The sequence below is a fragment of the Pollutimonas bauzanensis genome (assembly GCF_040393045.1).
Taxonomy (GTDB): Bacteria; Pseudomonadota; Gammaproteobacteria; order Burkholderiales; family Burkholderiaceae_B; genus Pollutimonas; species Pollutimonas bauzanensis_A.
Map to the genome: position 1 here is coordinate 1 of NZ_JBEBUX010000015.1, position 44,505 is coordinate 44,505.

Sequence of the window (44,505 nt, forward strand, 5' to 3'; positions counted from 1 at the left end):
CCCCTGTGGCAGCCGCCGCTTAAGAAACCGGTAAGCAAAGCCTAAGCCCATGTAGCCGCTGCTCAAGAAACCGACAGAGCCGCAGCATGTCATCCAAATTTACCCTTCGTTCTGCGTCAAACTAAACGTCGCTCGATCGTCCACCGCCAGTTTGTCCCGCAGCCACGGCAATGTTCTAGCCAATTCAGCATGCAACGTCCAGGGTGGATTCAGTACGAACATACCGCTGCCGTGCAAACCAAAGCCATCATCCGCCGGCTTGCGTACCGTCAGGCTCGCATGCACCCATGGCGTTTCCAGACGTTCGAGCGAACGCGTCAGTTCTTGAACCTCCCGGCGTTGAACCAGCGGGTACCATACAGCGAAACAGCCCGTGGCAAACCGTTTCAGTCCTTCGTTGACCGCTTGCAATGTGCGACGATAATCCTGCTTGTCTTCATAAGATGGATCCATGATGACTATGCCCCGGCGAGTCGGTGGCGGCAGTTGTGATTTCAGACCCTCGAAGCCGTCCGCCTCATAAACAGTAGTTTGACGCAATGCTGACCGGCCTTGCTCGGCGACATTGTGCTTTAGCACTTCAGCTTCCGAGGGGTGCATCTCAAACAAACGTAAACGATCTCGGTCTCGCAATGCGCTCAATGCCAGCCATGGCGAGCCGGGATAAAAATTCGCTACGCCGTCAGGGTTGAAAGCATGAACCTCTTCAAGATAACGTTCTATCATCACAGGCATTTCCTGAGCCTGTAGCACGCGGTCCAAGCCATCTACGAACTCGCCATTGGTCAGCGCCCATTCACTGCGCAAATCATAAAGCCCGGCGCCGGCATGGGTGTCTATGACCCAATACGGGGCGTCTTTACGATTGAAGTAATCTAGAATGTGTACGAAGACGGAGTGCTTCAGCACATCGGCGTGGTTGCCCGCATGAAAAGCGTGTCGGTAACTAAACAAGAATAATTCCTTTGCATCAACGTTGCTGTCCTTCTGGAAGGCAGCATTGTTTTATTGTGGTGTGCATGGCCCGTAGCCGCATTAGGGGCAGGTCTAGGTATAAGCCGCTGGCGATATGCTTGTGACTTCATCGGTCACTACCCCGTTACAGCCCCAGTCCAGCAGTTCCCGTATTCTGGCGGGATCGTTCACTGTCCAGACTGCTAGCGTGTAGCCTGCGTCTTGAATGGTCTTCACCAAGGGCAGGGTAGTGAACTTATGATTCAGGTTCAATCCTACGCATTCAAGTCGCTTGACTCGGCTTAGCCAGTCGGCTGGCACCTCATTTTCAATGAGCAGTGCCCGCGGCAGTCTTGGCGCCTCTTTCATTGCGGCTTCCAGTGCCACCTCCGAGAACGATGACAAAAGGGGAGGGGCATCGGCGTTCGCCCAAAGTGCTTGCGCCATCCGGGCCACTTCTTTACCGGTTTCAGCTTCGTTTCCGGTGCAAGGCTTGATTTCGATATTGCTACGTATGCCATTGGCCAAGGTATAGGCCGCGATCGCTTGCAGTGTAGGGATGGATTCCCCCGCGTATCGTTGGGAGTGCCATGCGCCGACATCCAGCAATGCAAGTTCGTTGAACGTTTTAGCGCCTGCACTGCCATTGCCGTTCGATGTACGATCGACAGTATCGTCATGCAAAAGAATGGCGATACCGTCCTTGCTGAGTTTTACGTCGTATTCCATCATGCTGAAACCACACTGTGCGCCTAACCGTATCGACGACAGGGTATTTTCAGGCGCATGGCGGCCTGCGCCGCGGTGGGCTATCAGTTTAGGGTAAGGCCAGTTAGGGTGGGCTTGGGGCATCGAGGGTATCCGGTTATTCCAGCAATAGAAACAATGGGGCATTTTATCGCCACTTGCGGGCCTTGCCTTGAGAGCGGCGGCAAAGGTGGTGGTAAACTGCATAAAATTTTCTTGTTCTGTCTGGGTTTTTCGTAATCATGGCGATCTTGGTCGCCTTTTTTGATGCAACCGTTGCGTATGACCTTATAGGCTGCGTGTCAGTGGGTGATTAATGTTCGATTTTATACGTACGCATCAACGATTGATGCAACTGGTTCTGTTGATATTGATTCTGCCATCCTTCGTTTTGATCGGTGTCAGCGGCTATACCAACTACGTGTCGGGCGACCATGATCTTGTCAAGGTGGGGAAGACCTCCATAACCCAGCAAGATTTCGACCTTGCTCGCCGAAACCAGTTAGAGCAATTGCAACAAAACAGCCAGGGCGGTTTCGATCCTGCTATGCTCGATAATCCGGCTGCTCGCAAAGCCTTGCTCGAATCCCTGATCGATCGCCGTGTGCTGGCAGAGACGGCTAGCAAAGAACGGTTCAACATTTCTGATACAGCCTTGCGTCAGGCAATTGCCGCTATGCCGCAACTGCAGGTTGACGGTCAATTTTCGCCAGAACGTTACAGTCAGGTGCTGGCTTCGGCAGGTCTTTCCACCCGCGATTTCGAGCAAAGCCAACGTGCCGAACTGGCCTTGGACCGGGTGTTGGGTCCGGTGGCGCTTACCGCAAGCGTGCCTGGGTCAGTCGTGGATCGGATTGAACATGTACTGACCGAAGAGCGCACTATTCGCCTGTTGGCATATCCTGCAAGTGAATACGAGAAAGACATAGTCATCACCGATGCCGATGTCAAAGATTGGTACGAAAAGAACAAGCAAACCCTCGAACTCCCTGAGCAAGTCAGTGCTCAGTACGTTTTGCTTAACGAAGCAGCGGCAATGGAAAATCTTCCCGCCCCTACGCAGGAAGATCTGCAAACATACTACGAGCAAAACAAGGCGCGTTATGTGCAGCCCGCCCGTATCAATCTTAGCCATATTCAGGTGAATGTTCCTGCTTCCGCTACCGATGAGCAGCGTGCTGCAGCCAAGGAAAAGGCCAACAAAATCGCCGGCAAGGTCAAGGCGAACAGCACCGCATTTGCAGACATCGCCCGTGAACAGTCTGAAGACGCCGGCACCGCCAAAGATGGCGGCAAGCTAGGCTGGATTACTAAGGGTTCATGGCCTGATGCTTTGGAACTGGTCGTGTTTGGCCTCGGCACCGGCGATATATCCGATGTCGTCGACGGTCCTGGCGGATACCATATTTTTCAGGTTAACGAAGTGCAGCCCGAAAAAGGCGAGTCGTTTGAGCAAGCCAAATCCAAGGTCGAGGCAGAAGTACGTCGCCAGCTTGGCGCGGAACGTTTTGCCGATATGGCTACGCGTCTTACCAGCCTGGTGTATGACAATCCCAGCAGTCTGCAACCCGCTGCTGATGAGCTTGGCCTGAAGGTCAAATCGGCCGCAGGCATTGCCCGCGATAGGCTCTTGCCTTCCGACGAGGTAGGTGCTGGCGCGGCATCCGCCAGTGAAGACGCAGCGGTATTGGATGATATGCGGGTTCGTCGCGCGCTGTTCACGCCGCAAGCGATGAACGATAAGCAGAACTCAGGCGTTATTGAAATTTCGCCAGACACGATGGTTGTCGTTCGGGTCGAAGCGGTTAAACCGGCCCATGTGCCCGAGGTCGAAAAGGTAACGGACCATATACAAGAACGGTTGAAAGCCGAGCGTGCATTGGCTGCTGCCGAAAAGGCCGGAAATGACGCGCTTGCGTCGTTCCAGAAGGCTGAAGATAAGGCTGATGTTCCGGAAAAATTCGGCACGCCACTTACCGTTACCCGCATTAATCCTCAGGGTATAGCCAAGCCTGTCCTGGATGCGGCATTTGCTGCTTCAGCCAAGGCTTTCCCGGAATATGTCGGAGTCAAGGGTGCGCAAGGCTTCGTCATAGTGCGTCTTGAAGACGTCAAAGCCGGAAAGACTGATGATCCTATGCTTGCCGCATTGCCCATTGAGCTTGGTCAGGCCTGGGGTCGTGCTGAAGAACAGGCAGTGCTTAAAGCGCTACGGGTGCAGGCCAATGTAACGCTTCTGCCCGAGGCCGATAAAGCACTGGCAGGGGAAACAGCGCAGGATTAACAAGTAATGATCATATCGGATTACGCGCTTATGGCGCTAATCCGGTAAGCGCTAGTCAGGCATCAACGCGTGAGCATAGGTTGCAGTTTTTCCCAGACATTTTCGGCCAGCACCGATTGGGCCTGTTCATTGGGGTGTATGCCGTCAGCCTGGAACATGTTCCTATCCGTGGCAATACCGTCAAGCAAAAATGGCACCAGCGCGGTGCCGTTTTTTTTGGCTACCGACGCGAAAATCTGCTGAAAGCGTTCAGTGTATTGGCGTCCATAATTGGGCGGTATTTGCATGCCCAGCAGCAGAACGCGGGCATTGGATTGTTGCGCCATGGCTGCCATCTTCGAAAGGTTATCTTGCGTCATGTCCAGGGATAGCCCTCTCAGCGCGTCATTGCTGCCCAGTTCTATCACCACAATATCAGGCCGATAAGTCTCTAGCGCCGCCGGCAGCCGGCTCAGGCCGCCGCTGGTGGTATCGCCGCTGATACTGGAGTTACGTATCTGGTATCCTGTCTGCTCTTCGGCCAGACGTTTGCTCAATAGCGATACCCAACCGGTATCACGTTGCAAGCCATATTCCGCCGATAAACTGTCTCCGATTACCAATATCGCAGGGTCCTGGCCTGCGGCCATGGTCACCGCCATGTTTGACCAGGAAAGACAAAAAATTGCCGCTACTACAAGACGCCTGCGTATCCACATGACATATATCCATTCAATCGAAGTTAATCAGTTATGCCAAAGGGTAAACGATTCCTCCGGCACGCTTGATATTTTAAGCAATGTCAGCTTTACCGTCGCCGACGGACAGGCTGTAGCCGTTACAGGCAGCTCGGGCTCTGGCAAGTCGACTTTGCTTGGATTGCTGGCCGGTCTGGATGTTCCTTCTTCGGGGCAAGTAAAGTTATTGGGAAATGATTTGTTCTCGCTGGACGAAGAGGCCAGGGCCGCACTGCGAGCAGCACATGTCGGCTTTGTATTCCAGTCTTTTCAGCTGTTGCCCAATCTGACCGCGCTGGAGAATGTGATGTTGCCCTTGGAGCTTGCGGGCAAGCCTGCGATACAGGCGGCCAAGAATATGCTGGAACGGGTAGGGCTGACAGAGAGATTGCATCACTACCCCAAGACCTTATCCGGGGGTGAGCAGCAGCGGGTGTCGCTTGCGCGGGCTTTTGTCGTACAACCCCGTTTGCTGTTTGCGGATGAGCCTACGGGCAGCCTGGATCCTCAGAACGGCGCCAAGATCATCGAATTAATGTTCGCTTTACACAAAGAGCACCAGACGACGCTGGTGCTGGTAACCCACGATGCGCAATTGGCTGGCTTATGCCAGCGTGAATTGCGGCTGGCTGGCGGGCGTTTGCTGGCGGATTGAGCAGCGTGGTAGGGTCAGGACGCCGCTTTTATACCCGCTTGTTTGATCAGCTTTGCACTGAGTTCGACATCATTCTTGATCAGCTCATGAAAATCCTCCGAACTTGATCCTACGGGCATGAAACCCTGTGCATCGAATTGCGCTTTCATTTTGGGTAATTGCACAACGTCGGTTACGGTTTTACGCAAAAGATCCGTTATACCTTTGTCCAGACCGGCGGGGGCAATCAATCCTATCCATGGCACATATTCGTAGTCGTTCACACCAGCCTCACTCAAGGTGGGAATGTTCGGCAAGAGATCCATTCGTTGTTTTGTCGAAACGGCCAGAGCACGCAACGTTCCCGCTTTGATCTGCGCATAGGCAGTGGGTACGGCCAGGAAGGCAAGGTCGATCTGGCCGGAAATCAAGTCGCTAGTCAGGATGCTGCCGCCTTTGTATGGAATATGGGTCATTGTTATGTCCGCCTTAGTTTCCAGGAGGACGCTGGCAAGATGCAGCGCGCTGCCAGTGCCGGAAGAACCGTAATTGATGGCATCGGGATTTTTCCTTGCGGCCTTAAGGAGGTCTTGCACTGTCTTGTACGGCGACTTTTCCGGGACTGCCAGCACAAGCGGAACATAACCCAGCAGCGTGATAGCCGTAAGCCCGTCTATCGAGTCGTATGGCAATGCGTTATTCAGGCTGGGATTTACCGAATGATTCGATGACACGAGTCCAAGCGTATACCCATTCGGTGTCGCGGCAAGTACCTCCCTTGTGCCGGGAATGCCGGCGGCGCCCGCTTTGTTTTCAATAATTACGGACTGTTTAAGTACTTGGCCCATATCTGCAGAAATAATGCGTGCCACAGTGTCCAGGCCGGATCCGGGAGCGCTTGTGACTACGATGCGAACAGGCCGGTCCGGGTAGTGTTCCGTCGCGTGGGCTGTTTCTGCAGCGGCTATGCTAAGGGTGCTAGCCAGTATGCCGGTGAATAGTATTTTGCGGTTCATGAGCGATCTCCTTTGGAGCAGGCCTGCTATGCTAAAACGGATGCACTTGAGCTTCGTGTATTTAGCTGCGCCTGATTTATTATGGGTTGGAACAAATAGGATTGCAGACGATTCTAGATAGCTCCTGTTATTACAGCTAGACTTGTTTAGTGATGGGAGCCATCTCATTTGGCGATGATCGCCGGTCGTTTGCGACAGATCGTTGGTCAACAGGCAGGGTGGATGGGCTTTGTTTCAAATACATAAAGGCTTGCAAGGTTTATGAGACGACGTATCGATGCTTATAGTTTGCGTTTATTTGTGGCGACGGCGATCGAGGGTTCGATTGCGCGAGGCGCCGCCAAAGAGCATATCGCCGCGTCGGCATTAAGCAGGCGTATCGCCGACCTCGAGCATTCCCTGGGCGTTGCATTGTTCGTGCGCTCCCCACGCGGCATCGAGTTGACGAATGCCGGGCGGGTCGTATTTGACCGTGGCTTGCAAATTGATCAAGACATACAGCTATTGAAGCGCGATGTTCAGGCATCCGATGGCGTGGTGAATGGCACGGTCAGGCTGTCGGCCAATATGTCGTCGATTATTGGCTATCTTCCAGAGCGTTTGAAAAGCTATACCGCCACGTTTCCTCACGTTACGCTGGCCTTGTCCGAGGCGGATACCAAGGATGTCATACGAGCCTGTCTGGACGACCGCGCCGACGTCGGTGTGTGCGTGAAGGCTGACGCGCCTGCCGGCCTTGATGCCTGGTATTTTGCTTCCGACCCTTTGCTGGTGGTCGTGCCGGCTGGGCATGCTTTGGCTAGCGATCAAGCCATTCGCTATACACAGGCTTTGCAATATCCATTGATCGGTGTGCATCCGGGCGGGTCTCTGGATACGCTTTTACAAGAAAAGTCCAAAGCGATAAGCGGCGTGGCCAATATCGCTGTGCAGGTCAGCAGTTTTGATGCAGCCTGCCGTATGATTGAAGCAGGGCTGGGCATAACCATCATGCCGCGTAGCGCAGCAAGCGCCTATGCCGGGGCTCGGAAATTTGTGCGCAGGCCTTTGGCTGAAACCTGGGGAGCGCGCGAATTATGGATATATTCGCTGCGTAAATCTCCGCGCTTGCGGTCTGTGCAGGCACTGATCGATACCTTGCAAGACTAAAACGCGCTGCCTATCGCATTCTTCGATGGCCCCGATGCTGCTTTGCTAGTTCACCCGTGTAGGCATTGCAGGGCAAAATCAGTCCATGGAAAATATACCTGCCACTTCTATTGCTTTTGGTTCGATTCTTTACCTATGCGACAAGCCCGAGCTGATACGGCGACAGTTGCAGGGCGAGGTTCTGACGGATGTCGATCTGACGCATTTGCGCGATGACGTTTCGACAGATGAAATTACGCCAGTCAGTATTTTGTCCCACTACGATCACAAACTGGGGCAGTTCGTCTATACCGGACTGAAGGTTGCCGACGAGCGGCCCATCGGAAACCGAGCGGTAGCTTCAAGTGGAATTCAAGTCGTTGTGGCAGGGCAACGCTATGGCAAAGGCTCGTCGCGCGAACATAGTCCCGCGGCAGAGCTATATGCGGGCGTACGCCTGGTGATCGCCAAAAGCTTCGAGCGGATTTACAGGCAAAATGCAGACAACATCGGTTTGTTGACATCCACGGATTTCGGCCTGATTCAGCGTATCGAAAGGGGCGAAGCCATCAGCTACGATGAGCTGGTAAAAGATCGCGACGAACTCGCTGCGACCATTGTTAGAAGCGGGGGCTTATTGCGATTTGGCCGCCGGCATTTGCAGCGCATTAACGTACCGCCAGTCCAAAAAGAAAAACGTCCTTTAACGCTTTTCGAAAAGATCATCAGACGACATCTTCTGGAAACCAGCCAGACCGTTTCCAACCCAGTCGCAGGGCAGGGCGCATTCGTGCGGGCGGACTGGCGCTTTATCCATGAGTACTACACGGGCATGTGCGAGCATATGCTGAATGCGGCATTCGAGCGACCGTTGAAGTTGTTCGATCCGGACAACATATTGGTTTTCGAGGACCATACGTCTTATATGCATGTTAGCCCCGCACATCTACGCGGTGGCTTGGTTCCGAACATGGTTGCCATGTGTGCGGCGCAACGTGCTTTTGCGACGACTTACGGTTTACGCATGCACCGTACCCTTACCGACGAAGAAGCCTTGCTCGATGATGGCAGCAACGTCGCTGGAATTTCGCACGCCATGATGGCTGAACACTATGCTCTGCCGGGACAAGTCGTCGTGGGCACCGACTCGCACACGCCGCATAGCGGTGCATTAGGCTGCGTGGCATTTGGGGTAGGCACCACGGATATGGCGAATGCGTTTATGACGGGCGCGACTCGCATGACTATGCCCGAGGTCTTGCTTATCGACCTGCAAGGTACATTGCCAGCCAGTGTTACGGCCAAGGATATTGTCTTGCATCTGCTGGCTCAGCCTGCGATTCGTAATGGGGAAGGCGTCGGCAAGGTTTTTGAGTTTGCCGGGCCAGCGGTGCAGTCCTTATCCATCGACGAGCGCGCGACGCTTACGAACATGGTTGCCGAACTGGGCGGTTTCACGGGCATTGTCGCGCCGGATGACAAGACGCGGGCGTTCATCCGCGAGCGTCGCGGTGTGGATTTTCATCTGGAACCTTGGATGCACAGCGATAAAGGCGCGCATTATGCTGGTGTGGTCAGTATCGATTGCGCGACACTGTCGCCCTTTGTGGCACGGCCAGGCGATCCCGGCAATGGCTTGCCACTAAGCGAACTCGATCAGCGCGTTATGGTCGATATTGCCTACGGCGGCTCATGTACCGGCGGGAAGCGGGCAGACTTCGATCTGTATCATCAGGTGCTGTCCTGGGCGCTTGAACATCATATGACGGTGCCTGAACATGTCGAGCTTTATCTGCAATACGGTACAACTGCAGTACGTGATTACTGCGTCGAGCGTGGTTACGATCGTGTCTTCAAGACGATAGGGGCCCGCATATTGCAACCATCTTGCGGCGCCTGTGCGAACTGCGGGCCTGGCGTCTCGACCGGGCCTGAGCAGGTGACGGTAAGCGCCATTAATCGCAATTTCCCCGGCCGTTCAGGGCCGGGGCAAGTCTGGCTGGCCAGTCCATCTACGGTTGCCGCCAGTGCCCTGGCGGGTGAACTGATGTCTTTTGAAGACTTGATGCGCCGTGCCGAATAACTAAAACGGGGTTACATCGTCATGTTCTTAGGCAGCCAGGTGACGATTTCCGGTACGGTGTAGACCAATAATACGCCGACTATCATCAGCAAGAACATAGGAAAAGATACCCGCGCCAGATACGGCAGTTCCTTTTTGGTCATACCTGAGAGCACGAACAAGTTGAACCCCACAGGCGGGGTAATTTGCGCCATTTCAATGACAAAGACCAGGAAAATACCAAACCATATCAAGTCGATGCCAGCCGCGGTGACGGTGGGCAACAGCACCCCCATGGTCAGTACGACTATCGATATGCCGTCCAGGAAACATCCCAGGACGATGAAAAAGACCATCAGCGCCACGATGAGGCCGAATTGCGACAACCCCAGCGATGCTATCCATTCGGCAAGCGCCCGCGGCAGGCCGATATAGCCCATAGACAGGGTAAGGAACTGCGCGCCGGCAAGGATGAGTGCAATCATGCAATACAGCCTGGTTGCCCCCATCAGGGATTCTTTGAATACCGCCCAGTTCAGCGAACCTTGGGTCAGCGATAATATCAATGCTCCCAGCACGCCCACCGCCGCCGCTTCTGTAGCGGTTGCAAAGCCTGTGTAAATCGAACTGAGTACGATGGCAATAAGGATGACAACGGGTATCAGGTGGCGGGATTCATAGATTTTTTGGACGAAGGTCAATGGCTTATCGGCGTGCGGTATCTGGTTCGGGTGCAGCAGCGACCAGATGGCGATATAGCCCATGAAAAGGCCGGCGAGCAATATGCCGGGAAAAATTCCCGCGATAAAAAGCTTGGAAATCGACACGTCCGCAGATACGCCGTACACAATCATGATGATGGACGGAGGGATGAGCAGGCCCAGTGTGCCAGCACCAGCCAGCGTACCGATGATCATGTCTTGCGGGTAACCCCGACGGGTAAGTTCCGGTATGGTCATTTTCCCTATGGTCGCGCAAGTGGCAGCCGACGAACCCGAAACAGCGGCAAAAATCGCGCAGCCGACCACATTGGTGTGCAGAAGACGACCCGGAATGCGATCCAGCCAAGGTGCCAGTCCTTTAAAAAGATCTTGTGAAAGTCGTGAGCGGAACAGGATTTCACCCATCCAGAGGAATAAAGGCAAGGCCGTCAGTGTCCAGCTGGAGGAGGCCCCCCAGATGGTGATGGCCATGGCATCGCCGGCAGGGCGGTTGGAGAACAGCTCCATTCCCAGCCAGGCTGCACCTGCCAGCGTAAGGCCTACCCACACACCACCAGCCAGGAATCCGAAAATGGACAGGACCAATAGCGAAATTATTAGCGCTTCATTCATAACGTGCTTCTTCTTCGCTGTGCTTTGCTTCAGGAATGCCGCGTATGCGCCGTATGGTTTCGTCGAGCACGGCAATAAAAAAGATTAGTGTGCCTACGGCCATGGCGATTTGCGGAATCCATAGAGGCGTGGCGTCGTCGCCGGTTGAAATGTCGTTATAGGAAAAAGAGTCCAGAACCAGTTTTCCGCTAAACCAGCACAGGTTGCCGGTGATGGCGCAGGCAATCAGCAGGGCGACGATATCGAGCCGCATGCGTCCTTTGGATGGCAACGCCGACAGCACCAGCGTGACGCGTATGTGCTCTCCGCTTTTGAAGGTATGGGCCAGGGCAAGAAAGCCGGCGGCAGCCATGGAGTAGCCGGCGTATGCATCAAGCCCTCCGATGTGCACTCCCAATTGGCGGGTAGCAATGGCCATGACCACCGCTACCAGTACGCCAACCATGAAGATAGCCGCCAGCGCGCCCGATACCAGGTAAAGATTATCGAGAAAACGGCGCATGCTTATTTATCTGCCCGGAAGGTATCAATGACTTTCTGACCGTCGGGGCCTGCTTTTTGAAGCCATTCAGCCAGCATCGTATCGCCGACCTTGTCCATGCCTTGCATTAGTTCAGGCGAAGGTTTGATGATCTCCATGCCGTTCTTGGCCAGGTTGTCCAGATACCATTGGGTCTTTTCTTTGGACAATGCCCAACCGCGTTTTTCCGCTTCTGCGCTAGCCTGGAGCAAGGCTTTCTTGTTGCTCTCGCTTAATGCGTCAAAAGCTTTCTTGTTGACGATAACGGCATTCTTGGGCAGCCATGCCTGGGTGTCGTAGAACTTCTTGATGTATTCGTACGTTTTTGTGTCCCAGCCAGTGGAACCCGATGTCATGAAGGCATTGACTACACCTGTCGCCATAGCCTGTGCCAGTTCGGATTGCTGGATGGTGACGGGTTGCGCACCGACGAGCTCCGCAATGCGCGCAGTAACCGGGCTGTAGGCGCGCCACTTGACGCCTTTCAGGTCGTCCACCGACTTGATGTCCTTATTTGCGAAGATGCCCTGAGGAGGCCAGGCAACGGTGTAAAGCGACATCATGCCCTGTGATCCCAGCTTCTTGTTCAAAAGATCTTTTTGGGCTTGGTAGAGCTTCCAGGCGGCATCGTAGCCGGTCGCCAGAAAAGGCAGACCGTCGAGCGCGTACACGGGATCTTCGTTGGCAAAATTGGTCAGTAGAATTTCGCCGATCTGGGCCTGGTTGCCTTGTACCGCACGTTTGATTTCAGGCGCCTTGTATAACGATGCATTGTTATGCAAGGTGATCTGGAAATCGCCACCCGAAAGCTTGTTGACGTCCTTGACGAACTGCTCAAGGTTCTGAGTGTGCAGATTGGATGCCGGATAAGCGCTGGGCAAGTCCCACTTGGTGACTGCCTGTGCATTGAAGGCCATAGCTACGGCGCTTGTCGCCGTCAGTAATGCGAGCGTCTTTTTCATTGGTAGAAATTCCTTTGTTCAAAAAAGCACATGAATACGACATACAAGGGAGCCGATTGTAGTGCTCGATAGCGCTGATTCTGCGTGTTTGAAACCGAATTCAGGGTAATTACTAGGAGTAATGAGCGGATTCCTTTGCGTTCGCGCCAAGAACTGCGTTCTAATCGTTTCCTTTGTACATGGGCGTTGGCCCTTACGTTTTTTTTAGCCAGAAAGTGGAGCACGCATGAAGAAGTGGCAGTTTTGGGTGGATCGTGGGGGTACCTTTACAGACATCGTGGCAGTGGCGCCCGACCGTGGAATTCTGACGCGAAAGCTGCTCTCCGAAAATCCAGAACAATACCGCGATGCGGCAGTGGAAGGGATAAAACGTATACTCAATGTAGCTCCTGGAGGTATAGTGCCAGTCGAGCAGATAGAGTGCGTCAAGATGGGTACCACAGTTGCGACGAACGCCTTGCTTGAACGTAAGGGCGAACGTACTGTGTTGGTTACCACCGCCGGATTCCGGGATGCCTTGCGTATTGCATACCAAAACCGTCCGCGTTTGTTCGACCGCCATGTCGTGCTGCCGGAGATGCTGTACGAAAGTGTCATCGAGGTCGACGAGCGGTTGGATGCGCAAGGCCAGGTATTGAAGACGCCTGACCTTGTCGCGCTGCACCAGCAACTGGCAGCCGCTTATGAACGGGGCGTTAGGACCATTGCTGTGGTGTTGATGCATGCCTGGATTCGCGGTGATCACGAAGTGCTGGTAGCTCAATTGGCACGCGATATCGGATTTACGCAGGTGTCGGTATCGCACGAAGTCAGTCCGCTGATCAAGTTTGTTTCGCGCGGCGATACAACGGTGGTCGACGCCTATCTGTCTCCGATATTGCAACGTTACGTTGAACAGGTAGCCCTCGAGTTGCCCGGCGTGCCTTTGCTGTTCATGCAGTCCAGCGGCGGACTGACGCATGCCGGTGGTTTTCGCGGTAAAGACGCCATTCTGTCGGGTCCGGCCGGTGGCATTGTTGGCATGGCCCGCACCAGTGAGCGCGCAGGCTTTCATAAAATCATCGGATTCGATATGGGAGGAACATCGACCGATGTCTCTCATTACGCCGGCGAGTTCGAGCGCGAGTTCGAAACCCAGGTGGCAGGTGTGCGAATGCGTGCGCCAATGATGAGTATCAACACGGTTGCCGCTGGCGGGGGCTCAATTCTGCATTTCGACGGCGCAAGACTGCGCGTCGGGCCCGACTCCGCGGGAGCGAATCCGGGGCCGGCGTGCTACCGCCGGGGCGGCCCTTTGGCAGTCACGGATTGCAATGTCATGTTGGGCAAGATTCAACCCGATTTTTTCCCTCGGGTGTTCGGTCCGAAAGCCGATCAGCCGCTTGATGCCGATACCGTGCAACAACAATTCAAGCAATTGGCCATAGAAGTGAATCAGGCCACGGGATTGAATATGAGTGCCGAGAGTCTGGCAGAAGGCTTTCTGTCTATCGCTGTCGGCAATATGGCTGAAGCTATCAAGCGTATCTCGGTTCAGCAGGGGCATGACGTCACTACTTATGCCTTGACTGTCTTTGGCGGGGCGGGAGGACAGCATGCTTGCCTGGTCGCCGATGCCCTGGGCATGACCAGCATTTTTTCCCATCCTTATGGCGGCGTGTTGTCGGCTTATGGCATGGGCCTGGCCGACCAGATCGAAATACGTCAGCAGACCGTAGAACAGCCCCTGGAATCCGGACTGTTGCCCAATTTGGAAGCGCAGCGCTTGCAGCTTGCCGAACAAGCTATCCAAGGCCTGGGCGAACAACATGGTGAGCATGGTCCGGTGCGCAGCGTGTGCCGCCTTCATTTGAAATATGAAGGCACCGATACGGCGCTGGATGTGGTGTTGTCGGATTCGATTGCTGCCATGCAAAAGGAATTCGAGCAGGGCTATCGACAGCGCTATTCGTTCCTCATGCCCGGCAGGCGTCTGATCGTGGAGTCGATCTCTCTGGAGGCCAGCCTTGCTGGCGATCAGATCGAAGAGGCGCCCGCACCCGCGGCGGATCGGCAGGGGCCGGTACAAACCAAGGCCATGCGCCCTATGTTCACTGCAGGCCAGTGGCGAGACACACCGGTTTATGACCGCGCCGACTTGCAGGCTAATGATGTGCTGGATGGACCGGCGATTATCTGCGAGCCCAACCAGACCCTGGTAATAGAGCCGGAATGGCAGGCCAGGCTAGACGTGCGCAACCATTGGGTACTGACGCGCCGGCGGCCGTTGACGGGGCAAATGGACGTGACCTCGCAAGTCAATCCCATCATGCTGGAGGTCTTCAATAATTTATTCATGTCGATCGCAGATCAGATGGGCGTGCGTCTTCAAAATACGGCTTATTCCGTCAACATCAAGGAGCGACTGGATTTTTCCTGCGCCATTTTTGATGTGCACGGGAACTTGATTGCCAATGCGCCACATATGCCGGTACACCTGGGTTCCATGAGCGAGTCCATCAAAACGGTCATGCGTGAGAATGCTGGCCGCATGCAGCCCGGCGACGCCTACGTAGTTAACGATCCCTATCATGGCGGCACACATTTGCCTGACGTCACGGTGATCACACCGGTTTTCGACAGAGCAGGTAAAAACATTCTGTTCTTTGTGGGGTCTCGCGGACACCATGCGGATATTGGCGGACTGACGCCGGGTTCCATGCCGCCGAACTCCAAGACGGTGGAAGACGAAGGTGTGTTGTTTACCAATTTTCAATTGGTGGGCAACGGCGTATTTCGCGAAACCGAGGCGCGTGCCATATTGGGTTCGGGGAAATGGCCGGCTCGCAATCCGGACCAGAACCTGGCCGATATGCGGGCGCAAATCGCCGCCAACGAAAAGGGCGTACGTGAACTGCTGAATATGTGCGACCAGTTTGGTTTGGACGTTGTCGCTGCCTACATGCAGCACGTGCAAGACAACGCCGAAGAGGCGGTGCGCAAGGTCATTACGCACCTGAGAGACGGTCAGTTTGATTATGCGCTGGACAATGGCGCGCATATCAAAGTGGCGATCAAAGTCAACCAGGAGGACCGCAGCGCGATCGTCGATTTCACCGGAACGTCCGATCAACTGGACAATAATTTCAATGCGCCGGCATCCATCGCGGTTGCGGCAGTATTGTATGTATTCAGGACCCTGGTTGATGACGAGATCCCTTTGAATGCGGGTTGCCTGAAGCCGCTGGAAATCATCGTGCCGCAAGGCTCCATGCTCAAGCCCAACCCTCCCGCTGCCGTGGTCGCCGGCAATGTGGAAACCTCTATGTGCATCGTGAACGCGCTATATGGTGCGCTGGGGGTTTTGGCGGCAAGCCAGGGAAGCATGAACAACTTCACCTTCGGGAATCATCAATATCAGTATTACGAAACCATTGCCGGGGGCACGGGCGCCGGGCCTGAGCGTATCGGTGTGCCATTCGACGAGGCGGGTGGTTTTGACGGTACTTCGGTAGTACAGGCGCATATGACCAATTCCCGTTTGACCGACCCCGAGGTGTTGGAGCTGCGGTTCCCGGTCAGGCTCGAATCCTACGAGATCCGTCAAGGCTCGGGCGGGGCGGGGCATTGGCGGGGCGGAGACGGTGGCGTTCGTAAAGTCCGGTTTCTTGAACCCATGACGGCAGCAATTTTGTCCAATAACCGTGTCTATCCTCCTTTTGGCCTTGCGGGCGGCCAAACGGGTATGTTGGGTTCCAATTACGTTGAACGGGCCGATGGATCAATAACGCCGCTAGGCCCCCAAGACAGCACCGAACTTGCCGCGGGAGATGTCTTTGTCGTTGAAACGCCAGGAGGCGGTGGCTACGGTGCAAAAGCGAGCTAGTCAATGCTAGTGTTGGCGGTATTGTTTGTTTTTATCTGGTCCACTGGTTTCATTGTGGGAAAGGCGATAGTGCCTTACGCCGATCCCACGTTGTTTCTACTGGTGCGAACCATTATTGCCGCCATCTTGTTTACAGGCATAGCGCTTTATGTGCGGGTTCCCTGGCCCGCATGGCGCCAGGTACCCAAGCATTTGCTGGCTGGCATATTGCTTCAGGGCTTGTACTTATCCGGTACATACTGGGCTATTGCGGGGGGCCTACCGCCTGCAATCATGGCGCTCATTGGCGCATTGCAGCCACTCATGACCGCCTTTTTTGCAATGCCCATCTTGAAAGAGGTTCCAACCCGCAAAGTATGGCTCGGCCTTGTGTTAGGCTTGCTGGGTGTTTTTCTGGTGATACAGCCCAACCTAGCCCGAGGTGGCCAAGATTCTTTCTCTATAGCCGTACTCCTGATTGCGCTGCTTGCCGTGCTGTCGATCACGTTCGGCACCATACTGCAAAAGACGTCAATATCAGCCGTCGATATACGCGTATCGGCCGCATTGCAAAATATTGGCACGGTATTCTTTACCGGCCTGTTTGTCTGGATACTGGGGGAAAGTCGCTGGGTATGGTCAGGCCAATTGTGGGCGTCTTTGCTTTGGGCTGCATTTGTTTTGTCAGGGGTCGGGGCCTTGTTGCTGGTCTGGATAGTACGGCGGGGGCAGGCCGCGACGGCGTCTTCGCTGATGTTCCTGGCGCCACCGCTTGCGGCTGTCGAGGCTTATTTTTTATTTGGCGACCGTTTGACGCCTATCCAGCTATTTGGGTTTGTCATCGCGGTGGCCGGGGTTCTGGTGTGTAATTGGCGACGCCGGTAATGAAAAGAGAGTTTTCCATGCGAATATTCGCACCATTAATGTGTGTTGCGGTACTGACCTGGCCGGCTGCGGCTACTGCCCAGGGCTATATAAGCCGTTTGTTGAATAAGCCAGTGCCGGGCGGTGTGGCGGTGGTCGCTTTGGGCCAGGCGCCGCAAGCGCCTCGGGCGTTTCTTGACGATAACAGGGTCATGGTGCTGCGTGATAGCGATCAGCAATGGATAGCCGTGGTGGGCATAGACCTTAAGACACCCAAAGGAAAGCAAACCTTGACGGTGCAAGATGCAACGGGGTCGCGCCAGACAGGGTTCAATGTAGGTAGTAAAGACTACAAGGCTCAGCACATTACCTTGAAGAATAAAAGCCAGGTCAATCCAGATCCCGAGCAAACGCGTCGTTTCGAACGTGAATACAAAGAGCAGATCCAGGCATACAGCCAATATCGAGAAGTGATCCCCAGCAATGTGTCGCTGGATAAACCGGTAAATGGCCGTTTATCCAGCCCATTCGGGCTGCGTCGTTTTTTTAATGGCGAAGAACGCAATGCGCATTCAGGCCTTGATTTTGCGGTTCCGCAAGGTACGCCGATAAAGGCGCCTGCCGATGGTGTGGTTACTATCGTGGCCGATTATTTTTTCAATGGCAAAACAGTCTTCGTGGATCACGGCCAAGGTTTTATCAGTATGTACTGTCATTTATCGGAATTCATGGTCAAGAAAGGCGATGAGGTAAAGCGGGGCCAGGTCATTGCCAAAGTTGGGGCGACAGGCCGTGCAACCGGGCCGCACCTGCACTGGAATATTAGTCTGAACAATGCACGTGTCGACCCCGCCATTTTTATCAACGCCTTCAAACCTTGATGCAGTATGCGCACTCCTTTTCTTCGAGGCCTGTTCGATAGCTTGTCTATAGCAGTCGGCTATGTGCCGGTAGCGATTTCGTTCGGTTTGGCAGCGGTCTATGCCGATATCTCACCGTGGCTCGCTGTTTTGGTGTCAATACTGGTCTATGCGGGGGCCAGCCAGTTCATCCTTGTCAGTCTCATGGCGAGTGGGGGCTCTGCCCTAAGCATCGTGGGCATTGTATTGCTGATGAACTTGCGGCACTTGTTTTATGGCCCGGCTTTGATTGGCAAGCTAGGTCCGCGGCAGCGACGTTTGCCCATGTTTGTGTTGGCGGCAGGTCTGACAGACGAGGTGTTTGCGACTTCTATCAGCAAACTGGCTCGGCAACCAGCCGCTGAGCGTGAGCCGTGGTACGTCGGTTTACAGTTGGGTGCTTACCTTTCCTGGGTGGGAGGCACAGCGATCGGCGCTTTTTTCGGGCATGACTGGGTGCAGGGGTCGCCAATTTTATTGCAGACACTGGGGTTTGTATTGCCCGCGCTTTTCTTTGCATTATTACTGGAGATTCGGCAGATTGTGCCTGGGTATGTGTTGGCGGGAGCTTGCGTGGCTACTTTGCTAAGCCTTGTCGCATTACCCGCTTACGGCGCTATTGTCGTAGGCATGCTGGTTGGTGCATTGTTGGGCGGTCGTAAGGCTTAAAGGCAAAGAATCAAAGAAAATGACAAATTCAACATTATTGTGGGTAATCGCCTTAAGCGGCGCTGGGACATTTCTTATTCGTCTCCTGCCTATGCTGTGGCAGGAAAAAGGTGTGAAAAGCGCCTGGAGCCGTGGCGGCCTTCGCAATGCCCTGGATGCAATTGGCCCTTCGGCGATTGTCGCATTGCTGGTGGTGTCGTTCTGGGGCATGCTTGCTCCCAGCCCCTCGCTACACAATGGCTTGCCAATTGTTATTGGGCTGGCAGGCGTCGTGCTGGGTAAAAGACTGCTGGGAACTATTGCGTGGGCGACACTAAGCGGTGTCCTGGCTTACGGCCTGACCTTATGGGGGCTGACGCTTGTCAGCCTTTAAGGCGCACTATTTTTTGAACCTGCGGCACGTGGCGAATGGCACGTATGACTTGCGCCAGGTGCTTGCGGCTATCAACCTGTACGGTCAAATGTAATAGGCCGGTGGATGCGGCGTCATCCTGCATCGTAAGGTGCATGATGTTTGAATCTGCTTCAGTAATCTCTGCCGCCAACCGGCCCAGCACGCCACGCTCGTTGACAACGGTAACATCCAGCCGTGTCGACAAGTGTCTTGCCGTGTTGCTGTCCCAGAGAACAGGAATCCAGCGTTCCGGCTCGCGGGCGCGTTGGCGCTGCGCCACGGCGCATTCTTCCATGTGCACGACAAGACCATGCCCCAGGCGAATACCGCCAATGATGGCGTCACCTGGCAGCGGACCGCAGCACGGGGCCAACTGCACCGCCTGGCCTTCATTGCCGTGAATCAGAATAGGGGCGCTGGTGGCAGACGCAATTTCATCGAATGCTGCAGCCGTCGTAGCCAGCAGCGCATTCTCGGGCGCGAAACGACGAGCCACTACCGCTGCCAAGCGCTTGCCCAGGCCTATATCGGCCAGGATTTCTTCGCGAGTGGCGGCGCCGGAGCTTTTGGCCAATTTTTCCCAGTCAGGGTCGTCATCGGCCGGATGCGGCAGGTGGAGCTGGTCGAAAGCCTGGTTCAACAAGCGCTGGCCGAAGGCCACGGATTCTTCCAGCTTTACCGTACGCAAGTAATGCCGGATTTCAGAACGAGCCCGGCCTGTGCGCACATAATTGAGCCACTGGGCGCTTGGCCGCGACGCCGGCGAAGTAATGATTTCAACAGAGTCGCCGCTTTTGAGTTCGGTGCGCAGTGGCGCGAACTCGCCATTGATTTTGGAGGCGACTGCCTGATTGCCGATATCGGTGTGGATGGTATAGGCAAAATCCACCGGCGTTGCGCCTTTGGGCAGCGACAATATCTTGCCCTGCGGCGTGAAAACATAAACGGCATCGGGGAAAAGGTCGACCTTTACGTGTTCCAGAAACTCGCCTGAGTCGCCCGTCTGGCTCTGGATGTCCAATAAGGACTGTAGCCATTGGTGGGTGCGTTTCTGCAAGTCGTTAAGCGTAACGTTTTCTTCCTTGTACAGCCAATGCGACGCCACGCCTTCTTCGGCTACGTGATCCATATCGCGTGTGCGAAACTGGAATTCTACGGGGGTGCCGTAAGGGCCCACCAGCGTGGTGTGCAGTGACTGGTAGCCATTAAGCTTGGGGATGGCAATATAGTCTTTGAACTTGCCCGGCACCGGACGATACAGTTGGTGCAGGGTGCCCAACGCCAGATAGCATTCGGGCAGCGTGTGGACTATGACCCGGAACCCGTAGATATCAAGTACTTCTGAAAATGACTTTTTCTGTTCGGTCATTTTCGTATAAATGCTGTAGAGCGATTTTTCGCGGCCACTGACTTCGGCTTCGATCCCCGCGGCGGGGAGTGCAACACGCACGGAGTCGGATATTTTTCCCAGCACTTCACGCCGATTGCCGCGTGCAGCCAGCATGGCCTTGTGCAATACTTGGTAGCGGTTAGGGTGTATCGCCTGGAAGCACAGATCTTGCAGTTCCCGGAAGAGGGCATTGAGACCCAGGCGATGTGCAATAGGGGTGTAGATTTCTAGCGTTTCGCGAGCAATGCGGCGCCGCTTTTCGGGGCTGACAGCGTCCAGCGTGCGCATATTGTGCAGGCGATCGGCCAGCTTGATAAGAATGACGCGTACGTCGCGCGCCATGGCCAGCAGCATCTTGCGAAAGCTTTCTGCTTGCTGTTCGGCTTTGGTGGCGAATTCCAGGCGGTCTAGCTTGGACAAGCCGTCTACGATTTCCGAGACGTCGGCGCCGAATTTTTCGGCCAGTTCTTGCTTCGAGACGTCCTGGTCTTCAATGACGTCATGCAACAGGGCGGCCATCAGGGAGTCTGCATCGAGCTTCCAGCCAGCGCAGATCTCTGTTACCGCGATAGGATGAGAAATGTAGGGTTCGCCGCTGGCCCGGAATTGCCCCAGATGAGCCTGGTCGGCAAACCGATAGGCTTCTTTGACACGTTCTATGTCTTTGGAACTGAGGTAATGGCTGAGGACCTTGGTAAGCGGCGCAAGCGAAGCAATGGTGTTGGGCGGAGTATCGGCGTTTGGAACCGTTGTCGTCTTCCTGGGCTTGCCCCGGCGCAGTCGCGAACCCTTCTTGAGGACAGCGAGAAGCCCGGAGGAAGCACCACGAAGACTAGTAAACGCCATGAGCCTCGCCCCGTGAAATTCAGGTTGGGACTTTACGCAGCATTTCGATACCGGTAACGCCAGCGGCGATTTCGCGTAATGCTGTTACGGTGGGCTTGTCTTTGCTGTCCAGGCGCGGCTCGTGGCCTTGCGCTAGTTCACGCGCGCGATAAGTGGCGGCCAAGGTCAAGTTAAAGCGATTGGGGATTTTTTCCAGGCAGTCTTCGACAGTAATGCGGGCCATGGTTAACCTATATACAAAGAGTTTGGGGAGTGTCAGGCAAGCGTTTTGCTAATGCCTAACTGTGAAAAAAGATCGGCATTGCGTACTGCTTGGGTGCCATAGCGCAAGCGAGTTGCCGCAACAATTTGACCCAGCTGTAGCAATGCCGTGCTAAATTCTTGATTAATAATAACATATTGGCACTCTGACGCGTGCGACATTTCCCCGCCCGCAGCCAGAAGCCGACGAGAAATAACCTGTGGCGCGTCTTGGCCGCGCTGGGTCAAGCGGGACTCGAGCGCCTCAATCGACGGCGGAAGAATGAAAATTCCGACAGCTAAAGGAAAATGCTCACGAACCTGGCGTGCCCCTTGCCAATCGATTTCCAGGAGAACGTCGTGGCCTTGCTGCAAAGCCTCGTCAATCCGGTCTCGCGGTGTACCGTAGAAATTGCCATGCACTTCAGCCCACTCGAGCAGGGCATTCTGGTCGCGCAAGGCCAGGAATTCCTCAGTACTGAGAAAGCGATAGTGTTTGTCGGCCTGTTCGCCGGGGCGTGGTGCGCGAGTGGTGCAGGAAATGGACAGCACCAGGCTGGGGTCATCGGCCAACAAGGCATTGACCAGGCTGGATTTACCGGCCCCGCTAGGCGCCACTACCATGAATATATTGCCGGAAGAAGACGACATGATTATTGATCAGTAACAATTAAGACACGCAAGGATAGCAAATCCTTGGGAGTTTGGCGCGGAACCCGCCGCTTAGCTTACGTTGTCAGCGGGGACTTGCCCCAATTCTTCGAGGGCGTCTGAATAGGTTTGTTGGGTGCCGCATAGAAATACAGCCGCGTCGCCAGGGTTCATGTTGAACGTGATGTCCTGAATTTGTTCGCGGACTTCATCGGGACTGCCTATTGCCGCGACGTGCAAGTCGCTGTCTTCTTCGAATTGTTCCCTGGGTACGAAGTCGGCTACCAGGTTGATGTCGGGAGGGCTAATGACAACATAGGCGCGAAATTGGAGATCTTCGATTGTAACGTCCAGCACAAGGCCGTGTTTGAGTGTTTCAACGATATGACTAAGGGCATTCATGGGAAGGGTGTGTGAGCTTGGCTTGCGTAAACGAAAAGGTGGTGATATTTGCCGGCGGCAAATTTGCCCAGACAACTTTTGATTCTGTCTGGCGCGCTTTCAAGTGCGCACGCCACTTGGGCAAACGCAGATTGTACGTGAATTGAATTGCCACGCCGCCGTCTTGCAGCAGCAGTTGCCACTGTTGCAAGATGGCTCGGGTAATGGGCTCAGGTAACGAGCACAATGGAAGGCTGGACACGATGGCCCTGATTTTCATGCCGGGCGGAAGCAGCAAGCTCAAATCGGCCGCATTGCCGTGAATAACGTCAATATGAGGAAAGCGTTGGCGCAGCCGTTGTACAAACGGACTGGAAAATTCGACCACCTTGAGACGGTCGGGGGCTACGCCATGGTCGAGCAGGGCGCGGGTGATGACGCCTGTTCCACCTCCCAGCTCAATTATCAAGCCATCATCCGATACCGGGACTTGACGGGCCATCTGGCGTGCCAGATACCGGGAACTAGGGCATATAGCGCCAATCGCCCCGGGCCGGTTATAAAGTTCCTGAAAAAACACGCCCGGGGCAATGTTTTTCAGATATTCGGAAACGCGCCGCGCCCGGCCCAAGCTAATACCACGAAGCATCATATGACCTGTGTTGTCCTAGTTTCGTTACATTAACAGGGGACGAAGCAAAGTCAATGTCGAAATGTTAATGGCGATACCACGTTGAAACAGTATGAGCTTGGCGGTTGGTGAACAATGGGCCTTATTTTGCGTGGCAAGACACAGCGTTAAGCTTGCACGAGGGCCTTAAAGTCCAGCGTTGCAATGACGGGAGCATGGTCTGAAGGTTGCTCGTTGGCCCGTGGCGCCTTGTCTATGACGCAGGCGGCGCAATAAGGCCGCAGCGCTTCCGAAAGCAGGACGTGGTCTATACGCAGTCCGGCATTACGGCGAAATGCAAAGCGGCGGTAGTCCCACCAGGTAAAGGATTTTTCTTCTTGCTCAAACTGGCGAAATGCGTCGGTAAAGCCCAGGTCAAGCAGGGCATCAAATGCTTTGCGCTCCGGTTCCGAAACCAGAACATCCCCAACCCACTTCAGTGGATCATGCACGTCCTCATCTTTAGGAGCAACGTTGTAGTCGCCCAGAATGGCCAGTCGAGGATAGCGTTCAAGTTCATCGCGCAGCCAGGACTGCAAAGCGTCGAACCATTTGAGTTTGTATTGGTATTTGTCGCTATCCAGCGACTGGCCGTTCGGGCAATACGCACTGATCACGCGTATATCGCCTATGGGACTGGCCAGGGTTGTCGCGATAATGCGCTGTTGGTGGTCTTCGTAGGCTGGCAGGTTGCGTTGTATGTCGGTTGCAGCCGTGCTGGTAATGACGGCAACCCCATTGTAGGTTTTTTGACCAGCCCAACTTGCGTGGTAGCCAATCTCGGTAAAGGCGTCCAGCGGAAATTTTTCGTCCGCCAACTTGAGCTCTTGCAGGCATAACGCATCGACAGGATTGGCGGCGAGCCAGTCGAGCACTTGGGGTAGGCGGACTTTAAGAGAATTGATATTCCAGGTGGCTAATTTCATGATTTTTATAACTTATTGAGAACTTACGCAGACCCGGAAGGATACCATTAGTGACCTGTCGACATTGCCGATCAGGCAGTGTCGACAGCGTAAGGAAAGGTGGGAGGGCTTTCTTCTTGTTTAGTGGGTGACCGGTTTCATGTCTGGGCGATGCCGGGGATGCCGTTTAGGCTTTTTTCCGGGAAAGGCATACACAGCGCGGCTAACTGGCATATGCACGCGGGTGCGAGCTGAGGTCGATGTCGCGTGATCGCTTGGCGCCTCTGCGGCTTTATGCAGTTCGGGGATGTATTGCCGGTTCTGGCCCAGGCCTAAGCCGGTTTCGGCGTCGGTGGCATCATCGACTTCGTCAACCGTTGGCGAGCAAAGCGTCAGAATGCCAAAGACGACAAGAATCCAGAATATCAAGGTTAACGTAACAGAGAGCAGGCCGTTCAGGCTGCCATAACCAGCCGCTTGCGAGGCATGGATATGAAAGGCGGAAGACACATAGGGGATATTGCCCAGGCCCTCGACAATTAAATTGCCTGGCAAGTAGTAGAAAAACTTGACCGCCGCCCATAGCTCGGCGGGGCTATAGCTGCCATCGCGATTGAAATCGACAACCAGCTTCAGCGATTGGATGTTCATGGCGGCTCCTTGTAAGAAGCTGACACAGCCGTTGCAGCTATGCCAAGTCAGCTTTGAACCCAGTGTTGCGTAATACGCTTATCACTAATCTAGCATCTAGTAACACTATATATCTTGCCATGAATTTATTCAAGATCTTGCAAATCGTCCAGCGTTAGGCACGGCGTCGATCCGCGCCGCTGGACGCACGGTATTTCCGTTTGTCTTCATACATTGCCAGGTCAGCCTCGCGCAAGGTGGCATGCAAGTTGCTTATGTCGTAACACGTGGCGCTGCCAATAGACAGATGGAGCTGCGGCCCCGTATAAAACTGATTGTTCAGTTCAACTAGCTGCCGAATATTATCAATAACTAGCGCGCCTTGCTGTTCGTCGGTGCCAGGCAGCAAAACCGCGAATTCGTCACCGCCGATGCGGGCGGCGCGGAACGATTTTTCAATGGCCTTGGACAGCACTTCTCCGGTGCGCCGTAGCAGGGAATCGCCTGCGGCATGACCCTGGGTGTCGTTAATGATTTTCAGATTATTCAGGTCGACGATAATTACCGTAATAGGGGGGATGCCTTTCCTTTCCAGGCGCTTAATTTCATCGACATAGAAAGAACGGTTCTTCAGGGTCGTCAAGACGTCATGAGTGCCCAGGTATTCAAGATAGGCCTCGGCTTTCTTGCGTGCAGTAATGTCGGTCAGCGCCAGCAAGACCAGTCCCCAATCGTCTTCATAGCCAGGAAAAACGGACAGCTGCAGGTGAATATTCAAAGTGCTGCCGTCCAGGGCGTAATTAACAACCTCGCGCTGGTGAAACAGCCGTCCTTCCCAAAGATCAATCAGCTGTGCATGAAAGCTCGTTAATGTTCGGTCGCGGAATATCTCGGGCAGTCGGGTCAGCAGTTCGGCCTTGTCGGCTGCTTTGAACATTTTGATGGTATATCCATTCACGTCCAGCACCTGGATTTCACTCATGCAGCGCTCGACGAATTCAGGATGCACGTCCATGAAAGTGCGAAAGTCGGTGATGCCTTGCATGCGCAAATCGTCAAGCAAATTCTTAATGCTGCGGAAGTCTTCCACCCACAATGAAACAGGCGCCTGCTCAAAAACACCGCGGGCGTATTGTTCGCTGGCATTTTGCCTTTGTCGCGCCTGTTCGAGCTCTGTGATGTCTTCGACGGTAACCAGGACTCGATCCCAGGGCGATGCGCTGTCCTGAAGCAGGGCTCCTTTCAGCAGGATATCAATTCGACGGCCCGTCAGTGTGTAATTGACGGTCTTGCTTTGAAATGTTGTCTCGCCCGCCCATAGTTGTTCCAGCTCATCAAGGTGACTATTGAACATGTCATCGCGCAGCACTTCATCTAGCCGGGTCGTCAAATCGTCCTGCGTAGCGGCTTCGTAAAGCGCCAGCGTTTCATGGTTGACGCGCAATACCTTGATGCTGGCGGAGCAGGCGGCAACTTGTTGCGGATCGGCCTGAAGAAAGCTGCGTAAATCGGTTACGCCATCAGCTCGCCAGGCATCGAACAACTTGCGAAGGCCACTGTAATCTTCCAGCCATAAAGAACACGGAGCCAGATCGAAAAAGTCAGGCGTATGCGGGTTGAGAGAAGAGGCTTCGTTTGTATTGATGATACCTGCGGCTGGCATAGGAATGGATGGCTTTAAAGAAGAAGGCGATGAGATAGTACGTTAGGAGCTATGGCGTATGCAAAGTGAATATGCCTTATTTAGGGCTATTTTGTTCGCGTGTTTTCTGTGGATTTTAGTCTAAGTCTTTGAGCTGATTGGCTTTATTTTGGAAAGTAGGGTATCCTAGTAGAGTACAGGGGCGCGGGGTGCGCCCCTTGTAATGCATAAAGGAGCGCTAGCATGGCAACAAAACCGACTCAAAAAAAGCAACCTTTTGTAATTGAACCCCTTAACTGGGTAGCGCCTGACGTCGACCGCGACGAATCGGCAAAACGCACCGAAGATGCAAAGCAACCTGTTCCTGCCAAAGAATCGCGCAGCTAGGTTTTAAGCAGCATCCGGATGACGAACGGTAGGAACTTAGTTCCTGCCGTTTTTTTTATACACGGCTTCTATACGTTGATGCACGAACGGCATCGGCACGGTTAATATTCAATATCGAACTCTTACTATCCAGCATTCAGGAGAGCAGTCATGGAAGAAGTTGTTGTTGTCGGAGCATGTCGCACAGCCATAGGCGATTTTGGCGGAGGCCTCAAAGATGTGCCTCCTTGTGACTTGGGCGCCGCTGTCATACGCGCTGTACTAGACCGCAGCAATGTGCCTGCTGCCGATGTCGGGCATGTCGTATTCGGGCACGTCATCAATACTGAAGCCCGGGACATGTATTTGTCGCGGGTGGCCGCCATCAATGCGGGCATTGGCCAGTCAACCCCGGCGTTCAACGTCAATCGTTTGTGCGGGTCCGGACTGCAAGCGATCATTTCTGCGGCCCAGGCGCTCAAACTTGGCGACGCCGAAATCGCGATTGGCGGCGGCGCTGAAAGCATGAGCCGTGCGCCTTATATTGTTCCGTCCCAGCGTTGGGGCGCACGCATGGGCGACAGCGCCATGCTGGACATGATGACCGGCGCGTTGTCAGATCCATTCGAAAAAATTCATATGGGCGTAACTGCCGAAAACGTGGCCGGCAAATACGCGATTTCGCGCGAAGAGCAGGACGCTTTGGCCTTGTCTTCTCACCAGCGCGCCGAGGCGGCCATTGCCCAGGGATACTTCAAGGAACAAATCGTTCCCATCGTCCGCAAGACGCGCAAGGGCGAGGTAGTCTTCGATACCGACGAACATGTGCGCCTGGGTGCCACGCTTGAAGATTTTTCCACGCTCAAGCCTGTTTTCGTCAAAGAAAATGGCACCGTTACGGCTGGTAACGCATCGGGCCTGAATGACGGCGCAGGCGCGGTACTGCTTATGACGGCCAAGGCCGCGCAAGCCCGGGGAATAAAGCCTATGGCCAGACTGGTTGCATATGGCCATGCCGGTGTCGATCCCAAGTACATGGGCATAGGGCCGGTGCCTGCCACCCGTATCGCGCTTGAAAAGGCCGGGATTACTATTGATCAGCTCGATGTCATCGAAGCCAATGAAGCGTTTGCCGCTCAGGCTTGTGCCGTCAGCAAAGAATTAGGGCTAGATGGCAAAAAAGTGAACCCAAATGGCAGCGGCATTGGCCTGGGACATCCCATCGGTGCTACCGGGGCGATCATAACGGTCAAGGCATTGCACGAGCTTGAACGCATTCAGGGTCGTTATGCGCTGGTGACAATGTGCATAGGAGGCGGGCAAGGCATTGCAGCCATTTTCGAACGTGTTTGAAGAAGTGCAGCCCTGGGAAAACGACGAGCCCACGTTATCTGAACTTGGCGGTATCCGGTACCTGCACTTTGGTACCGAATGGGTGCAGGGCGCCATGCGCGTCCGTAAGCCAGAGCAACTAGTCCTGGCCTACACCCAGCAAATGATGGCGTGGCTGCTGTTTCTAGAGCCGACCAAAAGCGATGCGGTTGGCATCATGGGCCTGGGGGCGGGCTCGCTGTTGCGCTACACACTCAAGTACACGTCGGCATCGGTGGAGACTTCAGAATGGAATCCACAGGTTACCGCCATGTGCCGGGCTTATTTCCGCTTGCCTGATTCGCCACGCTCCTTTATCGATCACTCCGATGCCGCCGTCTGGGTCGAAGAGCGCCGTAATATTGGCCGCTATATGGCCCTGATGGTTGATTTGTACGATGCGGGGGCCCAGGGGCCGGTGCGCGACTCCCTTGAGTTTTACCAGGGCTGCTACCGTGCATTGGCTGACGTCGGGATCATGACCGTTAATCTATTTGGCGATCATGCCAGTTTTGCGCCCAATCTTGAAAACATTCACAAGGCATTCAAGGGCCGGATGCTGGAATTGCCTGAAATAGACGCGGGTAATCGGGTGGTGCTGGCCTTCAAAGGCCCAGTGCTGGATATTTCCACTCGGGATTTGCTGGAACGCGCCGATAGGGTGGAAGCGGCATACGGACTGCCCGCAACCCGATGGGCGAAGGCGCTCCTGGCCGGGCGGTATGCTGCAGGCACTATGATTGTCTAGCCATATGCGGCTGGCATCCCTGCACACAGCAAGTGACCCAAATGTGCAGGGATATCCCTTCAAGACAATTCCCGCTTTAACGAGTTAGACTAACGGCCATCCGCGACACGCAACCAGATGGTCGTTAATAATACGTTAAGGAGCTCCCATGAAGTTTAGCAAGTCTGCCAAATTGGCCTTTGGCGCCCTGGCGGTGGCCGGCGCATTCATGCACACGTCGGTATTTGCCCAATCTGTTGCCGTGACATCGATTGTCGAGCACCCAGCACTTGATGCAATTAAAGATGGCGTCCAGGAATCCCTGACCAAGGCCGGTTATACCGAAGCCAAAGGGCTTAAATGGCAATTCCAGACCGCGCAAGGCAATACTGCCATCGCGGCCCAAATAGCGCGCAAGTTCGTCGGCGACAAGCCCGACGTCATCGTGGCTATTGCGACCCCGTCTGCCCAGGCAGTTGTGGCGGCCACTAAAACCATACCCGTAGTTTATTCGGCGGTCACCGACCCAGTCGCCGCTCAGTTGGTCAAATCCATGGAACCTTCCGGCACGAATGTCACCGGCGTATCCGACAGTCTGGCGCTCGAGAAACAAGTCGAGCTCATCAAGAAAGTCGTGCCCGACGCCAAACGGGTTGGCATAGTCTATAACCCGGGCGAGGCCAATTCGGTCGTGGTGGTAAAGCAACTGCGCGAGCTCTTGCCCAAATCCGGCCTGTCGCTGGTCGAGGCAACCGCAGCGCGCACGGTTGATGTCGGCGCAGCGGCGCGCAGCCTGGTGGGCAAGGTCGATGTCATTTACACCAACACCGATAACAACGTCGTGTCCGCCTACGAGGCCCTGGTCAAAGTTGGAAACGATGCCAAGATTCCATTGATCGCCTCTGATACCGACAGTGTCGGGCGCGGCGCTATCGCGGCGCTGGGTGTCAACTATCACAACCTCGGCCTGCAAACCGGCAACCTGGTCATCAAAATATTGAAGGGTCAGCCGGCTGGCGAACTAGCGTCCGAAACCAGCGATAAGCTGGAACTATACGTCAACCGGACAGCAGCCAAGAAGCAGGGCGTCACCCTGACCGACGCGTTCATTAAATCCGCAACCAAGGTTGTCGATTAAAATACTCGCGTTGATGATAAAACAGGTGGGTTGTCGAAAACAGCCCACCTGTTTATTTTTTGCTTATTCTGGCTAGAACATGTCACTTTATTCTTTGTGGGGCGCCCTCGAAATCGGCCTGATCTTCGGGCTGGTTGCACTTGGCGTGCTTATTTCATTCCGAATGCTCAGGTTCCCGGACCTTACGGTAGATGGAAGCTTTCCGCTAGGCGGCGCCACGGCAGCTACGTTGATCAGTGCGGGGATGGACCCGTTCACGTCGACCTTGATAGCTACTTTTGCCGGGGCGATCGCTGGAATGATCACTGGCTGGTTGAATGTGAAGTTGAAGATCATGGATCTGCTCGCCAGCATCCTGATGATGATCGCTTTATATTCGATCAACCTGCGAGTGATGGGCAGGCCTAACGTGCCGCTCATTTCGGAACCCACTGTCTTCACCTTGCTGCAGCCAGAGGGTATCAGCGACTATATCGCGCGTCCGCTGATGCTGCTGGTCCTGCTTATTGCAATCAAGTTTCTTCTGGACTGGTTTTTTTCCACGAAAACCGGCCTGGCCATGAGGGCGACTGGGTCCAACCCGCGCATGGCCCGTTCGCAAGGGGTGGCCACTGGCAGCATGTTGCTCGCAGGCATGGCAATTTCAAACGCGTTGTGCGCCTTGGCGGGTGCATTATTTGCACAGTCACAGGGCGGCGCCGACATCTCCATGGGCATAGGCACCATCGTGATTGGACTGGCCGCCGTGATTGTCGGCGAAAGCATTATGCCGTCACGCAAATTATTCGTCGTAACGCTGGCCGTCATTGTCGGTGCCGTGCTTTATCGTTTCTTTATTGCCTTGGCTCTCAACGCCGACTTTATCGGACTCAAGGCCCAGGACCTGAATCTTGTGACCGCGCTTCTGGTTACCTTTGCTTTGGTGATCCCCTTGATCAAAAAACGCTTGCGCGGCAAGAACGGAGGCCGTTGATATGTTAAGTGCAAAAAACCTGGCCATTACGTTCAATCCCGGTACCGCAATAGAAACCAAAGCCTTGCGTGGCTTGTCGCTGGACATTCCCGCAGGCCAGTTTGTGACCGTCATCGGATCAAACGGGGCCGGCAAGTCAACCTTGCTCAATGCTGTGTCGGGAGACTTGTCGGTCGATAGCGGCGCCATCCTGATCGATAACCAGGACGTGACTCGCCAGCCCGTATGGGAACGCGCCAAACAGGTGGCCCGGGTATTCCAGGATCCCATGGCCGGCACATGCGAAGACCTTACTATCGAAGAAAACATGGCGTTGGCATATAGCCGCGGCAGCAGGCGCGACCTTACCCTTGCAGTAAAGGGCTCAATGCGGGCTGAATTTCGCGAGCGCCTGGCTACGCTGGGTCTGGGTTTGGAAAACCGCCTAAGCGATCGCATCGGCTTGCTGTCTGGCGGTCAACGGCAGGCAGTTAGCCTGCTGATGGCTGCCTTGCGCCCCTCACGGATATTGTTGCTCGACGAACATACGGCCGCGCTGGATCCGCGCACGGCTCAATTCGTGCTTGAGTTGACTACGCGCATCGTTGCTGAAAATCGCCTGACCACAATGATGGTGACTCACAGCATGCGCCAGGCGCTTGATGTTGGCGAGCGCACCGTCATGTTGCACCAGGGAAATGTCGTGCTTGATGTGTCCGGGCCTGAACGCCAGGGGCTGGATGTGCCTGACTTGCTGGTCATGTTCGAGCGCGTGCGCGGTGAGACCATTTCGGATGACGGTTTGTTGCTGGGGTAAAACACCGGCGGCATAGTAGTTGCTGGCAGGGCGTGTATCACGACTTTGCAGGTACCTATGTCCATTGCCGACACTTCCATAACGATAAGAATACTGACCCTGAATGCGCACAAGGGATTTACCTTCTTTAATCGTCGCTTTATTTTGCACGAGCTGCGCGATGCCATACGCGCAACACACGCCGATATCGTTTTTTTGCAAGAAGTATTGGGCGCGCACGAGGTCCACGCCTTGCGCCTCGACGGATGGCCGGAAGTAAGCCAGTACGAATTCCTGGCCGATACTATCTGGAGCGATTTTGCGTACGGGCGCAATGCCGTTTACCCGCAAGGGCATCACGGCAATGCCTTGCTGTCCAAATATCCCATCGTGCACCACGACAATCTTGATATTTCAGTAGGTAAGCACGAAAAAAGGGGCATGCTGCATTGCGTGTTGCGTGTACCAGAGCTCGACACAGACATCCATGTGGTGTGCGTGCATCTGGGCTTGCAGGAAAAGCACCGTAGCAGTCAATTAGCCTGTCTACGTCACTTACTGAAAAGCGACATTCCGCCAGAAGCACCTTTAGTCGTTGCGGGGGATTTCAATGATTGGCGTCAGCAAGGGCAGAAGGCGTTGACCCGTGCCAGTGGATTAAAGGAAGTTTTCGCCGAATCCCTTGGCAAGGTATCACGCACGTTTCCTGCCCGTTTTCCTCTGCTTCGTCTGGACCGTATCTATGTTCGCAATATTGCGCGCTTTGCGCCCATTGCGCTTAAAACACGGCCATGGGTGCATTTATCAGATCATGCGCCGCTTGCCGCCGAGGTGACACTGTGACAGTTACGTGGACATCGGGGAACACGCTTGAACTGCTGGAAAATGGCGAGGATTTTTTTCCGGCTGTCTTCGACGCTATTCGCCAGGCACGGCATAGCGTCATTATCGAGACCTTTATCATTTTCGAAGATAAGGTTGGCAATGAACTTCAGCAGGTGCTCATAGAAGCCGCGACCCGTGGCGTACATATTGAAGTGACTGTGGACGGCTATGGGTCGGCGGACCTTACACCGGGATATATCCAAGCCATGACGTCTGTAGGGATAGGATTTCATCTTTTTGATCCGCGCCCCAGGCGAATGGGCATGCGCACGAACTTGTTCCGTCGCCTGCATCGCAAGATCGTTGTCGTGGACGGTACGCTGGCGTTTGTCGGGGGTATCAATTTTGCCGCAGACCATCTGGCGGACTTTGGGCCGACTGCCAAACAGGACTACGCGATTTCAATCCGGGGGCCATTAGTGGATGACGTTGCACGCCTTGCCCTGGAAGCGCTGACACCCGTGCAACCGCGCATTTCATGGTGGCGACTAGGCAAGCGCGGCACGGCCCAATCCAAGAATAGAGAAGGCGACGACACCCAGGCGGCCCTGGTGTTAAGAGATAACGACAGCCACCAGAACGACATAGAGCTGCACTATCGGGTCGGCATTCGCGCGGCACAGCGCGACATCACCATCGCCAACGCCTATTTTTTCCCCGGTTATCGTTTTCTACGAGATTTGCGCAAGGCGGCGCAAAGGGGAGTGCGTGTGCGCTTGATCCTGCAAGGGGAGCCCGATATGCCCATCGTGCGCACTGCCACAACTATGCTCTACGATTACTTGCTGTCGGCAGGTGTGGAAATCTACGAATATTGCGAACGGCCGCTACACGGAAAAGTCGCTACGGTGGACGGCATATGGTCTACGGTCGGCTCCAGCAACTTGGATCCATTAAGCCTCGCATTGAATCTGGAGGCCAACGTCATGATCCACGATCGTGCGTTCAGCTCACATTTGCAAGAGCGTCTGGATAGCCTGATCACGGATTATTGCCAGCTAATGCAGCGCGCGCCAGTATCGCGGCGAAAGATACAGCGGGTATTCATCGGCGTTTTCATTTTCCATTTTCTGCGGCGCTATCCGGCATGGGCTGGCTGGCTGCCCGCTCGCAAGCCGCTGCTCAAAACGATGTTGCCCGACGTCGAACAAGCAAGCGAAGGTAAACCATGAGCGATTCGCGACAACCGGGTATGCGTGCGTGGTTCAAGCGCCATTGGGCGCTTATTCGCAAAGTACTGATAGGGGCCTTTGTCGTCCTGATATTGACGCTGCTGGGAATGGCCGTCGTTAAGGTGGACTGGAACGAAGTGCTTGAGGCTATGCGCAAATTGCCGAATCAGGCCATATGGATGGCTGCGCTTATCACAGTAGGCAGCTATATCGTTTATAGCAGCTACGAACTATTGGGAAAATGGTACACAGGGCATGGCCTCGCATGGTGGCGGTGCATGATGGTCGGTTTCATCAGCTACGCATTCACAATGAGTATGGGCGCTCCTGTGGGCGGGGTAGGGCTGCGAATGCGCCTCTATGGCAAACAAGGCCTGCAGCAGGGAGAAATCATGCGAGTACTGGGCTTAAGCCTGGTAACGAACTGGATGGGCTATGTTTTGGTGGCCGGTTTTCTATTCGCAGCCGGTGTTGTGCAATTGCCGGAAGAATGGAAATTGGGTATGGGACCTTTCCGCCTGATCGGGGGGCTTATGATGGCGGCTTGTATCGCCTACCTTGGAGTATGCGCATTTTCCTCCCGCCGATCCTGGACGCTATTCGATCATGAGATAGAGTTGCCTCCGATCGGAATGGCGTTGACGCAGATTATTGTGGCCGTGACGAACTGGATGCTTATCGGCCTTGTCATTTATGTGTTGTTGCAACAGCAGATCCCGTATGGGCTGGTGCTGGGAGTTCTGCTCATTAGCGCGATTGCAGGCGCCTTGGCGCATATCCCGGGCGGGCTAGGGGTGATAGAAGCGGTTTTCATTATCCTTCTGGGCGCCGAATTGGGACGCGGGCAGATTTTGGGGGCAATGCTGGTGTATCGCGCTATTTATTATGTATGCCCATTAATTATGGCCGGCACATGGTACTTGGGCACAGAAGTCAAAATGCGAAAACCTGCGCGGCATGCAAATTGCTCGTCAAAATAATCGACGCGGTTCCTCTGGCGCCGCAAGCTTATGAGGAGTAATCATGTCATTGATCATCGCTGCACGTTTTGAAACATTCGCTGCCGCCGAACTTGCCGCTGCTGCGCTCATGCAGGCAGGTGTGACAGAAGATGCTTTGCATACCTTCTTCGTGAATCCTCCGGGCGCCCATGACAGATACCCGTTAGGCGGGGACAGAGCAGCCGATCCGGACTCAGAAGGTGCACCTTACAGCGCAGTGGGCGGCGCAGCCGCTGTTGGCCTGGTTGGCGCATTGGTAGGAGGCGTCATCGCTTTTTCATTCACTGACTCTATGCTTCCGGTAGTCGGTGGCGCTGGCGCCGGGGCTTATATCGGTTCGCTTGCGGGCGCGCTTTATTCATTAGGCAGGGCGCGACCGCGTCGTACGTTAGAGCAGGCTCGAGAAGCCAAAGCTCACGAAGGACGCAAGTCGGGAGTGCTGCTCGCCGTTCATACATCACGTGATCACGAAAAACGCATCGCTGGAATCTTGCGCGACGCGGGCGGACAAGAGGTTGAACGCGCCCAAGGCCGGTGGTTCAACGGGAAATGGGAAGACTTCGACCCGCTCGAGGGGCCTGAGCTGGAAAAAAATATTTAAGCAGAATCGGTGGCGCCCACTCCAATTGATGGGTCGCTCTGGTGCAGTGCCGACGCCGGCGGGGTGGGGTCGCCTGCGCACGCGCTCAATGTACTTACAGCAATTGCGACAATCAGCAGCATCAACATACGAAAAAACGCGGAATGGGCCATGGTGTAATCCTCTATGAAAGATACGCAGATGAATGGAGCAGTCCTGTCCAGCAAGATGCATGCCACTTTCGTGGACTAGAAAAATACCAGGGGGGCAGTGCTTACCCCTATTTCGCTTTATACTCACCCTTTAATAAAAATCACAACGCCAGACATTGCGCATATACAGTGCGCCATGCTGTACAGGAGTTATTGAATGTCGAACCTTCGACTACCTTCCGGGCAACAAGTCCGGATCGTCGTTTTTTCATCGTTATTATTGCTTGCCGCGTGCGGCGACAAATCCCAGCAAGGTGCGCCGGGCGACATGAAAGTACCGGTCAGCGTGGTTACTGTGCAGCCTAAGCCCACTGAAATTCTGGCTCAGCTTCCAGGGCGGGTAGAGGCAATCAAAGATGCGCAGATCCGTGCCCGCGTTACTGGCATTGTGACTGAAATCAATTTCAAGCAGGGCAGCGACGTTACCGACGGCCAATTGCTGTTTACGATAGATCCAGCCCCTTATCGCGCAGTTCGGGCGCAGGCGGCGGCGCAATTGCAGCGTGCGCAGGCTGATGCCAAGAGCGCCCGGCTACTGGCGCAGCGCTATGGCAAGCTGATCAAGGCGAATGCAATTAGCCGACAAGAATTCGACAACGCGACCGCAGCAGCCGGCCAGGCCGATGCCAATGTGGCCGCAGCCAAAGCGACGCTCCAGTCGGCTGACATTGACTTGGGCTATACCAAGGTCGTATCCCCCATTACAGGCCGGATCGGGAAGTCGTTGGTTACTGAAGGGGCTCTGGTCAGCGCCACCGAAGCAACACAATTGGCAACCGTGCAGCAGCTTGATCGTGTTTATGTCGACCTCACCCGTTCCACTACAGAACTTGCTCAATTGCGCCGGGCATTGGCCAGCGGTGTCCTGGAACAGACAGCCGATGGCGAAGCCAAAGCGCAAGTGATCCTGGAAGATGGATCCAATTACGATACGGAGGGCAAACTATTGTTTTCCGGCGTAACAGTCGACCCGACGACGGGCCAGGTCAATTTGCGCGCTGAATTCCCCAACCCGGATCAAATTCTGTTGCCAGGTATGTATGTACGGGTGCGCCTGCAACAGGGCATCGACGAGAAAGCATTGCTGGTTCCGCAACAGGCGGTGCAGCGTACCGCTGATGGTCTCAGCAGCCTTATGCTGGTAAAAGATGGCAAGGTTCATGTGTCGCCGGTTTCGCTCGGCTCGGGTGTTGATGGTAAGTGGATCATCACCAAAGGCTTGAGCGCTGGCGACGTGGTCATCGTCGAGGGCTTCCAGAAAATACGGCCTGGCGCGGCAGTACAACCCATCCCCTGGCAAGAGCACGCCGCGGGCGATAAGCCAGCCTCATCGGCAGATGAAAAAGCCGAATCGGCGGAGAAGCCAGCAGACAAGGCGACTTCGCCCGAGCCAGCGGCCAAGAGCTGAAAAATCACTTATGCAGGCTGCCGTGGCAGCCTGCATCGTTAACTGCTTTTAGAGTGAGCACGCATGTCGCAGTTTTTTATCGAAAGGCCGGTTTTTGCCTGGGTAATTGCCTTGGCAATTACTTTGGCAGGTTTGTTAGCCATTCCCAACATGCCGGTTTCGCAGTACCCCGAGGTAGCCCCGCCCGCCATTAGCATTCAGGCGACATATCCCGGTGCTTCCGCCAAGGACGTCGCCAACTCGGTTTCCAGCGTTATCGAGAACGAGCTGAACGGTGCCACAGGCCTGTTGTATTACGAGTCGGTCAGCGACTCCTACGGCGGCGCGGAAATTACCGCTACCTTTGCGCCTGGAACCGATCCGGATATGGCCCAGGTTGACGTCCAGAATCGGATCTCTAACGTTACCGCCAAGCTGCCCGGCGCAGTAACACAGCAAGGCCTGACAGTCAGTAAAAGCAATGCCAGCTTCTTGTTGGTAGCGGCTCTCTCGTCGACAGACGGTTCGTTAGATCAGGTGGCGTTGGCCGACTACATTACACGCAATATCCAGAACTCGATTTCGCGCGTTCCTGGCGTCGGAAAATTTCAGCTGTTCGCAGCGCCGCGCGCCATGCGGGTATGGGTCGATCCCGACAAGCTTACCGGTTATAAACTGAGCATGGCAGAAGTCAATGCAGCCATTGCGCAGCAGAACGTATTAATTTCTGCGGGTATTATCGGTTCTCCACCGAACCCGAGCGACCAACGGGTTACTGCGCCCATCGTGGTTAATGGCGAACTTACGACGGTTGCCGACTTCGAAAACGTGGTCCTGCGGTCCAACGTCGACGGATCCAGCGTGCGCGTTCGCGACATAGGGCGTGTTGAAGTCGGTGCCGACAACTATCAGTTCGGTGCACGTTTGAACGGCAAGCCGACAGCGGCGTTTGCTATTTCCCTGGCAACCAATGCCAACGCTTTGTCCACTGCGGCAGGGGTCAAAGAACGCATGGAAGAACTGTCCCAGTTCTTCCCTGGCAATATCACTTATTCCATTCCTTACGACACAACCCCCTACGTACAGATATCAATCGAACAAGTCGTCCACACCCTGCTGGAAGCGATGGTGCTGGTGTTTATCGTGATGTTCATTTTCTTACAGAACGTTCGATATACATTGATACCTGCACTGGTGGTTCCTATTGCCATTTTGGGCGCTTTTGCGGTCATGCTCACCCTGGGCTTTTCCATTAACGTACTGACCATGTTTGCCATGGTTCTGGCTATCGGTATTCTTGTCGATGATGCCATTGTGGTGGTGGAAAACGTTGAACGGATTATGGTGGAAGAGGGCTTGTCACCTAAAGAAGCTACCAAGAAAGCCATGCCGCAGATTAGTGGAGCGGTAGTAGGGATGACGCTGGTTCTGGCCACGGTATTTTTGCCACTGGCCTTCATGAGTGGTTCCGTCGGCATCATTTACCAGCAGTTTTCCGTCGCCATGGCAGTATCTATTCTGTTTTCAGGCTTCCTGGCATTGACTTTCACGCCCGCTTTGTGCGCGACGATACTAAAGCCCATACCCAAAGGCCATCACGAATCCAAGAAGGGGTTTTTCGGATGGTTCAACCGTTCGTTCGATCGTGTGACCAACCATTATGAAGGCTGGGTTGGACGCAGCCTGAAACGCGGCGGGCGCATGATGATCGTTTATCTGATCCTGCTGTTGGCGCTGGGCTGGATGTATATGCGCCTGCCTACGTCTTTCCTGCCTGAAGAAGACCAGGGCTATGTCATTGTAAATATGGAGTTGCCATCCGGATCCACCAGCAATCGTACGCTGGAGACGATCGAAAAGGTCGAAGACTATTTCAGCAAACAGCCACAAACGCAGAATATTGTGACGGTGCAGGGCTTCAGCTTTAACGGCAATGGGTTGAACTCGGCGATAGCCTTCGTTCCTTTGAAAGATTTTTCAGAGCGGCCAGGCAAGGAAAACTCCGCACAAACTGTGTCAGCAAAAGCGACGCAGAATTTGCTGTTCGGACTTCCCGACTCTATGGTTTTCGCTATTGTTCCCCCGGCGATTTCTTCGTTGGGTAATGCATCGGGCTTTGATATGCGCCTGCAGGATCGCGGTGGCCAAGGCCATGACGCATTGATGGCGGCCACACAGCAACTCCTGATGTTGGCCATGAAAAATCCAGTGCTGTCCGACACTCGTATTACCGGTCTCGGGCCGGGTTCGGAGCTCAGCCTGACCATTGATCGCCAGAAAGCGGCGGCCCTTGGGGTCGACTTCGCTGAAGTCGCTACGCTTATTTCAACGGCTTTGGGCTCTTCGTATGTAGCGAAATTCCCGAACATGGGATGGATGCAGAACGTTTGGGTCCAGGCTGAGCAAAAGCACCGCATGAATACCGATGACATCATGAAACTCAATGCTCGCAACAGCAAAGGGGAAATGGTGCCCTTGTCGTCATTTGTGAAGGTCGATTGGGAACAAGGCCCAGTCCAGGTGGTCCGCTACAACAGCTACGAGTCGATCCGCCTGGGCGGTACTGCCGCCCCGGGTTACTCCACCGGTCAAGCGATGGCTGCCATGGAAGAAATAGTGGCCCAGTTGCCGCAAGGTTTCAGCTATGAATGGACAGGACTTTCCTACCAAGAGAAGCAAGCAGGCAGCCAATCTATCATCCTGATGGGACTGGCCATGCTGGTCGTCTTCATGTTGCTTTCCGCGCTGTATGAAAGCTGGGCTATTCCTTTGTCGGTCATGCTGATGGTTCCGCTGGGAATGCTGGGTGCGGTAGGGCTCGTGTCGGCGCTGGGCATGTCCAATGATGTGTACTTCCAGGTCGGGATGATTACCGTGATCGGCCTGGCGGCCAAGAACGCCATTCTGATCGTCGAGTTCGCTAAAGATACATACGCTCAAGGGGGAAGCATTATCGATGCGACGATTGAAGCGGCACGCTTGCGATTCCGGCCTATTCTGATGACTTCGTTCGCCTTCATTCTGGGCGTGGTGCCGTTGGCCATAGCCACCGGCGCAGGTTCGGCCAGCCAGAACGCTGTTGGCCTGGGTGTATTGGGCGGCATGTTGGCGGCTACGCCCTTGGCCATGCTGTTCGTTCCTACCTTCTTTGTCGTGGTATTAACATTGTTCAAGACCAAGCCTAAGCTTTCAGGGGCTCATGCGCCGCTGACTACCGTTCATCATGGCGCTCCCGCCGACCAGGCGGGCCACTCTCCTAAAGACGGAGGGCAGGCATAATGCAAGGGATCTTTAAAAGGGCAAGCTTGCCCCTAATCGTTACCCTGGCGCTTGCCGGATGTTCGCTGGCGCCGAAGTACGAGCGTCCTGCGGCACCGGTACCAGCGCAGTATCCCGCGCAAGTCGGGCCTCTCAACAGTAACGTTGCACCGGTTTCTGGCGTGAGCTATAGCGCCGACTTGGGCTGGAGCGAATTTTTCACTGATCCCCAGCTTCGGGCGCTCATCGCGTTATCGCTAGCCAATAATCGCGATATGCGTGTGGCAGTCGAGCGTGTGGAAGAGGCCAGGGCGCAATACGGCATTGCCCAGAGCGATCGCTTGCCTACCTTTGGCATAGGCGGCAACGCTCAAATTACTCGAAACCCTGAAGCCCTGCGGGTAAACGGCGCTGAGTCTGATAGTGTGACGCGCTATTACCAAGCCGGCGTCGGCATGACTGCGTTCGAACTGGATTTTTTCGGTCGTATCAAGAACCTGAGCGAAGCAGCTTATCAGCAATACCTCGCTACAGAGCAGGCTAGACGTACGGTACATATCAATCTGGTCGCGCAAGTCGCCGAGGCGTATTTTCGACTACGCACTGCGCAGCAACTAGAAATTCTGGCGGAAAAAACGCTGCAGTCCCGCCAGAATACCTATTCACTGGCCAAGGCGCGCTTTGACGCAGGTGTGGCATCAGCATTGGATCTTAGCCAGGCCAAGACGCAGCTCGATTCGGTTCGAGCCGATCGCGCAAGCCTCGAGCGAGCTCAGGCCCAAGCCCAGAACGCATTGCATTTGTTGCTTGGTGCAGCACTTCCAGCCGATTTGCCGAAAGCCGCGGTGTTTGGACGGGATCAGGTGTTGGCTGCGATTCCGGTGGGTTTGCCGTCCGATCTGCTTGAACGGCGTCCTGACATCATGAGTGCAGAGAACGTCTTGCTGTCGGCTAACGCCAATATCGGCGCCGCCCGTGCCGCATTCTTTCCTAATATCTCGATCACTGGCCTATTGGGCTTTGCCAGTCCACAGTTAGGCGGATTATTCAGTTCGGGCAACCGCTTCTGGCAATTCACACCGCAATTGCAGATGCCGATATTTTCCGGTGGCGTAAGCGGTAATCTTGAGTTGGCCGAAGCGCGGAAAAACATCGCTGTGGCGCAATATGAAAAGTCCATTCAAACAGCATTTCGGGAAGTTGCCGATGCGCTGGCGGGTGAGGCAACCTATGACAATCAGTTGAATGCGTTGCGTTCCCTGGAAGCCTCTGCCGCTGAAACATTGAAGTTGGCAACACTGCGTTATGAAACCGGCATCGATAGTTTTCTGCAAGTGCAAAATGCCGAGGTCGATCTCTACTCCGCGCAGCAGGCGTTCTACCAGACAGGGATGGAGTCACTGCTGAACAGGGTCGAGCTTTATAAAGCGTTGGGCGGCGGCTGGCTGCAGGACACAGTTGATGTAACGGCAACCAACACGGTAGAGGGGCAAGTAAAATGATCGAATTAGGCGTAAACATTGATCACGTAGCGACTTTGCGCCAACAGCGATTCACTTCGTACCCGGATCCTGTCCAGGCGGCGGTTCGCGCCGAAGAGGCGGGCGCCGACCTCATTACCTTGCATTTGCGCGAGGACCGCCGCCACATACAAGACAGCGATGTAGCAGCAATAAAGCCACTGTTGCGTACGCGCATGAATCTGGAGTGTGCAATCACGCCGGAAATGCTTGATATCGCCTGCCGTATCCAGCCTCAGGACGTCTGCCTCGTTCCGGAAAAACGCACCGAACTGACGACAGAAGGCGGACTCGATGTCGCGGGCCAGTTCGATCATGTCCGGCTTGCGGTAGCCCAATTGCAAGAGGCGGGTATTCGTGTTTCGCTGTTCATCGATCCGGAAGAGATCCAGATCGAGGCAGCCCATCAGGCTGGTGCGCCTGTGATTGAGTTGCATACAGGCGCCTATGCCGAAGCCGCGGATTCGTCCGCCATTGCGTTCGAGTTGGCGCGTCTGCGCACGGGTATCGCAAAAGGGGTAGGCTGTGGATTGCGCGTCAATGCAGGCCATGGCCTGCACTACGATAACGTGCAAACCATTGCGGCCTTGCCCGGCATAGCCGAGCTCAACATAGGCCATGCCATCGTGGCGCGGGCCGTATTTGATGGCTGGGAGAAGGCCATCCGAGATATGAAGGCGCTCATGCGGACTGCGCGAGCGTCTTCCTGAAAAGGATAGAACATGTCGGTTACACCGTTAGATTACTTATTGTCGCGGCGCTCGGTCAAACTGGTCCAGTCGCCTGGCCCGGATGACCACCAGCTGGCACAAATCCTGCAGACGGCGATGTCGGCACCCGACCATGGCCGGTTGCAGCCCTGGCGTTTCACCCTGATTCGTGAAGAAGGCATTGCCCGGCTTGCCGAATTGTCGACGTCAGCAATAAAGGCGGCGAACTTGCCATTTCCGCCCGAAAAAGAAGCCAGCGTACGACGCTGGCTGGCTAAAGTGCCGTTGCTTATTGGTATTGCCTGCCAAATTGATCATTCGAACACCAAGATCCCTGAACACGAACGCATGCTGGCAGTGGGTGCGGCGGCTACGAATATGCTCAATGCGGCTCATATGTTGGGTTTTGGCGCCTTCTGGAGCACAGGCCTGGGCACTTACCTCGACGAGGTGACCGAAGCGCTGGGCTTTGATAACCTGGACTATCGCTTTATGGGCTTTCTTTCGATAGGCACGCCTATTGTGACTCTTGATCCTGTCCAGCGGCCTGATTATCAGCAGTTCGTCACCGAATGGGCCGGTTAGTCACTTTATCCTCATGGGGAGCGGTCGGACATGAAACAGTTAAAAGTAGACGTTGCTATCATCGGCGCGGGTACAGCGGGATTATCGGCCTATCGGGCAGCCAAGGCTACGGGCGCGAGCGCCATATTGATTGAAGGCGGTCCGTACGGTACTACTTGCGCACGCGTTGGTTGCATGCCTTCCAAGCTGCTGATCGCTGCTGCTGAAGCGGCCCACACTGCCAAATCGGCTGCGCCTTTTGGTGTTCACATCGATGGCGATATTCGTATCGATGGTGTCCAGGTCATGGACCGGGTCAAGCGCGAACGCGACCGGTTTGTAGGTTTCGTCCTCGAAAGCGTTGACAACATACCCGCAGACGATAAGGTGCGCGGCTATGCACGCTTTATGTCCAATACCTTGCTTCGTATAGACGATCACACTGAAATTCAAGCATCCCGAATTGTCATTGCGACAGGTTCTACACCTGTCGTGCCCAAATCCTATCAATCGGTGGGCGACCGCGTGATAGTGAATGATGATGTCTTCGAGTGGGATACGTTGCCGGGCAGCGTCATGGTCGTGGGCAGCGGTGTCATAGGTTTGGAATTAGGCCAGGCGTTGGCTCGTCTGGGCGTCAGGGTTTGCCAGATAAACCGCAGCGGCAGCGTCGGCGGCCTGACTGACCCCGAGGTACGCGCGAGCGCCTTGGCGGCATTTCAGTCCGAACTGGATCTGCACTTGAATACCCAGATCGTCGCTGTACGCAGGGTGGGCGAGCAAGTCGAGGTGCGCTATCAAACTGAAGGCAAAGAAGAAGCCATAGAAAGCTTCGACTATCTGTTGGTGGCGGCCGGGCGCCGCCCCAATATCGATATGCTTGATTTACAGCATACCTCTGCAGTGCTGGATGACAAAGGAATGCCGCAATACGATCCGGCTACCTTGCAATTAGGCGACACGCCTATCTTTATCGCTGGTGATGTCAATGGCGTATTGCCTTTGCTTCATGAAGCAGCCGATGATGGGCGGATTGCCGGAAATAATGCGGCGCTTTATCCCCAAGTCAGCCCAGGACGGCGACGCGCGCCGATGGCAGTGGTCTTTTCAGACCCACAACTGGCGCAAGCGGGCCAGCGCTTCAAAGACCTGCCTCATCAAGGCGTGGTCTTTGGCGAAGTCGACTTTGCAGGGCAGGGGCGATCGCGGGTAATGCTTAAAAATTACGGCAAATTGCGCGTCTATGCCAATGTGGCCGATGGCCGATTCCTTGGCGCTGAAATGGCAGGCCCCGCCATGGAGCACATGGCTCATCTATTGGCATGGGCTGTACAACAAAAGCTGACCATTGCGGCCATGCTGGAAATGCCGTTTTACCATCCGGTAATCGAAGAGGGGCTGCGCACCGCCTTACGCCATGCCGCCGAAGAGTTGGCCGCGGCCGAATTAGCCAATGTCCGCGAAGCCGAGAAATCCGTCAATAG

At 54.8% G+C, this 44,505-nt stretch carries 41 protein-coding genes; 26 read left to right on the top strand and 15 right to left on the bottom strand.

Annotated elements, in window-relative coordinates; all coding sequences use genetic code 11:
- Nucleotides 1–99 precede the first annotated feature (99 nt).
- Nucleotides 100–954 carry a 23S rRNA (adenine(2030)-N(6))-methyltransferase RlmJ gene (locus ABWO67_RS04065; protein ID WP_353147892.1) on the bottom strand — a complete coding sequence of 285 codons (855 nt, stop codon included), beginning with the start codon at nt 952–954 and terminating at the stop codon, nt 100–102.
- 93 nt (nt 955–1,047) lie between these two features.
- Nucleotides 1,048–1,806: a glycerophosphodiester phosphodiesterase gene (gene ugpQ, locus ABWO67_RS04070; protein ID WP_353147997.1), complete on the bottom strand. Its 759-nt coding sequence runs from the start codon at nt 1,804–1,806 to the stop codon at nt 1,048–1,050.
- A 211-nt stretch (nt 1,807–2,017) separates the two neighbouring features.
- Between ugpQ and ABWO67_RS04075 the strand changes: the two genes are divergently transcribed.
- Nucleotides 2,018–3,985 carry a SurA N-terminal domain-containing protein gene (locus ABWO67_RS04075; RefSeq protein WP_353147895.1) on the top strand — a complete coding sequence of 656 codons (1,968 nt, stop codon included), beginning with the start codon at nt 2,018–2,020 and terminating at the stop codon, nt 3,983–3,985.
- Between the two features lie 62 nt (nt 3,986–4,047).
- Here ABWO67_RS04075 and ABWO67_RS04080 read toward each other — a convergent pair whose 3' ends face one another.
- Entirely contained in the window at nt 4,048–4,683 is a 636-nt protein-coding gene (locus ABWO67_RS04080; protein ID WP_502929959.1) for an arylesterase, read from the bottom strand.
- Between ABWO67_RS04080 and ABWO67_RS04085 the strand changes: the two genes are divergently transcribed.
- Nucleotides 4,682–5,356, top strand: coding sequence for an ABC transporter ATP-binding protein (locus ABWO67_RS04085; RefSeq protein WP_353147898.1), 675 nt, complete (start codon nt 4,682–4,684; stop codon nt 5,354–5,356). The two genes, ABWO67_RS04080 and ABWO67_RS04085, sit on opposite strands and share 2 nt — an antisense overlap.
- A 14-nt stretch (nt 5,357–5,370) precedes the next feature.
- Here the strand turns inward: ABWO67_RS04085 and ABWO67_RS04090 are convergent, their stop codons facing one another.
- Nucleotides 5,371–6,351: a Bug family tripartite tricarboxylate transporter substrate binding protein gene (locus ABWO67_RS04090; protein ID WP_353147901.1), complete on the bottom strand. Its 981-nt coding sequence runs from the start codon at nt 6,349–6,351 to the stop codon at nt 5,371–5,373.
- A gap of 261 nt (nt 6,352–6,612) precedes the next feature.
- Here ABWO67_RS04090 and ABWO67_RS04095 point away from each other — a divergent pair, with 261 nt between their 5' ends.
- Nucleotides 6,613–7,500, top strand: coding sequence for a LysR family transcriptional regulator (locus ABWO67_RS04095; RefSeq protein ID WP_353147904.1), 888 nt, complete (start codon nt 6,613–6,615; stop codon nt 7,498–7,500).
- 85 nt (nt 7,501–7,585) lie between these two features.
- Complete coding sequence (locus ABWO67_RS04100) at nt 7,586–9,562, top strand: aconitase family protein (protein WP_353147907.1); 1,977 nt, start codon at nt 7,586–7,588, stop codon at nt 9,560–9,562.
- An 11-nt stretch (nt 9,563–9,573) separates the two neighbouring features.
- Here the strand turns inward: ABWO67_RS04100 and ABWO67_RS04105 are convergent, their stop codons facing one another.
- The 3 genes from ABWO67_RS04105 to ABWO67_RS04115 are packed head-to-tail and all read right to left on the bottom strand — an operon-like array spanning nt 9,574 to nt 12,357.
- Nucleotides 9,574–10,875, bottom strand: a complete 1,302-nt coding sequence (locus ABWO67_RS04105; protein WP_353147910.1) for a TRAP transporter large permease — start codon at nt 10,873–10,875, stop codon at nt 9,574–9,576.
- Entirely contained in the window at nt 10,868–11,377 is a 510-nt protein-coding gene (locus ABWO67_RS04110; protein WP_353147913.1) for a TRAP transporter small permease, read from the bottom strand. The genes ABWO67_RS04105 and ABWO67_RS04110 overlap by 8 nt, the downstream gene beginning before the upstream one ends.
- Nucleotides 11,378–11,379: 2 nt before the next feature.
- Nucleotides 11,380–12,357 carry a TRAP transporter substrate-binding protein gene (locus ABWO67_RS04115; protein ID WP_353147915.1) on the bottom strand — a complete coding sequence of 326 codons (978 nt, stop codon included), beginning with the start codon at nt 12,355–12,357 and terminating at the stop codon, nt 11,380–11,382.
- A 226-nt stretch (nt 12,358–12,583) separates the two neighbouring features.
- Here ABWO67_RS04115 and ABWO67_RS04120 point away from each other — a divergent pair, with 226 nt between their 5' ends.
- From ABWO67_RS04120 to ABWO67_RS04140, 5 genes are read left to right on the top strand one after another with little or no spacing between them, the layout of a single operon-like run.
- Nucleotides 12,584–16,222, top strand: a complete 3,639-nt coding sequence (locus ABWO67_RS04120) for a hydantoinase B/oxoprolinase family protein (protein WP_353147918.1) — start codon at nt 12,584–12,586, stop codon at nt 16,220–16,222.
- Nucleotides 16,223–16,225: 3 nt separating this feature from the next.
- The gene (locus tag ABWO67_RS04125; protein ID WP_353147921.1) at nt 16,226–17,086 is read left to right on the top strand and encodes a DMT family transporter; all 861 of its coding nucleotides are present in this window, start codon (nt 16,226–16,228) and stop codon (nt 17,084–17,086) included.
- A 17-nt stretch (nt 17,087–17,103) separates the two neighbouring features.
- Nucleotides 17,104–17,946, top strand: coding sequence for a peptidoglycan DD-metalloendopeptidase family protein (locus tag ABWO67_RS04130; RefSeq protein WP_353147924.1), 843 nt, complete (start codon nt 17,104–17,106; stop codon nt 17,944–17,946).
- Between the two features lie 6 nt (nt 17,947–17,952).
- Nucleotides 17,953–18,633 carry an AzlC family ABC transporter permease gene (locus tag ABWO67_RS04135; RefSeq protein WP_353147927.1) on the top strand — a complete coding sequence of 227 codons (681 nt, stop codon included), beginning with the start codon at nt 17,953–17,955 and terminating at the stop codon, nt 18,631–18,633.
- 19 nt (nt 18,634–18,652) lie between these two features.
- A complete protein-coding gene (locus tag ABWO67_RS04140; RefSeq protein ID WP_353147930.1) occupies nt 18,653–19,006 on the top strand; it encodes an AzlD domain-containing protein in 354 nt (117 codons plus the stop codon).
- On the opposite strand, the gene ABWO67_RS04145 is transcribed toward ABWO67_RS04140, so the two are convergent.
- The 8 genes from ABWO67_RS04145 to ABWO67_RS04180 all read right to left on the bottom strand — a co-directional run bounded on the left by ABWO67_RS04145 (nt 18,996) and on the right by ABWO67_RS04180 (nt 26,403).
- Entirely contained in the window at nt 18,996–21,263 is a 2,268-nt protein-coding gene (locus tag ABWO67_RS04145) for a RelA/SpoT family protein (RefSeq protein WP_353147933.1), read from the bottom strand. The two genes, ABWO67_RS04140 and ABWO67_RS04145, sit on opposite strands and share 11 nt — an antisense overlap.
- A gap of 19 nt (nt 21,264–21,282) precedes the next feature.
- Complete coding sequence (rpoZ, locus tag ABWO67_RS04150) at nt 21,283–21,486, bottom strand: DNA-directed RNA polymerase subunit omega (RefSeq protein ID WP_353147936.1); 204 nt, start codon at nt 21,484–21,486, stop codon at nt 21,283–21,285.
- Nucleotides 21,487–21,518: 32 nt separating this feature from the next.
- Nucleotides 21,519–22,154, bottom strand: a complete 636-nt coding sequence (gmk, locus tag ABWO67_RS04155; RefSeq protein ID WP_353147939.1) for a guanylate kinase — start codon at nt 22,152–22,154, stop codon at nt 21,519–21,521.
- Nucleotides 22,155–22,226: 72 nt separating this feature from the next.
- Nucleotides 22,227–22,556 (bottom strand): hypothetical protein, encoded by a 330-nt coding sequence (locus tag ABWO67_RS04160; protein ID WP_353147942.1) that lies wholly within the window; start codon nt 22,554–22,556, stop codon nt 22,227–22,229.
- Nucleotides 22,543–23,187, bottom strand: a complete 645-nt coding sequence (locus ABWO67_RS04165; protein WP_353147944.1) for a class I SAM-dependent methyltransferase — start codon at nt 23,185–23,187, stop codon at nt 22,543–22,545. The genes ABWO67_RS04160 and ABWO67_RS04165 overlap by 14 nt, the downstream gene beginning before the upstream one ends.
- 146 nt (nt 23,188–23,333) lie before the next feature.
- Nucleotides 23,334–24,131, bottom strand: coding sequence for an exodeoxyribonuclease III (gene xth / locus ABWO67_RS04170; protein ID WP_353147947.1), 798 nt, complete (start codon nt 24,129–24,131; stop codon nt 23,334–23,336).
- Nucleotides 24,132–24,251: 120 nt separating this feature from the next.
- Complete coding sequence (locus tag ABWO67_RS04175; protein ID WP_353147949.1) at nt 24,252–24,761, bottom strand: hypothetical protein; 510 nt, start codon at nt 24,759–24,761, stop codon at nt 24,252–24,254.
- Nucleotides 24,762–24,915: 154 nt separating this feature from the next.
- Nucleotides 24,916–26,403 carry a sensor domain-containing diguanylate cyclase gene (locus ABWO67_RS04180; RefSeq protein WP_353147952.1) on the bottom strand — a complete coding sequence of 496 codons (1,488 nt, stop codon included), beginning with the start codon at nt 26,401–26,403 and terminating at the stop codon, nt 24,916–24,918.
- 222 nt (nt 26,404–26,625) lie between these two features.
- On the opposite strand from ABWO67_RS04180, the gene ABWO67_RS04185 reads away from it, so the two are divergent.
- The 17 genes from ABWO67_RS04185 to ABWO67_RS04265 form a co-directional block, all read left to right on the top strand.
- The gene (locus ABWO67_RS04185) at nt 26,626–26,769 is read left to right on the top strand and encodes a hypothetical protein (RefSeq protein ID WP_353147955.1); all 144 of its coding nucleotides are present in this window, start codon (nt 26,626–26,628) and stop codon (nt 26,767–26,769) included.
- A gap of 150 nt (nt 26,770–26,919) precedes the next feature.
- Nucleotides 26,920–28,101, top strand: coding sequence for an acetyl-CoA C-acyltransferase family protein (locus ABWO67_RS04190; RefSeq protein ID WP_353147957.1), 1,182 nt, complete (start codon nt 26,920–26,922; stop codon nt 28,099–28,101).
- The gene (locus ABWO67_RS04195) at nt 28,076–28,867 is read left to right on the top strand and encodes a class I SAM-dependent methyltransferase (protein ID WP_353147959.1); all 792 of its coding nucleotides are present in this window, start codon (nt 28,076–28,078) and stop codon (nt 28,865–28,867) included. The genes ABWO67_RS04190 and ABWO67_RS04195 overlap by 26 nt, the downstream gene beginning before the upstream one ends.
- A 148-nt stretch (nt 28,868–29,015) precedes the next feature.
- Complete coding sequence (locus ABWO67_RS04200) at nt 29,016–29,984, top strand: ABC transporter substrate-binding protein (protein WP_502929960.1); 969 nt, start codon at nt 29,016–29,018, stop codon at nt 29,982–29,984.
- Between the two features lie 79 nt (nt 29,985–30,063).
- Entirely contained in the window at nt 30,064–30,957 is an 894-nt protein-coding gene (locus ABWO67_RS04205; protein ID WP_353147962.1) for an ABC transporter permease, read from the top strand.
- A gap of 1 nt (nt 30,958) precedes the next feature.
- The gene (locus tag ABWO67_RS04210; protein WP_353147964.1) at nt 30,959–31,753 is read left to right on the top strand and encodes an ABC transporter ATP-binding protein; all 795 of its coding nucleotides are present in this window, start codon (nt 30,959–30,961) and stop codon (nt 31,751–31,753) included.
- Nucleotides 31,754–31,810: 57 nt separating this feature from the next.
- Nucleotides 31,811–32,575 carry an endonuclease/exonuclease/phosphatase family protein gene (locus tag ABWO67_RS04215; protein ID WP_353147967.1) on the top strand — a complete coding sequence of 255 codons (765 nt, stop codon included), beginning with the start codon at nt 31,811–31,813 and terminating at the stop codon, nt 32,573–32,575.
- Entirely contained in the window at nt 32,572–33,789 is a 1,218-nt protein-coding gene (gene clsB, locus ABWO67_RS04220; protein ID WP_353147970.1) for a cardiolipin synthase ClsB, read from the top strand. Before ABWO67_RS04215 ends, clsB begins: the two co-directional genes overlap by 4 nt.
- On the top strand, nt 33,786–34,769 hold the full coding sequence (locus ABWO67_RS04225) for a lysylphosphatidylglycerol synthase domain-containing protein (RefSeq protein ID WP_353147973.1): 984 nt from the start codon (nt 33,786–33,788) through the stop codon (nt 34,767–34,769). The genes clsB and ABWO67_RS04225 overlap by 4 nt, the downstream gene beginning before the upstream one ends.
- A 43-nt stretch (nt 34,770–34,812) precedes the next feature.
- Nucleotides 34,813–35,391 carry a hypothetical protein gene (locus tag ABWO67_RS04230; protein WP_353147976.1) on the top strand — a complete coding sequence of 193 codons (579 nt, stop codon included), beginning with the start codon at nt 34,813–34,815 and terminating at the stop codon, nt 35,389–35,391.
- A gap of 9 nt (nt 35,392–35,400) precedes the next feature.
- Nucleotides 35,401–35,550: a hypothetical protein gene (locus ABWO67_RS04235; RefSeq protein WP_353147979.1), complete on the top strand. Its 150-nt coding sequence runs from the start codon at nt 35,401–35,403 to the stop codon at nt 35,548–35,550.
- A gap of 189 nt (nt 35,551–35,739) precedes the next feature.
- Nucleotides 35,740–36,990 (top strand): efflux RND transporter periplasmic adaptor subunit, encoded by a 1,251-nt coding sequence (locus tag ABWO67_RS04240; RefSeq protein ID WP_353147982.1) that lies wholly within the window; start codon nt 35,740–35,742, stop codon nt 36,988–36,990.
- A 63-nt stretch (nt 36,991–37,053) separates the two neighbouring features.
- Nucleotides 37,054–40,248 (top strand): efflux RND transporter permease subunit, encoded by a 3,195-nt coding sequence (locus tag ABWO67_RS04245; RefSeq protein WP_353147985.1) that lies wholly within the window; start codon nt 37,054–37,056, stop codon nt 40,246–40,248.
- Nucleotides 40,248–41,729 (top strand): efflux transporter outer membrane subunit, encoded by a 1,482-nt coding sequence (locus ABWO67_RS04250; RefSeq protein ID WP_353147987.1) that lies wholly within the window; start codon nt 40,248–40,250, stop codon nt 41,727–41,729. The genes ABWO67_RS04245 and ABWO67_RS04250 overlap by 1 nt, the downstream gene beginning before the upstream one ends.
- A complete protein-coding gene (gene pdxJ / locus ABWO67_RS04255) occupies nt 41,726–42,457 on the top strand; it encodes a pyridoxine 5'-phosphate synthase (protein WP_353147989.1) in 732 nt (243 codons plus the stop codon). The genes ABWO67_RS04250 and pdxJ overlap by 4 nt, the downstream gene beginning before the upstream one ends.
- A 12-nt stretch (nt 42,458–42,469) precedes the next feature.
- Nucleotides 42,470–43,042: a nitroreductase family protein gene (locus ABWO67_RS04260; RefSeq protein WP_353147992.1), complete on the top strand. Its 573-nt coding sequence runs from the start codon at nt 42,470–42,472 to the stop codon at nt 43,040–43,042.
- Nucleotides 43,043–43,072: 30 nt separating this feature from the next.
- A partial coding sequence (locus ABWO67_RS04265; RefSeq protein ID WP_353147995.1) for a dihydrolipoyl dehydrogenase occupies nt 43,073–44,505 on the top strand: 1,433 nt, incomplete at its 3' end.

Coding starts and splice junctions, on each gene's coding strand:
- ugpQ (WP_353147997.1), bottom strand. CDS start 1,806: ATGCCCCAAGCCCACCCTAACTGGCCTTACCCTAAACTGATAGCCCAC.
- ABWO67_RS04075 (WP_353147895.1), top strand. CDS start 2,018: ATGTTCGATTTTATACGTACGCATCAACGATTGATGCAACTGGTTCTG.
- ABWO67_RS04085 (WP_353147898.1), top strand. CDS start 4,682: ATGACATATATCCATTCAATCGAAGTTAATCAGTTATGCCAAAGGGTA.
- ABWO67_RS04080 (WP_502929959.1), bottom strand. CDS start 4,683: ATGTGGATACGCAGGCGTCTTGTAGTAGCGGCAATTTTTTGTCTTTCC.
- ABWO67_RS04090 (WP_353147901.1), bottom strand. CDS start 6,351: ATGAACCGCAAAATACTATTCACCGGCATACTGGCTAGCACCCTTAGC.
- ABWO67_RS04095 (WP_353147904.1), top strand. CDS start 6,613: ATGAGACGACGTATCGATGCTTATAGTTTGCGTTTATTTGTGGCGACG.
- ABWO67_RS04100 (WP_353147907.1), top strand. CDS start 7,586: ATGGAAAATATACCTGCCACTTCTATTGCTTTTGGTTCGATTCTTTAC.
- ABWO67_RS04105 (WP_353147910.1), bottom strand. CDS start 10,875: ATGAATGAAGCGCTAATAATTTCGCTATTGGTCCTGTCCATTTTCGGA.
- ABWO67_RS04110 (WP_353147913.1), bottom strand. CDS start 11,377: ATGCGCCGTTTTCTCGATAATCTTTACCTGGTATCGGGCGCGCTGGCG.
- ABWO67_RS04115 (WP_353147915.1), bottom strand. CDS start 12,357: ATGAAAAAGACGCTCGCATTACTGACGGCGACAAGCGCCGTAGCTATG.
- ABWO67_RS04120 (WP_353147918.1), top strand. CDS start 12,584: ATGAAGAAGTGGCAGTTTTGGGTGGATCGTGGGGGTACCTTTACAGAC.
- ABWO67_RS04125 (WP_353147921.1), top strand. CDS start 16,226: ATGCTAGTGTTGGCGGTATTGTTTGTTTTTATCTGGTCCACTGGTTTC.
- ABWO67_RS04130 (WP_353147924.1), top strand. CDS start 17,104: ATGCGAATATTCGCACCATTAATGTGTGTTGCGGTACTGACCTGGCCG.
- ABWO67_RS04135 (WP_353147927.1), top strand. CDS start 17,953: ATGCGCACTCCTTTTCTTCGAGGCCTGTTCGATAGCTTGTCTATAGCA.
- ABWO67_RS04140 (WP_353147930.1), top strand. CDS start 18,653: ATGACAAATTCAACATTATTGTGGGTAATCGCCTTAAGCGGCGCTGGG.
- ABWO67_RS04145 (WP_353147933.1), bottom strand. CDS start 21,263: ATGGCGTTTACTAGTCTTCGTGGTGCTTCCTCCGGGCTTCTCGCTGTC.
- rpoZ (WP_353147936.1), bottom strand. CDS start 21,486: ATGGCCCGCATTACTGTCGAAGACTGCCTGGAAAAAATCCCCAATCGC.
- gmk (WP_353147939.1), bottom strand. CDS start 22,154: ATGTCGTCTTCTTCCGGCAATATATTCATGGTAGTGGCGCCTAGCGGG.
- ABWO67_RS04160 (WP_353147942.1), bottom strand. CDS start 22,556: ATGAATGCCCTTAGTCATATCGTTGAAACACTCAAACACGGCCTTGTG.
- ABWO67_RS04165 (WP_353147944.1), bottom strand. CDS start 23,187: ATGATGCTTCGTGGTATTAGCTTGGGCCGGGCGCGGCGCGTTTCCGAA.
- xth (WP_353147947.1), bottom strand. CDS start 24,131: ATGAAATTAGCCACCTGGAATATCAATTCTCTTAAAGTCCGCCTACCC.
- ABWO67_RS04175 (WP_353147949.1), bottom strand. CDS start 24,761: ATGAACATCCAATCGCTGAAGCTGGTTGTCGATTTCAATCGCGATGGC.
- ABWO67_RS04180 (WP_353147952.1), bottom strand. CDS start 26,403: ATGCCAGCCGCAGGTATCATCAATACAAACGAAGCCTCTTCTCTCAAC.
- ABWO67_RS04185 (WP_353147955.1), top strand. CDS start 26,626: ATGGCAACAAAACCGACTCAAAAAAAGCAACCTTTTGTAATTGAACCC.
- ABWO67_RS04190 (WP_353147957.1), top strand. CDS start 26,920: ATGGAAGAAGTTGTTGTTGTCGGAGCATGTCGCACAGCCATAGGCGAT.
- ABWO67_RS04200 (WP_502929960.1), top strand. CDS start 29,016: ATGAAGTTTAGCAAGTCTGCCAAATTGGCCTTTGGCGCCCTGGCGGTG.
- ABWO67_RS04205 (WP_353147962.1), top strand. CDS start 30,064: ATGTCACTTTATTCTTTGTGGGGCGCCCTCGAAATCGGCCTGATCTTC.
- ABWO67_RS04210 (WP_353147964.1), top strand. CDS start 30,959: ATGTTAAGTGCAAAAAACCTGGCCATTACGTTCAATCCCGGTACCGCA.
- ABWO67_RS04215 (WP_353147967.1), top strand. CDS start 31,811: ATGTCCATTGCCGACACTTCCATAACGATAAGAATACTGACCCTGAAT.
- ABWO67_RS04225 (WP_353147973.1), top strand. CDS start 33,786: ATGAGCGATTCGCGACAACCGGGTATGCGTGCGTGGTTCAAGCGCCAT.
- ABWO67_RS04230 (WP_353147976.1), top strand. CDS start 34,813: ATGTCATTGATCATCGCTGCACGTTTTGAAACATTCGCTGCCGCCGAA.
- ABWO67_RS04240 (WP_353147982.1), top strand. CDS start 35,740: ATGTCGAACCTTCGACTACCTTCCGGGCAACAAGTCCGGATCGTCGTT.
- ABWO67_RS04245 (WP_353147985.1), top strand. CDS start 37,054: ATGTCGCAGTTTTTTATCGAAAGGCCGGTTTTTGCCTGGGTAATTGCC.
- ABWO67_RS04250 (WP_353147987.1), top strand. CDS start 40,248: ATGCAAGGGATCTTTAAAAGGGCAAGCTTGCCCCTAATCGTTACCCTG.
- pdxJ (WP_353147989.1), top strand. CDS start 41,726: ATGATCGAATTAGGCGTAAACATTGATCACGTAGCGACTTTGCGCCAA.
- ABWO67_RS04260 (WP_353147992.1), top strand. CDS start 42,470: ATGTCGGTTACACCGTTAGATTACTTATTGTCGCGGCGCTCGGTCAAA.